This window comes from Blautia sp. AF26-2, assembly GCF_003460955.1.
Classification (GTDB): domain Bacteria; phylum Bacillota; class Clostridia; order Lachnospirales; family Lachnospiraceae; genus Fusicatenibacter; species Fusicatenibacter saccharivorans.
The window spans coordinates 53,902-111,572 of sequence record NZ_QTWD01000008.1 but is presented as its reverse complement, the minus strand read 5'-3'; the positions used below and the strand labels follow the sequence as shown (position 1 = coordinate 111,572).

Annotated in this window: 43 protein-coding genes (1 of these 43 running past the window's edge); 39 read left to right on the top strand and 4 right to left on the bottom strand. The window is 40.3% G+C overall.

The window, feature by feature from the left end:
* The 12 genes from DWY63_RS17880 to DWY63_RS11765 form a co-directional block, all read left to right on the top strand.
* Positions 1-2,573, top strand: the 3' portion of a protein-coding gene (locus DWY63_RS17880; protein ID WP_147343069.1) for a serine-rich protein. The gene continues 1,906 nt to the left of window position 1, outside the view; only the last 2,573 of its 4,479 coding nucleotides appear in the window; its start codon lies beyond the left edge, outside the window; the stop codon is at positions 2,571-2,573.
* A gap of 132 nt (positions 2,574-2,705) precedes the next feature.
* Positions 2,706-3,392: an RcpC/CpaB family pilus assembly protein gene (locus DWY63_RS11815; protein WP_117802242.1), complete on the top strand. Its 687-nt coding sequence runs from the start codon at positions 2,706-2,708 to the stop codon at positions 3,390-3,392.
* A 77-nt stretch (positions 3,393-3,469) separates the two neighbouring features.
* Positions 3,470-5,233, top strand: coding sequence for an AAA family ATPase (locus DWY63_RS11810; RefSeq protein WP_117802241.1), 1,764 nt, complete (start codon positions 3,470-3,472; stop codon positions 5,231-5,233).
* A 2-nt stretch (positions 5,234-5,235) separates the two neighbouring features.
* Positions 5,236-6,612, top strand: coding sequence for a CpaF family protein (locus DWY63_RS11805; RefSeq protein ID WP_117802240.1), 1,377 nt, complete (start codon positions 5,236-5,238; stop codon positions 6,610-6,612).
* Positions 6,609-7,490: a type II secretion system F family protein gene (locus tag DWY63_RS11800; protein ID WP_117802239.1), complete on the top strand. Its 882-nt coding sequence runs from the start codon at positions 6,609-6,611 to the stop codon at positions 7,488-7,490. Before DWY63_RS11805 ends, DWY63_RS11800 begins: the two co-directional genes overlap by 4 nt.
* Positions 7,491-7,494: 4 nt before the next feature.
* Positions 7,495-8,382 carry a type II secretion system F family protein gene (locus DWY63_RS11795; RefSeq protein ID WP_117802238.1) on the top strand — a complete coding sequence of 296 codons (888 nt, stop codon included), beginning with the start codon at positions 7,495-7,497 and terminating at the stop codon, positions 8,380-8,382.
* 16 nt (positions 8,383-8,398) lie between these two features.
* Positions 8,399-8,860, top strand: a complete 462-nt coding sequence (locus DWY63_RS11790) for a prepilin peptidase (RefSeq protein ID WP_117802237.1) — start codon at positions 8,399-8,401, stop codon at positions 8,858-8,860.
* Positions 8,854-9,285, top strand: coding sequence for a hypothetical protein (locus DWY63_RS11785; protein ID WP_117802236.1), 432 nt, complete (start codon positions 8,854-8,856; stop codon positions 9,283-9,285). The genes DWY63_RS11790 and DWY63_RS11785 overlap by 7 nt, the downstream gene beginning before the upstream one ends.
* Positions 9,282-10,091 carry a C40 family peptidase gene (locus DWY63_RS11780; RefSeq protein WP_117802235.1) on the top strand — a complete coding sequence of 270 codons (810 nt, stop codon included), beginning with the start codon at positions 9,282-9,284 and terminating at the stop codon, positions 10,089-10,091. The genes DWY63_RS11785 and DWY63_RS11780 overlap by 4 nt, the downstream gene beginning before the upstream one ends.
* An 11-nt stretch (positions 10,092-10,102) precedes the next feature.
* A complete protein-coding gene (locus tag DWY63_RS11775) occupies positions 10,103-11,050 on the top strand; it encodes a phage tail tip lysozyme (protein ID WP_117802234.1) in 948 nt (315 codons plus the stop codon).
* Positions 11,051-11,364: 314 nt separating this feature from the next.
* Complete coding sequence (locus tag DWY63_RS11770; protein WP_117802233.1) at positions 11,365-11,571, top strand: hypothetical protein; 207 nt, start codon at positions 11,365-11,367, stop codon at positions 11,569-11,571.
* A 70-nt stretch (positions 11,572-11,641) separates the two neighbouring features.
* Positions 11,642-13,348, top strand: a complete 1,707-nt coding sequence (locus DWY63_RS11765; RefSeq protein ID WP_117802232.1) for a hypothetical protein — start codon at positions 11,642-11,644, stop codon at positions 13,346-13,348.
* 33 nt (positions 13,349-13,381) lie between these two features.
* Here DWY63_RS11765 and DWY63_RS11760 read toward each other — a convergent pair whose 3' ends face one another.
* On the bottom strand, positions 13,382-14,407 hold the full coding sequence (locus DWY63_RS11760; RefSeq protein WP_117802231.1) for a hypothetical protein: 1,026 nt from the start codon (positions 14,405-14,407) through the stop codon (positions 13,382-13,384).
* A gap of 308 nt (positions 14,408-14,715) precedes the next feature.
* Positions 14,716-15,747, bottom strand: coding sequence for a hypothetical protein (locus DWY63_RS11755; protein ID WP_117802230.1), 1,032 nt, complete (start codon positions 15,745-15,747; stop codon positions 14,716-14,718).
* Between the two features lie 163 nt (positions 15,748-15,910).
* Here DWY63_RS11755 and DWY63_RS11750 point away from each other — a divergent pair, with 163 nt between their 5' ends.
* The 6 genes from DWY63_RS11750 to DWY63_RS11725 all read left to right on the top strand — a co-directional run bounded on the left by DWY63_RS11750 (position 15,911) and on the right by DWY63_RS11725 (position 24,994).
* Positions 15,911-21,181: a hypothetical protein gene (locus DWY63_RS11750; protein WP_117802229.1), complete on the top strand. Its 5,271-nt coding sequence runs from the start codon at positions 15,911-15,913 to the stop codon at positions 21,179-21,181.
* Positions 21,178-21,486 carry a hypothetical protein gene (locus DWY63_RS11745; RefSeq protein ID WP_117802228.1) on the top strand — a complete coding sequence of 103 codons (309 nt, stop codon included), beginning with the start codon at positions 21,178-21,180 and terminating at the stop codon, positions 21,484-21,486. Before DWY63_RS11750 ends, DWY63_RS11745 begins: the two co-directional genes overlap by 4 nt.
* A 97-nt stretch (positions 21,487-21,583) precedes the next feature.
* A complete protein-coding gene (locus DWY63_RS11740; protein WP_117802227.1) occupies positions 21,584-21,820 on the top strand; it encodes an extracellular matrix/biofilm biosynthesis regulator RemA family protein in 237 nt (78 codons plus the stop codon).
* A 5-nt stretch (positions 21,821-21,825) separates the two neighbouring features.
* Complete coding sequence (locus DWY63_RS11735) at positions 21,826-22,020, top strand: hypothetical protein (RefSeq protein ID WP_117802226.1); 195 nt, start codon at positions 21,826-21,828, stop codon at positions 22,018-22,020.
* 12 nt (positions 22,021-22,032) lie between these two features.
* Positions 22,033-24,219 (top strand): hypothetical protein, encoded by a 2,187-nt coding sequence (locus DWY63_RS11730; protein WP_117802225.1) that lies wholly within the window; start codon positions 22,033-22,035, stop codon positions 24,217-24,219.
* Position 24,220: 1 nt separating this feature from the next.
* Positions 24,221-24,994, top strand: a complete 774-nt coding sequence (locus DWY63_RS11725) for a PP2C family protein-serine/threonine phosphatase (RefSeq protein ID WP_117802224.1) — start codon at positions 24,221-24,223, stop codon at positions 24,992-24,994.
* 102 nt (positions 24,995-25,096) lie between these two features.
* On the opposite strand, the gene DWY63_RS11720 is transcribed toward DWY63_RS11725, so the two are convergent.
* Together DWY63_RS11720 and DWY63_RS11715 are read right to left on the bottom strand one after the other, a co-directional pair.
* Positions 25,097-25,327: a hypothetical protein gene (locus DWY63_RS11720; protein WP_117802223.1), complete on the bottom strand. Its 231-nt coding sequence runs from the start codon at positions 25,325-25,327 to the stop codon at positions 25,097-25,099.
* 12 nt (positions 25,328-25,339) lie between these two features.
* Positions 25,340-25,990, bottom strand: a complete 651-nt coding sequence (locus DWY63_RS11715) for a hypothetical protein (RefSeq protein WP_117802222.1) — start codon at positions 25,988-25,990, stop codon at positions 25,340-25,342.
* A gap of 99 nt (positions 25,991-26,089) precedes the next feature.
* On the opposite strand from DWY63_RS11715, the gene DWY63_RS11710 reads away from it, so the two are divergent.
* From DWY63_RS11710 to DWY63_RS11610, 21 genes are all read left to right on the top strand, one after another.
* Positions 26,090-26,602 carry a hypothetical protein gene (locus DWY63_RS11710; RefSeq protein WP_117802221.1) on the top strand — a complete coding sequence of 171 codons (513 nt, stop codon included), beginning with the start codon at positions 26,090-26,092 and terminating at the stop codon, positions 26,600-26,602.
* A 79-nt stretch (positions 26,603-26,681) separates the two neighbouring features.
* Complete coding sequence (locus tag DWY63_RS11705) at positions 26,682-27,782, top strand: hypothetical protein (RefSeq protein WP_117802220.1); 1,101 nt, start codon at positions 26,682-26,684, stop codon at positions 27,780-27,782.
* Positions 27,783-27,921: 139 nt separating this feature from the next.
* Positions 27,922-28,194, top strand: a complete 273-nt coding sequence (locus tag DWY63_RS11700) for a hypothetical protein (protein WP_117802219.1) — start codon at positions 27,922-27,924, stop codon at positions 28,192-28,194.
* Entirely contained in the window at positions 28,191-30,626 is a 2,436-nt protein-coding gene (locus DWY63_RS11695; RefSeq protein ID WP_117802218.1) for a type IA DNA topoisomerase, read from the top strand. Before DWY63_RS11700 ends, DWY63_RS11695 begins: the two co-directional genes overlap by 4 nt.
* A 6-nt stretch (positions 30,627-30,632) precedes the next feature.
* A complete protein-coding gene (locus DWY63_RS11690) occupies positions 30,633-31,661 on the top strand; it encodes a sigma-70 family RNA polymerase sigma factor (protein WP_117802217.1) in 1,029 nt (342 codons plus the stop codon).
* A gap of 149 nt (positions 31,662-31,810) precedes the next feature.
* Positions 31,811-32,068 (top strand): hypothetical protein, encoded by a 258-nt coding sequence (locus DWY63_RS11685; RefSeq protein WP_117802216.1) that lies wholly within the window; start codon positions 31,811-31,813, stop codon positions 32,066-32,068.
* Positions 32,069-32,081: 13 nt separating this feature from the next.
* The gene (locus DWY63_RS11680; RefSeq protein ID WP_117802215.1) at positions 32,082-32,534 is read left to right on the top strand and encodes a hypothetical protein; all 453 of its coding nucleotides are present in this window, start codon (positions 32,082-32,084) and stop codon (positions 32,532-32,534) included.
* Between the two features lie 720 nt (positions 32,535-33,254).
* Positions 33,255-34,634 (top strand): hypothetical protein, encoded by a 1,380-nt coding sequence (locus DWY63_RS11675; protein ID WP_118640151.1) that lies wholly within the window; start codon positions 33,255-33,257, stop codon positions 34,632-34,634.
* A gap of 611 nt (positions 34,635-35,245) precedes the next feature.
* Positions 35,246-42,877, top strand: coding sequence for a VaFE repeat-containing surface-anchored protein (locus tag DWY63_RS11670; protein WP_117802213.1), 7,632 nt, complete (start codon positions 35,246-35,248; stop codon positions 42,875-42,877).
* Positions 42,878-42,957: 80 nt separating this feature from the next.
* Positions 42,958-43,458: an HD-GYP domain-containing protein gene (locus DWY63_RS11665; RefSeq protein ID WP_117802212.1), complete on the top strand. Its 501-nt coding sequence runs from the start codon at positions 42,958-42,960 to the stop codon at positions 43,456-43,458.
* Between the two features lie 96 nt (positions 43,459-43,554).
* Complete coding sequence (locus DWY63_RS11660; RefSeq protein ID WP_117802211.1) at positions 43,555-43,761, top strand: hypothetical protein; 207 nt, start codon at positions 43,555-43,557, stop codon at positions 43,759-43,761.
* A 20-nt stretch (positions 43,762-43,781) separates the two neighbouring features.
* A complete protein-coding gene (locus DWY63_RS11655) occupies positions 43,782-44,294 on the top strand; it encodes a signal peptidase I (protein WP_158568361.1) in 513 nt (170 codons plus the stop codon).
* A 67-nt stretch (positions 44,295-44,361) separates the two neighbouring features.
* Complete coding sequence (locus tag DWY63_RS11650) at positions 44,362-45,201, top strand: SipW-dependent-type signal peptide-containing protein (protein ID WP_158568360.1); 840 nt, start codon at positions 44,362-44,364, stop codon at positions 45,199-45,201.
* Positions 45,202-45,306: 105 nt separating this feature from the next.
* A complete protein-coding gene (locus DWY63_RS11645) occupies positions 45,307-46,452 on the top strand; it encodes a hypothetical protein (RefSeq protein ID WP_117802208.1) in 1,146 nt (381 codons plus the stop codon).
* The gene (locus DWY63_RS11640; RefSeq protein WP_117802207.1) at positions 46,439-50,428 is read left to right on the top strand and encodes an MSCRAMM family protein; all 3,990 of its coding nucleotides are present in this window, start codon (positions 46,439-46,441) and stop codon (positions 50,426-50,428) included. Before DWY63_RS11645 ends, DWY63_RS11640 begins: the two co-directional genes overlap by 14 nt.
* A 17-nt stretch (positions 50,429-50,445) precedes the next feature.
* On the top strand, positions 50,446-50,970 hold the full coding sequence (locus tag DWY63_RS11635) for a BsaA family SipW-dependent biofilm matrix protein (RefSeq protein WP_117802206.1): 525 nt from the start codon (positions 50,446-50,448) through the stop codon (positions 50,968-50,970).
* Positions 50,971-51,256: 286 nt separating this feature from the next.
* A complete protein-coding gene (locus DWY63_RS11630; RefSeq protein ID WP_117802205.1) occupies positions 51,257-54,931 on the top strand; it encodes a CAP domain-containing protein in 3,675 nt (1,224 codons plus the stop codon).
* 648 nt (positions 54,932-55,579) lie between these two features.
* Positions 55,580-55,987, top strand: coding sequence for a DUF3592 domain-containing protein (locus DWY63_RS11625; protein WP_117802204.1), 408 nt, complete (start codon positions 55,580-55,582; stop codon positions 55,985-55,987).
* Between the two features lie 161 nt (positions 55,988-56,148).
* On the top strand, positions 56,149-56,553 hold the full coding sequence (locus DWY63_RS11620) for a hypothetical protein (protein ID WP_117802203.1): 405 nt from the start codon (positions 56,149-56,151) through the stop codon (positions 56,551-56,553).
* An 88-nt stretch (positions 56,554-56,641) separates the two neighbouring features.
* On the top strand, positions 56,642-56,863 hold the full coding sequence (locus DWY63_RS11615; RefSeq protein WP_117802202.1) for a hypothetical protein: 222 nt from the start codon (positions 56,642-56,644) through the stop codon (positions 56,861-56,863).
* Between the two features lie 169 nt (positions 56,864-57,032).
* The gene (locus DWY63_RS11610) at positions 57,033-57,572 is read left to right on the top strand and encodes a DUF3841 domain-containing protein (protein WP_117802201.1); all 540 of its coding nucleotides are present in this window, start codon (positions 57,033-57,035) and stop codon (positions 57,570-57,572) included.
* Positions 57,573-57,671 lie beyond the last annotated feature (99 nt).

The following is a 57,671-nucleotide window of genomic DNA, read 5'->3' as shown; positions in this document are numbered from 1 at the left end:
ATGGACAAAGTACATCTCAAGGAGCGTCTTTGTCATATGGCAGTTCTGCGGGCATTAGCGGCAGCTATGGAGCCAATGAAAGTTATGGAACTAATATTGGTCAGAGCATCAGCCAAGGCTGGGGAGCTAATCAATCAGTCAGCGATTCTTACAGCATCGGAAATGGTGTAAGCCAATCCGTAAGCCATGGTATATCGGAAAGTGCGGGCTTATCGCAGTCTTATGGATATGGACAAAGCAGTAGCATTAGTAATTCTGTCGGTGTTTCGGATAGCATGGGAATGTCTTATGGTCATGGAGTATCAACTGGTATCAGCGCATCACAGAATGTTGGACAATCAGATAGTACCAGCATGAGTCAGAATTTTGGACAATCGCAGAGTCAGAATTTTGGACAAAATTACGGAATATCCAGTGGTGTAAATTATGGTCAAAATTATGGCCAATCCGTAAGCCAGAATGTAGGACAGAATTATGGAATATCTGATAGTGTAAGCTATGGTCAGAACTATGGACAATCCGAAAGCTACTCGCAGTCTCAAAACTATGGACAATCTGAATCTGTTGGTCAGAGTGAGACGTTTGGCAAATCGGTAGGACAGACACTCACAAATTCTGTGTCACAGTCAGCTTCCACAGGATATGGACAAAACGTTGGAAATACAGAAAGCGTGTCCAATGGAAACAGCTATACAACTTCCAATGGGTCTTCACAAGGAACCAGCAACGGAACAACCGGAACATCTTCTATGGGAACCAGTAGTTCTATGGGCTTGGGACCATCTATTGGATACAGCAAATCATATCAATGGCTGGATCAGGGAGTCAAAGATCTGCTTGAATTGATGGAATATCAAAATGAGCGTATAAAAAAAGCATTGCGCGGACAGGGAGCTTTTTATACATATGTATACATTGCGTGTCCGAGTTTGGACGCTCTTTCCACCGCACAGGCAGTTGCAAAGTCAACATGGCAAAACGAGTATGCGATGGTAAACCCAGTTCAAGTTCTTGACTTAACTGAGACAGAGCAAAAACATTTGTTATATCACTTTTCAGCCTTTTCTGCAGACGTAACCAGAGAAAATGTATTTGGAGCAGAAGAGTATAAATACTGTACAGTCCTGCTCCCGGAAGAATATGTTGCATACACGCATCTGCCGCGTGTCTCAGAAGGAGGCGTATTTTCGATTGTACAAGATGTTCCTAAATTCTCAGTTCCAGCACGTATGCAGGGAGACATATATATGGGAACCATTCTTAATCCAGAACGTTTTACTTTTGAGCATGGTTATCGAACAGCATTTGACTATAGAATCGATGAAAACAATTTAATGCATGGATTTTTTACAGGAGCATCGCGGTCAGGAAAAACTGTGGCAGCTATGCGTTTTATCGCGGAATTATCAAAAATCCGGCGAAAAAAGACAGGAAAGAGATTACGAATTGTTGTTATGGACCCGAAACAGGATTGGCGTACCTTGGCACGTTTTGTGGAACCAGAACGCTTTAACTTCTATTCTATGGGAAATCCTAATTTTAACCCAATTCATATTAATCCTTGGAAAGTGCCTCATGGTGTTAATCCGCAGGTTTGGATAGACGGAGTTATTGATATTTATTGCCGGGCTTATGGATTATTAGAGCGTGGAAAGCAAATGATTGCAGACGTTGTTTACGAACTGTATAAGGAAAATGGAGTATTCGATGTTTCAGGATCGGATAGCGAAAGTAAGGATTTAGTGGCTGAATTATCATCAAGAGTTAATTTTCAGTCTATATACCGTAGAATGGAGGAAAAGCGAGACAAACTCACAGGGGCAGGAAAATCAGGAAACGACACGAAAGATGCATATGCACGATTGATAGAGCGTCTTTCCTGCTTCTCAAGAGAATATTCCATCGAATCCAAGCTGTACGGCAGCTCAGAAGGCATTGCTATTGATGATTTGATAGGAGCTGATGAGGTTACTGTTTTAGAGTCGAAAGGTCTTGAAAACACGTTCAAAAATTTCATCTTTGGTGTTATTACAAGTGGATTCTTTAAGTTTGCATTAGCGCATGAAGGCGGATATTTGGCAGATGATCAATACGAAACTGTTCTTGTATTGGAAGAAGCCAACGAAGTATTAACTGGAAATGATTGTGCAGGTACTGGCGGCGGACAAAATTTTGGCATGTCCGGACAATCCGAATTTGAACAGATTTTGGATCAGTCTGCCGGATATGGATTGTTTATTTTTGCAATCACGCAGAAAATAGCAGATATGCCATCTTCAGTTATTGCTAATAGCGGACTTGTATTTGCTGGGCGACTCAAACGGACAGATGATATTAATGTTGTCGTACGAACGGTTGGCCGTGAAGAACGCATTGACGATCGTGATCTGGTCAAATGGTTTCCAAGAAGTCCTACCGGATGGTTTGTTTGCCAAACCTCGAGAACGTTTGACTTTAAAGATGCGGAACCCATTCTTGTACAGATCAGCAGATTGAACATTAATCCACCATCTAATATCGAGCTTGATGAGATCCTGATTCAGAAAAAGGCGAAAACGATTATGTCAGCTTGATGTTTCCTATAGAAAAAGCAGAGATGGGGAATGCAACAAAACCTAAATATCCTGAGCAGTGATTCCTGTTCAGGATATTTTTTCACTTATTAAAATTTTTTTTACAATACTATAAGAGAAGGAGGAACCAACATGAATTCAAAAAACAGAAAAATCCTTATTATCCTTATTATCGCTATTTTGGTAGCGGCAGCAGGTGGTGTTTCGTTATACCTCTATTTGACACCACAAAAGACAACCGTATATGTCTTTAACTCGAATTACGAATCAGGTACGGCATTGACAGAAAAGATGCTTACTCCTATTCGTTGCGATTCCAAAATTGTTACGGCTGGTAAAACGGCAGATGTAAAATCAAGATTCATCACTGGATCAGAGTTGACAGAAGTGTTAAATTCCGGTGATCACCTTCGCATGGATGTGGCAGAAGGTATGCCATTGACACGTTCAGAACTTTTTGTGAATGGTGGATCAGACATTGAAAAAAATATTCATGCTGGAATGATAGCGGTAACAATTCCATTGGATTCTGTGACAGGGGCTGCCGATGGCATTAGGGAAGGGTCGCATATTAACATATATGCCACAGGTTATGATGATAGCGTAGGAACAACATTATTGTTTCAAAACATGAGCGTTATCGCCGTAGAACGAAGCGAAAAAGGAACATTAACATCAGCCACAATAGAAGTAGACGCAGAACAATCCTTAAAACTGATTAATGCACAGAATAATAGTACATTGAATCTGGCTGTTGTTGATAGTACCGATTATCAATATACGGATGAGGAAACACCTACATATAATCCAAACAAATAATACATATCAACTGCCCATTTGGGCAGTTGATACATTATAGAAAGGAGAAGCTACCTCTTAACAGGAGCTATTTACAGATGAAAATATTATTAATTGACCAGAATTATTCTTTCACAACGGATATTGAAAGTCGAATGATTTTGAGTGATGATTTTGAAACAGAAATCATTACGTTGAATAATGTCAATGAGACACAGGCAAAGCTTAAAATGTTTTCGCCGGATAGAATTGTATTGAATGCGGATATTCTGCAGTATTATCCAGATTGGGATTATAATATTCCTGTTACATGTTATGCCAGAAATGTAGATACATTAAAACTTGCTGCTGAAAAAGGAATCTCCTGTTATGGCATTGTAAAGTCGGCATCACAACTTATTGATGCTATCCATAATAATTCAGTTATCACAATTCAACCGGATAGAAGCAAAGTTGAAAATTCCCGCGAAAAAACACTTTCTACATCCAGAATGCCATCGGTAAATTCGGAAAGCTTTCGGGACAATCGTCCAGAACGTGTGCCTGACAATAGAAAAGATTCTATTGCCCAGAAAAAATCTGTATTATCTGATGATATCTATACTGGTGCAGTACAGTACGAAGAGGAGGATGAAGGCGAAGATATTATCGAATCAAGAGAACCTGCTCGTGTAAAACGCCCTTCTCAAGTTCAACATTCTGAACCAATAGCTCGGAATGCCGAAAATACCAGATATTATCAGGAAATACCGGCATCAAGGAAAACGCCTGTCATGGAAGACGATACAGATGATTCGAATCAGGAAGAGGATGATTATACACTTGACTTACGGAGCAGGATGGCGAAAGTTCGGGAACAGGAAAAAATTGCCGAACAGAAACGAAAAGAAGAAGAGAAGAAGAAACAGGAGTCAATGCTTGAAAAACAGATAAGTCAGGAAGTTGGAGATACCAAAAAACGTGCCAAAATAATTACTGTGTATTCCGCGAAAGGCGGCGTTGGAAAAACAACAATTTCTTGCGAATTGGCATCATACCTTGCGCTTACGGAGCATGGCCGCGATAAATTTAAGGTCTGCATTGTCGATTATAACATTGACTTTGGGGATGTTATGGGAACCTTGCTGTATGATCCAAATAAAGCGTGCATGACCTTATGGGCTGACGAAATTCGTGGGCAATTGGAACGCATGCCTGTAAACAAGCATGGCCGCCACACGAAAGAGCAGTTGAATTCGATTCAGTATTCTGCTACACAGATCGAACGATTTCTGCAGAAGAATGAAGCATCCGGACTGTATGCACTCCTGGCACCGACCTCGAATGAAGACAGTATGGATATTTCAGGTGAAGAACTTGAAATTATGCTGAATAACATTGTTGAAAACGGAGGCTTCGATTTTGTTATTTGCGATACGGGAAACAACACCCGAGATTCGTCTTATATGACGCTTCTCAAAGCAGATCAGGTATTTCTTGTACTTACGCAGAACTTCAATACCGCCAACTGCAATAATTCGCTGTTAAAAATGTTGGATGCCCTGCATTTTGATATGAATAAAATCGGCCTCATCATCAACAAAGTACAATCTAAAAAATCAGTAGGGTTGGGAACGGATGAGCTGGAAGAAACATTTATTAATCCGTTGACAAATAAGCCCTATCCATGCATTGCACTTATCAAAGATACAAATGATATTCGACGCGCGAGCAATAATGGAGAACCGCTTGTATATAGCCCTAATAACGATTTTACGAAAAGTATTGGAAAGATCGTATCCCAAATTGTTGATGAAGAGCATGCTCTTGAACAACCGGAAAAGAAAGGATTGTTTGCACGGTTGTTTGGAAAGCGAGGATAGATATGTCATTTTCACAGTCTTCTTCTCCGACACTGATGAAGGAACAGTATCAGAAAAAGGAGAATGAAAAACAACGCATTATTGAAAAAGTTGGATCTGAACATGTGCAGCCAACAAAAGAAGAACAGGACTATGCTACAGATGTTATTAAGATTATTTCTGAACAGTTTTCCGAGGATCTGATTACAAAAAACTTGGATGATCTGGATGCACCTATCAGGAGGGCAATCGCAGCCGAATGTGAAAAGCTGCAAGTTACCTTTGAAGTTCAGAAACGCATTGAAAAAACGGTCGGAATGATGGTTCTGGGCAATGGTCCTATTGAAGAATATCTGCAAGATCCCGAAGTTACAGAAATTGTTGTACAACGATATGACAATATAGTAGTCGAGCGTCATGGAAAAGTAGAACCAGTTCCGACTATTTTTAATAGCGAGGTTCACCTTCAGACCATCATCAAGCGAATTGTCCAAAAGGTAAATCGCCAGATAAATATTGGTCATCCAATTGTAGATGCACGGCTTCAGGACGGAAGCCGTGTAAATGCAACCATTCCACCGGTTTCCCCGGATGGCGCAACACTTACAATCCGTAAATTTTCACAATCTGCACTTACTGGGGCGGACTACGTAAGAATGGGATCTATGAATAGACAGATGCTGTACTTTTTGACACTCTGTGTGAAGGGAAGATTAAATATTTTTGTCTCTGGTGGTACTGGTACAGGAAAAACCACAATGCTGAATATGCTATCGTCTTATATTGCAGAAAATGATCTGATTATTACGATAGAAGATACCTTGGAATTAAAATTGCAGCAGAAAAATGTCCGAAGAATGGAGGTTCGGCTTTCAAGCACAAAGGATATGGAAATGGTTGACCAGAAATCGCTCGTTAAAGCTGCTTTGCGTCAACGTCCAGATCGGATTATTTTAGGTGAAGTACGTGATGAATCCATCATAGATCTGGTTTCTGCTATGTCAACTGGTCATGAAGGGAGTATGAGTACCATACATGCAAACAGCCCCAGAAACATGTGTGATGTGCGAATTCCGATCTTGTACTCCTACGATAAGAATGCAGATTTTTCCGAAAAATCTATAGCATTGCAAATTGCGGAAGCTGTTCAGATAATTGTACAGCTATCACGCTTTCCTGATGGCAGCAGGAAAATAACAGCAATAACAGAGGTTGATGGACTGGAAAACTCTGGAAAATTACGACTTAATGATATTTTTTTGTATGATCGACAGAAAAAAATCTTTCATGCAACTGGTAACGTTCCTAAGACTGCTATTAGGAAAATTAGGGACCATGGTATTTCCGTAGACGAAACCATTTTTCAGATTAATGTACCAAAGGAGGAAATTAAGGCGTGAGTCTTTCTATTGTTATCGCATTATTTTGCTCTTCCATTATGTTATTTTCGCTTTTTTTTATTGCGAAAGTTCACTGCTCGGAAAGTCGCGTCAATGTAGGTGATGATTTCATTACCGTATTCCTAAAAGATCGGGAACGCGTGATAAAAAAATCAGGTTCTCGGATGGCTATTAGTACATATTTGCTAATTTTGGGCATTTCGCCATTAGCGGTAGGCGCATTTGTATATTTCTTCTCTCAAAATGGCCTTTTTTCTATCTTAATGGCATTTATGGGATTTCTGATCCCGGACATTCTTCTTATGATAATTCGAAATAGCACACAGAAAAAATATGAGGAGCGTTATGCCAGAGCTTTAAACCAGATGGGATCTTCTCTAAGAGCGGGGTTAAGCATTGCAAGAGCAGTAGAAGATGTTGCTCAATGTAAATTTGTCCATCCGTCAATGCAAAAATGTTTTGCTAAGTTGTCAGCTGATCTCCAAATGGGGCTTCCTGTATCGGAAGCTTTTCAAAGAATGGCGGATGATTGTGGTAATGAAGATGCACAAGATGTTGCACTTGCAATTGCTGTACAAGATACAGTTGGTGGACACGAAGCAGATGTGGTGTTGTCCATTGCTAAAAACATTGAAGAAAGAATTATGATGCGCAGGGAAATTAAAAGTATTTTTGCTGCAACAAGTGCGATGGTTTGGATGTTTGATTTTATTGCACCTGGTACTATTTTGTACTTTTGCATTACCAGTCCATCCTATATTGACACTTATTTTCAAGACTCTATTCATATTTTGATGTTTGTGATAATCTTGTGTATGCCATTTGTAGGATCTATCATCAACCATAAAACACTTAAACGAGTACAGAAAGGGGTGTGATTTTATGGAATTTGATGCACTTTCTATTTCTATTTTACTGGGGATAGCTATTTTTCTTTTTATTATTTTTATATCAGCGATCTTCTATAATTTGGAACATAAAGGGACTCGTTATGCCAGCGAACACCCGGACGATTGGCTATTCCATGATTTTGACTCAAAAATGTATAGTGCAATTTACGGATATGAAAAGCCAGATACTGTAGCAAATAAATTTGGAATAAAAACGGAGAAATATTATCAGAGTTGCAGTTTAGTAAGAAAACAACCAGATATGAAGCGTATGGTAATGAGATATACATATGCAATTATTTTGCTTACGATTTGTGGAGTGTTATCCATTGTATCGTCCATGTACTTTATGCCTTGCGGGATTTTGGGATTTTTTATTCTAGTTGGCTATGAACAAATGACCCTAAATGCAAAGGCGGAATCTATGAAAGCTCAAATAGCAGATGAATTGCCACGATTTCTGGATCTGCTTCAAGCAGAACTGCAGATCGGAATGCCTATTGAAAATGCAATGCTGGTTATTTGTGAGAAATTTCCATCATTAATTTCAACAGAATTTCTGAGGGCGCTTAGTGAATCACAAATGGGAGCCTCCGGCTGGCAGCAGGCCATGGAAGATGTCGCAGCGCGATATGATGAAGAAACATTAAGTGATTTTGTTCTTAACGTTTCGACTTCTTATACCAAAGGTGTTTCGATTGCAGCAACCGTATCCCGAAAAGCGGAAGATATTAGGGAAACCCATGTACTGGCGGTTAAAGAAAGAGCTGGAAAGGTTACAAATACAATTTTACTGCCGATGGCTATTTTCCAGCTTATGCCGATGATCGTATTCTTAATAATTCCAATACTATCAGAATTAACAGGAACACTTTTTTGAAAGGAAGGAAATACATATGATAGCAGAAATACTACTCATTGTTTTAAGCGGTGTTGCAGCCGTATTTGATCTGGAATACAGAAAAATCCCTAACCTCGTAATTGCAACAGGCATTTTTTGCGGATTGTTTTTATGCCAGGAGCCAAAGACAATTTTAATCCGGTGTATTGGTATAGTATTTGTATTTCTTTTTGGAATGTTTCAGCTTATGGGTATGGGAGATCTCAAATTATGGATGGCAATTGTAGCATTTGTGGGATTTTCCCGTAGCTGTTTCATCATTGTTGGCGCAGCTATACTATTATTGGGATATGCATGGTTTTTTGTACCCGGTTCGAAGCAGACAATAAAATTAACCTTACGACAGTTGTCATTAAAAAATGTACAGGTATTTGAACAGAAGGAGTTTCCCTTTGCCCCGTTCATTTTTGCCTCGTGCGTATTATATGGTATTTTGAGGAGCCTTCACGTATGTTAAAACGATTTCGGAAGGGGGCGGGAGAGTTTATCGGCTACAGCATCTCAATCCTATTCCTTACGATTTTTTATATCATCATCCTAAACTCATTGATCCTTAATAATGCCGAAAACGTGATGGAAGAATGTATCTTGAGTGTCGGAAGGCAGGTTGTAATCTGCGACTCACTGGAACAGGCACAGGAGCGAGTGCAGGATGCTGCGGAATACTATCTGGAACGCGAAACTCGGGTCATTGATCATTCATCAATTCAGGCAACGGTCGATTATACACCAGGCTATGAAAGTAAAGATCATGTCTGGAAAAAAGGAAAATTTATTCAAGTGACTGTAACTGCAGATGTACATGGATTTACACAATGGTTTAAAAAGCCGAAAACAGTCCGCTGCATCATGATGATTGAAAACGGGGGTGAAAGTTCTTGAAACTGAAGCGTTTACGACGAGGCAATGGGGTTTTTATCTATGGCTGCTTTATGCTGTTACTTATCTACGCTCTGGTCATTGGCGTTATTCAGACATATGCAATCCGTCAGATGGCGCTAAAGGCTCAAAATGCAGTAGATTCCATCTCTGATGGAGTGGCAATATATATGATTCAAAATGATGGCGCGTCCTATCAGGAAGCATATACGCAAGCTGAGAAACTTAAAAAATTATTGCAGTCAAAAACAAATATAGATATTGTTGACTTACAAATGGATGCCGATGCATTTGAAAAGAACAAGATCAGAGTTACATTATCTGTAGGGCAGTGGTATTTACCCAGTTTGGCATCCATTCATTGGGATCAGAATAATACAAAATATCAAATTCAAAAAACAGCGACAACAGAATTTATTTCTTCGAATAGTTATGGTACTGGTGCGACAGCACAGGGAACAACTATCGTGCAATTTGCGCTACAATGGGTAGGAAATCCCTATGTTTGGGGAGGAAATTCACTTACGAATGGTATTGACTGTTCGCATTTTGTATGGCAGTGTCTTACGCATTGTGGAGTATACAATGGTCCATATGCGACATCAGGTGAGTGGAGATCTTTAGGTCAGCCTGTCGCAGATTTGGCGCACGCAAAAGCTGGCGATGTCTTATGCTATGCTGGACATGTCGCAATTTATGATGGAAATGGTATGATTGTGGAGGCGAAAAATGAAACAGCGGGAATAACACATGATCGAAGCGCAGATTGTCGCCCAATTCTTGCAATTCGAAGATTCACAACAGATTAGAGGAATAAGTAATGGAAAGATTAAGAGCAGGAAATGGAGAATTTCTCGCAGCTGCGTTTATGAGTGTGTTTATCACTTCGATGGTGATATTGATAATTGCGGTGATGCAGATCAATTTCTCAATGAATAATCTGTCAAAAGCCATAGTATCATCATCCAGGGCTGTAGCGGTGTGTGCCACAAAAACAAACGCCGAAAAACTATCACTGGAAGTGGCACAAGCGTCGATTGAAAATCAGAATATATCGGATATCAAGGTTGCACTTGAATATGCAGATTCAAATTGTAATAAGTGGGTTACTGGAAATCAAGTTATTATAACCGTATCCGCGTATGTAAAAACGATGTCCCCGTTTTTATCTGGCGAACGAAGTATTGTACATATGGTTACTATAGAAGATTCTGACGAATTAGTTGGAAATGGGAATGCCGAGAAAATATGGAACTATCTTCTGTCACATGGGATTACACCAGCAGGAGTAGCCGGTATACTTGGAAATATGGCGAATGAATCCAGTACAAACTTAGATCCTACCTTGTTGGAAGAACGGGCCGTTAGAAGGACAAGGATTACGGGTCAAATGTATACACAAATGGTAGATTCCGGTGAAATATCAAGAGCAGAGGTTATTAGCAGTTCCAGATTCGGACTCTATTCCGGTGGAAGATATGGATATGGAATTGTCCAGTTTACAGATCCAACGATTAAGGAGTATCTGTGCCGCTATACAATAGATAAAGGAAAGAGTATCGGAGATTTAAAAGGACAATTGGATTCTCTGATGGCGTATTTGCAGCAGTATGAGCCTGCATTACTTAATACCCTAAAATCCATACAGGATGTGGAAGCCGCATCCATTGCTTTTTTGACACAATATGAAAAACCGGCCGATATAGAGCGTGAAAAAGGTAAACGTGCTTCAGCTGCATTATTATATTATCAACAATTATTAAAGTAATTGAAGATGGACAAACAGATATCGTGTATCTAATAGAACAATTCACTTTTATGTAATTTACGAATTGCACCTTTGGAAAGAATACGCTATAATTATTTTGGTTGAGGAATGTGAATAGCCGCTGATAAAACGTATTAAATTGCTGCGCCAACAGCTTTTAATACGTTTTATTTTTTTGCGCATAATTCTTCTTATATAGTATTGAGAAAAAACTGGAGAAAGGATTCACGTACAAAAAAATCCAGTATAATTTTATTTTTTTCTTCTTTCACAATACTATAGACAGACATATAGATTGGAAAGGAGGCACTATCATGTTTAAAAAATATGTCAAACAGTTTCTTACAGATGAATCCGGAATGGAATTGTTGCAGCTTGCTATTGTTGTCGTAATCACAGTAGGATTAATCGGTGTAATGACGAAGTTGATGAACACGGTTCGTGAGAACATCAGTAAAGCCAATGATAATGCAAACACCGAGATGCAGGGCATCCTCAGAGATGCGAATTCTGATTCCTGATTTGGCACAACAAGACCATAGTTCCAGTAAAATCGCTGTGAGCTATGGTCTTATTTGGGAGGAATACTATATGCAGAGAAAAAAAATCCAAATATGGTTAGGAATATTGGCGATATGTACATCATTGGGGACACCTATATCAACCTATGCTGATACCCAAGATGTCACAACCAATGTTGGCGATAAAACGACCATAAAATCAGACGGAAGTGACAAAGAAACGACCAACGGTCAAGAGGATTCTTCAGATACAACATCTGGGGGTGATACAACTGTACATTACACAGAAGCGCAGTTGAAAGCAATGGACGCAAAAAAGAAATTGAATTATGAATTACGTTCAATTTTAACGGAGATCAGGAAAAATGCGGACGAAAACGGAATATTTCACAGTCCAAATTCGTCCATCAAGGATATTGGGTATTCTTATGGAACCGTTGATGTCAAGAAAGATCAAATTGATCAGATTTTGGATTATTTAAAAGACTTTGAGTCCGTTTTAAATAAGGATAATAATCGTCAGGATTTTGATGTTATTAGTTCTGTCACTAATCCGATTTTCGATAATATGCACATGCCAAAGAAGAGTTTTAGTGAACCTACAATAGAAGATGGCGGCGGGAAAATTGCGCTTATGGATAAAAATGGAGATTTATCCTTGATTGTCAGTGCGTCAGATGCGCCGTCAGATGGCTTATTAGCCACATATGAGAAAAGTCTACAGACAGATCAAGAAAATGGAAATAAAGGGCAAGATTCGGAATCTTCAAGCAATGCTGAAGATTCAACGGATAAGAATACAAATGGTCAGAACGGATCAGATAGTAATAAGGGAGACAATCAAAATAGCTCTTATCTTACAGGAAATAGTGCAGACGACATTCTGCTTCGGCAGGTTATGGATGCTATTGCAAAGAAAATGGGATTTTCATTTTCAGACGATCAATTTCTTACGAAACTGATTCAACAAGATGGTAGAAATTATTTGCTGATATTTCAGAATAAGAAAGATCCACCTTTTAAACTGATAGAAGGTTCTAGTCTAAACCAAAACTCGAACACAAATTCATCAAATAATAGTACCGGAACTTCAAATAATGGTAATAATAGTAGCGGCTCAGACAAGAATAGTTCCAACACTGGAAGCAATAGTTCTTCTTCTGACAATATTTCCTCCGTTACGCAGATTCCAGACTACAAAGATGGCTCTACGACAATGCCGGGAGTACGTGATGACCTTGTGGATGGGGGCATGAATGCATTTTACACAATAACGGATACATATGAACTATTCTCCAGATTTTCTGGCAGCAATGCAATGAATAATTACTGTACACTGGCTTATATCAAAGATATTCATGTTGACAGTATAAGAAAAAACGTTATATTGAAGACAAACTATAAGTCCAATGTCAGACGATGGGTAGTGGAAAAGGATGGAGGATCTAAAGTGGTTGTCCAAACGGATGATCCAAAACATCAATTTGATTTTTCAACAATGGACCCAGGTGAATATACTGTTACAGCATATCAAAAAGTAACTTACACAGTTGGAACCAGTGTGAAGTATGATATATGCGAATATCTCTTCGATCCAGTTACGAATGGTCTTATTTATTTCAACGAACAGACGGTCGAAAATGGAACAAATAAGTCCTTGAGCTTGGACACAGTTACCAAAACAGGTTATGTTGCCACTGGTGATGTATTTCGAATCCATGTCAACAATCTGGGAAAAGTGGAAACGGTCAGCCCGTCAACCAATAGAACTGAATGAGTGAACAGATTGCCCCCGCGAAAAACGGGGGCTTTAATTTTGTGATGCAAAGCTTCGAAACAGGGAAATACATGTTTCCGGAAGGTCATCGGATATCGTTCTCTGCTCGTAAGCAATATTTAAAGAAAATAGATGTGAGCCATCCCATATAAGGCATTCGACAATCTGCATTTGCACAGAATCTACAACATACGTAGCTTTTGCAGTGGCTTTTGCATCAGAAGCCTGAAAGCTATTCATCATAAAACTTTGCTTGTCGCTTCCAATTAACTGTGCCATATCTGTTGCGGTCATAGAGGACAGACTGCTGTCATAATCCTGCATCGTTATTGTCATAGACGCATTGCTCGATTGATCCATTGCGACGATCGAATTAGATGATGTTCCTAAGACCCATGTGTCCGGGTATGCAAATTCAAATTGATCTGCTGATAAATACTGCAATGCGTAGCCGTCCGGAATGGGATTTTCTGCGTTCCAGGAAAAAGAATTCAGCATTTTTTCTATATAAGGAAGGATTTTTTCGTAAATTTCATCGTTAAATATGCAGGATAAGCGTATAATATGCTCCCGGTCCCAATAAACTTCTTCAATATAATCGTAAGTGCTATTTTTAAGATCTTGATACATCACTTCATAACTGGATGCGCTTTTTCGTGTAAAATTTTTAAAAGTTTTTCCATCTTGTGTGATTGACGTGGAGAGAGTATCTGCGGCAACGTTATTAATCGCGGGATTATACGCGAAAACCTCCATGCGTATCGTAGCTCCAGAAGGCTTGTGGATGTAAGATACAGTATCGTGGTCTATAACCTGTGTCCAATCTTTCGGAATGCTGATTGAAAAATGATATGTATTATCTGCGTAGATTTGCGTTTCGATATTGTCTTCTTCACTTGAGCTGTCAGAAAGCGTTTCCTGTTGGACGACATCTGTCGAAGTGTATACGGCCAGAGTATTGTTTTGCTTGTTTTGCCCAATGACTGCAGCAACAATAGATATGCCTAAAAAGGCGAAAAGAATTACCTTTCCATAGGTTTTGAAAAAGCCATTCTGCATAATCGTTCCTCCTCATGGCTAAATAGAGTGTATGTTTAAACGTTTTGTAAATACAAAATTCAATTTTTTAGCAGTTAAATTTTGACTTCTAAAATTGCTATTGTAATATTGTTATATTGTCATGTTTTAGTGTAATAATATATAATATATAAATTTTAACTACTAAAGTTGTTTTTTTAATTTTAAAAGTCGATTTTAGCAGTCAAAATTCGACTTCCATTCTGTTTCACTTCTTTTTCTCAAAAGCATAACTTTATCACGTTATATCATTAAAGCGAAGCTTGGATAGAAAGATACACGAATCTTAATCATCTGTTAGCAGTTAAAAGGAGCGATTCCATGTATCCCATGTTATATTGTCTCTGGTAGAAGTTGTTGAATTTATTGCTCTCATCAATGCAATCCTGAAGTTTATATTCTATTCCAGTAATAGCTGGCTGCTCTGTCTCTTCAGTACCAGACGAAGCAGTTTCTTTTGTGGAACAATCACTGTCGTTTAAAGTATGAACTGTAGTGTCTGCTATGGCATTATCCGTGTTGCTTCTTTTGGTATGTTTTTTCGAATGACGGCGGCGATAGGCATTATAATCATTTGCCCATCTGGAAATTATTTTGAGATTCATATATGTAGGTGGATATTTTTTTCGGATTTTTTCAATCTGGTATTTTATGACTTTTGCACCGTAGATATCTACCAGCATTTTGTAATCCTCCAACGGCAAAATATGACCATCGTTGCCAATTATAAGGTTTCCATCAAGAACAGGATATTCGTCAATTTTGGTGATATCCGAGTCCTGTTGTTTTACAGGTGTTTCTTTTTGAATTTTGGGGTTAGATGTTGTAGAAGAATACAATTTTTTTGAAAAAGTTTCCATAAAGGTTTGAATAAAAGCTTGCATAAAATCTGCTTGAGGTTGTTGCAAAGACAAACAATTTTTCGTGGCGTTTGACACTTCTGTAAAGTTTTCTGAGTGAGAGCTTGCAGAATCCACTTCTATGTTTGCCTTTGAATTAGTCTCTGCCAATGTGGATGGTAAAATATCACCTTGGGGTTGAATCGGTTTCCCATCAGTGCCATAAACAGAAATTAAGGTTTCTTTTCTGCGTGCCACGAAACGTTCAATTAATCCTATATCTTGGAGGCTGCGAAGCGCTTTACCGGCAGTGCCTTCTGTGCAGTGTAATAGTTTGGCTGCGTCTTTTTGCGTGCATGATATGTATTCCTGACCTGTAAGGGCTTGTGTATACAAATGCGCATACAGCAATTTTGCATCGGAAGTTAATTCACAATACGGTGCTTTGAAATAAAATTCACTAGAAATAATAATTGTTTCCATAGATAAACCTCCTTAGTACCTTTAATTTTGAACCGAGAATGTGTCCGCAAGACAAATTCATAGTTATAGTATTGAAAAAAAAGTTGAAAAAAGAATTCTCATGTACGAAAAAATTATTTAGAAGCAAATTTACCATTCTACTAAGTGTACGGAGGTGATAGATATGGCAGATAATAAGATAGAGATCCTTACTTCAAATGCCAAACAAGTTATCAATGATTATGTGCTTGGTACAGATACCGATTTTCAGAAGGTTGAAAACGCAATTCAAGAGCTTGCAGAGAATGATATTTCTACGCTTAACTGGAATTCATTGGAAAACTATCCGGATAGATCGCATGATTACCAATTTTCATATAATAATTCAGACGGAACTATAAACATATGGGATACCGAATCTGAAAGCTATCTAAGTCCATCTGAATTTTTACTAAGTGAACACTCAGATCGTCAGATGGCATGTGATCAGTATGCCCAGCATCGTCTGCAGTTTCTTGAGAACACACCTGAAGCATTAAGAGACTGTGTTTCTAACATATTTCAGACTTTAAAAGATTACCATTTGGACGTAACTATTTTGTCTGTACCTAATAAGACAGGCTCTTTGGACGGAAAGGATTTTTTCGCATTTGATGTGAGTGGAGGACGGGAACAGATTTTTCATAGCCAGACAGGTACATCGATCGGACTGAAAGAATTTCAGGAAACATTGGAACAACTGCAATTTTGGGATCATGAAGAGGATTCTACATCAGATGAGCGAATTAATCGTATTCTTGATGCAGCAGCAGATAATCCTGCGCGTCTGCGTATGGAAGTGAATTTCCTTTTTGATGATAAGATTCAGCCGAATGGAGTTGATTTTGATGAAAATGCGTCAATTACATGGACAATTCGTGGAAATCATGAAACAGAGACATTTATTTTGACACGAGATCCTGATACGCATGAAATAACGGCATATGAAGCGAACCATGGAGTCTTGAATATCGAACAGTTACAAGAAGAAGCCTCCCGGATTGGCGTTGCAGATGTGTCGCTTTCCAATCGTGTTACTTCAGATGAATACACGCAGTTAGATCATATGCAGACTATGGAAAAAGCGTCAGCCAAAGCAACTATATCGGCGGTAACAATGGAACGTGGTTTGCGCGGAATGGGATCGCTGACTTGGCATATGCATGGCACAAACGGGCAGGAAGATTTCTCCTTAGATGGAAATAGAGATGGATCTCCCATTATACGGGACAAAGCTGGAAAAGAATATGATATAGATTCTATGTATAATAAGCTGGAAGACATCGGATATTTTAAAACAGCAGATCCAGCTCCCGTCGATATGTACGCGCTGCCAGCAAGAGAAGAGTTACCGACTTACAATTCGTTATTTAATTTTTTCCCTCCAGAAGTTCGGAAGAATATGGATGCAGATGAAATAAAAGAAATACGAGCGTCCAATCCTTATTATGGCATAGTGGATGGAATTGATATGACACGTAAGACAATTCCAATCCATGTGGATAATGCAACGATTCGAAACCTCTTGGGAGAATCCTATCAAGATGCCACTATAGATCGTATGTCCGTGTCTACTCAATACGGAAATTATATCTCAATAGAAGGCGTAAAGTTCGGTATTACAGACCGTATTTATCTTGATGGCGACATCACGAAAAAGGATGGGGAAAAAGAACATATCAATGCTCAATATGCTATCCGGGCAGATGGTGTGTATGTGTATTCAATCGGTCAGGATCAGGTATCAAGTTCGCACAAAATCAGAATTGTTACTGGAAATGATGCTCCTGAGAAGATGGTTCCGTTTGATCGCCTAAGCTTATCACATCGAAAAAATTGGTTTGCAAATGATGTAAAGGCTAGGATAGAACGGTTAGAAAAAGGATCACCAGAGCGGCTGGACCAATTCAAACAAACGCCTATGTATAAAGGCTATGAAAATTATCAGAAAATACAGGAACTATTAGAGGAGTCAAAAACACTCGTGGATTCTGCAAAAGCAGATGGAGATAAGGCTATTGAAGAGTTATCTCCGGAAAAGCAGAAAGAATATGCTTTGGCCGTGCATGATTATCAGGAAGCAGTTTCTGCCGTTGAAAAAATTGTAGAAACAAAATTTGCAGCAGCGGTTAGAGATATTGTTAATAATGCGGTCGATGAAATAAAAGAGAGTGTTATGCTCGGCGGAAACATGGAGAAAAAATTTGATTTCTATCTGGATCAGAGAAATCAAACTATGGATATCCGTGATAAACTGACCGAATATCGAAACACAAAGCTAGATCGAATCCATGATTTTCAAGAGCGTTATACAAATCAAGGAAACAATATCATTGACAGTCTTGATTTTGGGCGTTTTGAAGATGCAGAAAAGGCAGTTGCAGCCTTTGGCGAATTGAGAGAAGAATACGCGGCATATAAAAAAGATTGCGCGGATGTGGAGAGAGTGCAGCCAACGATAGAAAGAGCTGAAAAATATCTTGACTTGTGCGATGCAATTATATCAAGTGCAACCAAACAGGATGCTTTTTCAAAAAGAGATATGGGACAATTTTTGGCGGATCATGGTCCGATGCAGACTTTGCGGGAATATTTATATTTTGAGGCTCGTTTCCCCATGGGATGTGATATGAGAGATTATGCTTCTGCATTGAAAGACTCTTTACGCGATGTGGACAAGCTGGAAGTACAAGAAAAGGTAGATGCTTATAACGAACGGCAGACAGATTCTGCGTATAAGCTTCATATTGGTGATGACGGTGGTATATATACCAGTTTTGGCTATCGTATCAGTTATGACTATCATGATACAACCAGAAATGTAATGCACTATTATACAGAGCGTGAAGACGGCAACACCTATATGCAGATTGATGCGCCAACATACTACTACAAAGAATCAGAAAACAAGATAACGACAGATGTCAGCAATGGACATATTCCCGTCTCTTCGAATGCCCCGCTAATTGGAAGAGAGGTCGGCGTTGATTATACCAATGCCTGGAATGCGCTGCGATATACACTTCCGGAGAGCGGGAATACTACAATGGCAGATATTTTAGAGTCTGTAAGAAGAGATTTTCTGGGAAGTAAATCAGCAAATCAATACGATTACATTCGTAAGGATATGGATGTTATTGGGCATCCGGTGGAACGTTATCGCCCGATAATTGACGATATACTAAAATCCGAAAAATCGTATACATTTGACGAAATCAAAGAAAAATTCATGGACTTAAAAGAAAACACCATGGATAAAGTTGAAAAAAATACACCAGAAAATTCCACGGCGGACTCCGAAAAGAGTGAATCTGGCATAGAAAAAAACAGACAGTATAATCTGATGACGCGGGCTGAGGTGAATTTGGAAGGTCAATTACATTTGACGCAAGAGAAAGTTGAAGCGTTAGAAGTTCAGGCAGAGAAAATAGCATCGTCCAAAGGAACAAGTATTGAAGTAGAAAAAGGAAATTTGATTCAGGAAACGTTCGAAAAAATAAAGCCGTATTTGTCCGGGCTAAAAGAATTGCAAGGGAAAATGGAGGGAATGCAGGATCGAATTGGAGATTCCCGTTTACTCCGAAGCAATACTTTTTACCAAGATTACAAAATGCAATATGATTTTTGTGCTAAAAAGGCACTTGACCTTGGTGCAGCCTATGGAAAGGATCAGGTTATTAAGAATTATATATCCAATAATGACTTAAGAATGGATCGGCAGGAGTATTATAAAACGAACTACTATACCAGTCTTGAGCAAAGAATTCTTTCGGGTGGACAAGAGGGGCTTGAAAAATATGAAACCGAAAACGGAAAGTCCTATACATATGGCACTAAATATGATCTTAGTGCTTGGGAAAAGGTAGGAAACTTTTTTGCATCTACGATATTTCGCCCGTATTTTCGCAATATTGAGAAAACGATTGATCGTGATCCTCATGCAAAAGTTGCTTACGAAACAGTCCCTGCAGTTGAAAAGCCCGAGGAAAATCCCGTTGATACTTCCTCAATGGTAAGCGGAGGAGCGCAGGGAGGCGTTACGACGGAGAATCAAGCTGCTGATGGTATGGACTCGAAAAATTCAGAAGAATCTGGAGCTTTAGCGGATGAAAAGAAAGCAGAAGAGGAGCAGCATATGGATTTAAAAGATGCGATTGAGCGTGAGAATCAGGACACAAAAGACGATGCTATGGTTGCGGAGCAGACCAGAATGGAAAGTCAGGATAACGATCAGGACAATATGACCGAGGCTGCAAATTCAAAGGATAATAGCGAATCCGTAGTGAACGGTGAAGAAGTTCATGAAATCCCGGAATCTGATGTATTGGAAACTGTTGAAATAAGCAGCGCGGATGAGGATGTGACAGCAGATTTCGAAATAAGTCAGTCAAGAGATAAGCCAGAATCTGATTCTGGTGCAATGCCAGAAAGCCTGGATGTTCAAGATAGACAGGAGGAACTGTTAATAGGGAGTGTTGGTGAAGATCATTCAGATAGTGATTCATTTTCAACGGCGGATGCTAAAAATGACACGTTTGAACCAACAACTGATGATGCAACATTAGAACGTGGGGAATCACAGGCGGAAAGCCCAGCGATAGGATCTGAAAATGCAAATAGTTTCCATGAAGAGTACAAAGCACAATTTTCTGACTGTCTTAATGCGGCAAATGCATTAGATGATGTCCTTTCACAAGCAATAGAAGACGTTTTTTCAGATGAAAATCTTGGATATATGGATATTGTAAACGCAGCCGCGGATGCAATCACAGATCATTATAATTCAGATACGCCGTATTCCGAAGCTGCTGAATCGAGTGCAGATCTCGTATATGAGGTTACTGATTTGGACGGTAAGCCAATGGATAATATGGATACGATGGCTGAAAAATTACAGCAAAATGGACTTTCTGCAGAACATGTCGATCATTTATATGAGTTGGCAAGCGACCGATATGCATCTCCAGAAGAACCGTTTGAGCAACCAGATCCATATGAAGGCTTTATGGATCTGGATTCTGGTGTGACAGATTCAGTAGATAGGGTAGATATGTCGCAATCATCATCCGTAGATGCACAGCAGAAACTGGACTTTTATGAACCAAACCAGTTTTTAGATCAAATGAGCAATGATTTGGATTCCTATGTTCAGGCTATTGAGCATGCGGAAAATATAGGAACAGATGTTCCGGATACCGCGTTATCGGATATTGTTGGCTCCAGTTTTTCCGTAGATAGCCTGAAATCAGCAATTGATTTAATAGAAGCGGAAGTCAAAAGCACGGCGGATGATGATAGAGATGCCCAAGAGACTATGGATACAGATCCTGTTTTATCGGAAGATATCCCTGAAAGTTCCATAGAGCCAGAGGTGGATGATAGTTTGGATGCAGACGAGTGGAGGCGATATTTATGATGATTCAGATTCTCTTTGTACTTGTGTTTCTAGTGTTTTTCTTTATTGGCGCAGGAATCTCTATAAAAATAATTGCAGATGCGAAACGATTTAATATTCATTTTGAAAAATGTAGAATGGAAAAGCGAAAACAAAAAGAAAAGGGATACCGAAATAAGCGAGGATCAATACATAACCGTTTTACACGCCGGGAACCATATACTGATTTTATATGTATGACAGAAGGAAAGAATTCAGAAGCTCATGTGAAACATGCTCGTGAAAAAGAAGATTCTGCATATCATTATCCTAAAAAGGATGACTAAAATAGAACTGGGCCAGCATTGTCTGGTCCAGTTTTGTATCTAATTTTGAGAACAATTTTCAATACTATATATATCGGAATAGAAAGGAGGAACTGGTATGCAAAACATTAAGGTATCAAAAGATTGTTATATTCCAAAAGATAACATCAAATTATACATAGCATATGATAGTAATGCTGTGCGGAAAGATGTTCGTATCAAAAGAAAACAGGGGCTTATATACGACTATACAAATGGGAAAAAAACTATGTCGGTTATATATCTTAAAAACGGGGAGCTGGTATTAACCCCTGTTTCCGTAGATACATTGAATCAGCGAATGGAAAAGGAGTGATTGATTTGAATGATTTTTCAACTTTGATTGCGGCTGGCGCGGCAGGTCTTATGCTGGGAATTGTGTCTCCAGTGGCATACTTAAAAGTTCGAAGAAAAAAGAAAAAATATCAGTTCAAGTCAGAACCTGTTTCTAAGAAGATTACGGCGGACCGCAGGTATCTGAATGGCAGGCGTGATCACTCAACAGAGGAATACTAGAAAGGAGTTAAAATGCAGAAAAAAATTGCACGCAAAATAGCATCAATAACGGCAGTCAGTTTGGCTTCTGGACTAATAACTGTTCCGGCAGGGGCCAATGCGGATCTCACGCCAAATTTGCAGATTATGCAGAAGACAGAGATAATAAGCGACGAAGCGTTAGATCAATCATATCAATATGATTATCAATCAGATGGGAACGATCAAATATTTACGCAGGTCGAAACGTCGTGGGATAACGCTTTCGTGGCTAAGAAATTAGTCGTTGGAGATTGGAAAAACTACGATGGAGATGTCGTTGTTTCGATTCTTAAAGATGATGGAATGGAATATCAGCTTCAAACGACCGAAAACGCTCAAGTCGAACTTTCTGATTATGGAGAAATTTCAAGCATCAAATTGCAGCCGGCAGGTGAAATTGCAAATTCAGATGCTTCAATGTCAGGGATGGTAATTGATGGCGACATTGATATGTCACAAGCGTCTGATACTGTAGAATTAAAAGGGACTATTCGGGAATCAGAAGACGGGGAGAACTTCACATCAAAGGTAGACGAAACAGTCTCAGCAACGGTTTTGAAAACGAGTTATAAAATTGAAACACCAGTATGGAAAACAGAGCAGGACAAGCTTTCTTACGGTCAAACAGCCAAGGTGACATTGGATGGTTTGGCTGGAACCGGAACAGCAGAACTTTCCAGCTATGAATGTCAACTGATCATCCCAAAAGGAACAGAAATTGAGCAGATTGATCTTCCAGAATTTGAACATGCAACAAGTACACTATTTGTTGATGGGAAAGAATATACGGAAGGAATCATTACCTCTGATTCCAAAGTTCTGTTACAAATTTGTCTCGAAAAGGACAATAATAGTTTGATTGAAGACGACAATAGTCAAGATGAAGACAACAATAGTTCTGCATATGACTTCAAACAAACAAAAAGTTTGTCACTGTTATTAAAAAACATTCAACAGGATGCAAAAAGTGAGGATGTTTTGATCCAGGCATACGTAAAAGCGGTCTATGGTGATGATCAGGAAGTAAAAACAGAAGCCTCTCAAAAGATACAGCTTATTTGTGAATATCAGATGGAAAGTCCAAAAGTTTCCAGTTCAGCCACAATAATTCCTGGACAGGATGATGTACAACTTACATTTAATAATATGAATGCAACAGCGACAACATCTGTCACGGGTTATGTGGTAGATTTTTATATTCCATCTGATTTGACAGTGGAAACAATACGTGTCCCGGAATTTGTTGATTCAGAGGGAAACTCCGTAGAACGTTTGATTACAATTAATGGTCAACATCCCAGTATCTTGAACAAAACCATTTTTTTATACGATAAAATAGGTTCTTTTCAAATGGTCGTATATACAAAAGATGGCACGTTTTCGCAAAGCAGAGATATGGTAATCACTGCAAGCAATCAAACTTCTTCTGAAAAAGAGATTGAAATCAAAGCTGTTGCAAATGGATATTATGCAAATAATCTTGTCCAAACGGTAGAATCTAACATTCAAAAGTTGACCTTACAGAAGGTTGTTACCCCGCCGGCTCCAACACCAGAGCCGACAATTGAGCCAACGGTAACACCAGAGCCAGAGCCGGAACCAACACAGACTCCGACACAGGCTCCGGAACCTTCCCCAAACCCGACAACTACACCGATACCAACACCAACGATTACGCCGGAACCAACAACAGTACCAAGCGAAAGTGATTCTGTCAAAAAAGAGGCTGCAAACCTGAAGCCACTCACACCAAATGTATCAGTTTCAAATACAACATCGGGTGATACGTTAAAAGCTGAAAAGAAGCAGGAAACAAACGATATTGTGGATAAATTGCGTCCGACTGCTACTACTGCGGTACAGGAAACTGCAGTTACAGATGATTTTTCGAATAAGCAAACTTCTGAAAAAACTGAAAGTTCTTCTGACGCTGCAAGAGTTACAACAGCTCCGGCAGAAAAAATTGAAAAGACAAGCCCAGAGAAAGTAAAAGATGCTGTAGAAGAAACGGTAAATGAAAACAGAGGAATACAAGTATTATTAATATTACTTGTGATTATCGGCTGTGGAATTGCAGTTCTTATAGGCATGTTTTTACACTTTACTCGAAAGAAGAAACATCTTTTACATCTCGAAGAAAAAATGAATGACTCGAAAAATGTAAAAGGGGATTCTTAATATGCCAAAATATATATGTGGTGCGACATCAGACATTGGGGTTGGACGAGAGCAGCAGGAGGATTTTGTGCAATTCTGCGAGCTTGATGAGGAAACATTGTTGTGCATCGTTGCGGATGGAACAGGTTCTATGCCGCAGCGACCGCAACCAGCATCTATTGTTGCTATGGACATAATTGAAAACATCAAGGATTCGTTTGGGAAAAAACCGGATTTGCTAATAAAGTATCCGAAATTTTTCCTCGAAAAGGCTATGAATGATGCGAATCGGATTTTGGGAGCATTTCAAATGGGAAATGAAGAATTGTTTTCCGGTTATTCGGCAAGTGTAACATGCTGCTTGTTTTTGCCGGACCGCAAAATAGCAATTGGACATAGCGGTAATACCAGGCTGTATATTATCCGCAATGGAAAAGTCAATCTGATTACTCATGATCATACGCAAGCGTACGAACTATTACAGGAAGGGAAGATTGATAGCGAGACATATTATGTGCATGACGGAAGATTAAAGCTAACCAGTGGAATTGGAAAGATCATTAACCCGCGGATTGACACAATTTCCGGAAAATTGCAGGAGCAGGATTTGGTATTGATGACTACAGATGGAATCCATTATGCATTGCGCCCGGATGCAATGTCTGAGATCATCCTAAATTCGCCACCGGAGGGGACGGAAGCTACCAATGCACTTGTTAATGCAGCTAAAAATATTGTTAAATATCCTGACAATATGTCCGCAATGCTGATTTACATGCCATCTGGTTTTCTGTAAATGGATAGTAAAAGAAAAGCTCCCTACGCTTAAATTAGGGAGCTTTTCTCTACTATAGCTATCCATCAGAACATGTTTCTGACGTAAAAAAGTCATATGGCATTATTTTTGGTACTTTTTCATGATTTCCTGTAAATCTTTCGGGTCGAACGTTTCCAAAAGTTGTTGAGACATAATATGCATAATAATCAGAACCGTAAAGTAAAAGGAAATTTGGCCTGTGCGTTTTGATGCCGAACTTACAGAAGTGATGAAACGAGAAATTAACTTTTTGGCTGCCCGCACTTCACTTGGATTAAGCTGTATAGCCGTGTCCTTGAGATGAATGATCATATATTTCCTCCGTTATGTTCCACTATTCAAACTGTATTGGTACGAATAATACTCATAGAAAAAGTCGTTCTGCATTTCACTAGGAAGTGTATTATGAAGAAGTTCTACGGGATTTTCGTATAGATTACGAATAGGCTCTATTAACTTGTGTTCTTTGGCAAAATGGCAGAATTTGCGTTTGTCTGCGAAAAAACCATACAGTTCTTCCACTGAATGAAAGTTTCCAAAGTGATTTAACGCATAGGCAAGGCAAATTTCCAAATTGTATTCTGCGTCTCCAGATAAGAAAAAATTTTTGGGAAATTTTTTGAGTTTTCCCTGTAATACTTTTTCGTAGACAAACAAAACCTGTTTCCGTTTGGAGATACGAATCTGTTCTGGATACACAAAAGCAGCAAGGTAGAAAAGATCTGTCTCTGGATTGCATTCGGATGGAAAGTCGATTTGATGAACAATTCTGGTTAAATGCAACTGTTCGGCTATCTGAGGGGTTAAATAGTCACGGACTTGTTCAGGCGTCCATTCTAAAAGCTCTTCAAAGATGAAACGTAAAATTTGTTTTGCTGTAGTCTTTTCTCGCAAACGGGTTAGGGATAATTGAGAAAATTTTTGAGTATTCCCTAATAATATGCCTTCATACTCAACAAAAAGTGCATAATTCATAGTTTATGAAACCTCCTTCGTTTTTTCCCTTCAACTTATAGTATTAGAAAACAAAAAACAAAAAACGAATTCACGTACGACAGAAAGGAAATTTGAGTAATGACGAAAAAGAAAATTATTTTATGTGTCACAATAATCGCATTAAGTATTTTGGGGATTTTTGCATTTAAAAGTTTTCAAAAATACCAGAAACAATATACTGGAAAACAATGGTATGAACGGCAAAGCGACTATATTAATGATTTATCTGTATATGCGGGTGAAATGGATGACATTTTTTCTCTCTATATTGCCGAAAGCATTTCTGAGGACGATTTCTTGAATCATGTTAGTTTGCTGCAAAATCAATTAAGCGTAATTCAGGTTAGCTATCAACAGGAAAAGGAAAATCATCCTGTAAGAACTGGATCTTATACATATAATCAGAAATATGCTTGTGAAGGTGTTGAGGAGACATTGACGCATCTTCAGGAGATCTTAGATATGGCTCGTGAAAATAGTGGAGATGTTACCACACTCGCGTACAAATATTTGGCGTTACACCAAAATATCATTGATTCCATGTCAAAATATACAGCAGCACAAACGGCCATTGCCGCCGGAAATCCCTAAATTGTTATGGGATTGATTTATGATACTATAATCGAAAAGTGTTAACCGCGGTATAGTAGTTTAGGAAAGGGGAAGATTTATGAAAAGTACGAGGATATTGCCTTCTGTATTAATTATTGCAACGGTGTTGCAAACATCTAATGTGTATGCACTTAACCAAGAAGCTTCTGCTAATGTATCAAGTGTGGATAGCACTGAAATAGCACGAACATTGCAGACGTTAAAGGCAGACTATATGGATACTATTGTGGATACGGATGATTTTCAGTCCATGTATCAACAGGTTCAGAATCAGATGGCTTCGACAGAACAGCTTGATCTTGCTGAGTATTATGCTCAAAATTATGAAATTACATTTCCAACCGAGAATCTATATGATTTATCGGATGTAGATATCGCAAGTGGCTATGATAGTTCGGCCACAAATGCGCAGTATATTTCTCTGGCTTCGCAATGCATGAATACGTATAGTGATTATGTGGATGCAAGCGGGCAATCCGGAAATAGCATGCAACTCTTTCAAAGTCAATTTGGAGATGTAACGAAAGAATTATCTTTATCAACGCCTACCTTGCCAGAAGGCTATGATATGTCACATCTGGTTAGTAGTGCAGCCTCCAATGTGAGCGATATCTATAAGGATGCTTTGTCAAGTTCTGGTGTTTCTAGTGTCAAAGACAGTATCAATACACAGTGGATTTTTCAAAAGGCGGCTTCTGGACCCGATGCGTATTCAATACAATCATATTCAAAATTGAGTAAAATGAATAGCGGCGGACAGGAAGCACAGAAAACCCAGAAAGATTTATTCGACAAGGCGACAGAAGCCAATCAGAACATTTATAACAATCTGAATACCGATTTGACTCAGAAAACCCAAAAAGAGCTATTAAAGATTGTAGATACCGATTCGTCGGTGTTGTTTGCCGGATCAGACAAACAGGCAGCTAAAAATCAGCTAAAACAAATCAAGCAGGCTACCAATGCCAGCGGTAAGATTACACGAAAAGTCAATGCGATTACAGATGCGGCATCTGATTCTTGGAATAGACTAAAAAATAATGTAACTGCAAAATCCGAAGACGAGATAAAAGAAGCACTGCAATCAAATGTAGAAGCAAACAAAAAAGATAAGTGGGGACTTTGTGGAAAGAAATCCATCACAGGTTTTATTAATTAAGGAAAAGCGCTAACAGTCGATTTGATTGTTAGTGCTTTTTTTTCGTACGTGAAAATTGGAATTTGATAAATTTTGTAATTCTAAATTAAGGAAATAGCTATTTTCCTTTGAATTTCTCATTCTAATAGGGAGGTGTAAAATGTCAAAAATTGTTTGCACGTATGAAGATTACGATAAAATGTGCGAAAAATTTCGAATCATGAGGTTTCAAGCAGAAGATTACGCTCCGACTTTGTGGGATTTTTCAGAATACATTGAAAAAAATCCAGCAAAATATATTGATTTTCTGATCTGGATCGATGTTACTGGCATCACAACAGAAGAAAATAAAGAAGCTCGGAAAATGGTTCGTAAATTTTTATGTGAAAATTTGGTTTTGGTTGATTCTTTGGAAACGGAGGAAACAAAATGATTGCGATTTATGCAGAAAAACCAGATATGGGTACTAAAATCGCGGCGGCATTATTCGGGATTCCGTTGGAAAATGGTGTAGTGGTAACATTCAGCCAATTGGAAAAATACGAACGTCAGATCAAGGCCCAACGGACTAAAAATGGATATTTTAAAATCCGCTATCAGGGGCAGGAAGCTTATGTTACTTGGGGATATGGGCATATGTGTACGCTCAAGGAACTTCCGGACATTGATATACGGTATCAGAATTGGAAAAATATTCCATTACCATATATTCCAGACCATTATGAGCTTAAATTGCTTGGCAACAATACGAAACAGTACAACGTCATAAAAAACATCTTCAATAAAGCAAATCATATTATCTGTGCGACAGATAGTGATCGTGAAGGTGATTTGATTATGGATTATTTGTATCGCTATATGCAGTGTAATACTCCATACTCGCGGGCTATCTTTCATGAACAGTCCCAGGAATCTTTTCAAAAGGCTTTTTTACCTGAAAATCTGGTTAGCAGTACAGATCGGTTATCTGTTATTGAGTCCGGAAGAGCGCGTTCAACAGGAGATTTCATCGTTGGAATGAATCTTACAGTCGCCTGTACACTTAAATATCCGAACAATGGGGTACTGTCAATTGGGCGTGTACAAACAGCGGTCCTGAATATGATTGTGCAACGGGAAAATGAGATACATGATTTTAAGCCAACCCCTTATTTTGTCCTTCAGGGAAAATTTGCGACACAAAAGGGAATCCAATATATCGGAACCCATGTATCACAAAAAATTCCAAACGCTCAGGAAGCACATGAATTATTAAGTAAGCTGCAGAATGGATCACATGTTGGTGTGATATCCAATCTGCACACGGAGCAGATCAAAAAGAAAAAGCCATATTTGTACGATCTGTCCACACTGCAGATGGATGCCAATAAAAAATATGGATTTTCACTGTCTAAGACACTTTCGTTGGCACAGAAGTTGTATGAAAACGGATATATAACATATCCACGTACAGATTCCGTCTATCTGCCAGATGATATGGGGGAAGAAATGCAGCGGACCATCGACCATTTGATGTCTCTTACAGTGTATTCTGAGTACAACACTGGAAGAAGAGTAGATCCCTTAGACAGACATTATTTCGATAGTCATAAAGTTTCCAGCCATTATGCTATTGTACCAACCCCCAAAGCGGGAATGCCTACTGGTGATGAAGGAAAACTATATGACTTAATTGCGAGGTCTGTAATCTGCATGCTGTTCCCGGATGCGGTATTTAACAAAACAAAATTTCAGACAGTTGTTGAGAATGAAGTATTTGAAACAACAGGAATGACGTTGGTGTCGGCAGGCTTTTTAGCTGTTCTTGGTGTTCCAAAAGATAAAATTATCCCAAATGTTAAGAATGGTGAGATAGTTACCGCTGATTTCGAAGCGTTAAAAAAAGAAACGGAACCGCCTAAACGTTATACAGACGCAACTCTGCTGAACGCAATGATCAATTGCGGAAAAACATTAGAGGATGAAGAGCTGCGTAGGCTCATGGCTGGGAAGCCCGGGGAACGTCCGCTAGGATTAGGAAGACCTTCCTCACAGGCATCTATCGTCCAGACGCTGGAAGATAGACAATACATAGAAAAGAAAGGCAAGACAATCATTCCAACTACAAAAGGAATAAATTTGATTGCATGTTTTCCTGTTCAAGAACTAAAATCGGCCGTTATGACAGCGCAATGGGAAAAACGGCTTGATGATATAGAAAATGGAATGGATTCTTATGAATCTTTCCTCAGTGACTTACAAGCATCTGTTCGAAACTGGACAAATCAAGTTATAACAGCCCCTATAAATCCTATTTTAGGCGCTGGGAAAGAAGGAAAAATGACAGATTACACATGCCCTATATGCGGTAAGAAAATGGAAGAATATTTGAATATGTATGGTTGCTCCGGCCATAAAGAAAAAACTTGTGATTTTAAAGTTCCCAAAAAGGTTTGCGGAGTAACATTAAAAACCGCAGATCTGGAACTTTTATTCAAGGAGGGACAGACACAGACAATCAGAGGATTTGTGTCAAAAGAAAAGAAAAAATTTAATGCACGGCTGATCGTTGATCGTGAATCCGGAAAGGTAAAATTCTACTTCCCGCCGGCAGAAGAAACTGAATTAATTTGCCCATTCTGCAACAAGTCGTTGAAAAAGTATGATTGGGGATATGCTTGCCCAGATCGTTCCGGATGCGGCTTTCATTTAGGAACAAACGTTTGTAAACACGAGCTGACAGAAGATGAGGTTCGTCAGATCCTTGTTGATGGCCGAACGGCTAATTATATTTCTTTTGTGTCGAAAAAAGGAAATAAATTCCGTGCAGCAATTGTACTGGACAGGGATAGCAAGCAGACAAAATTTGAAACGGAAGAGTGGTAAGAAATTATGGAAACGAAGGAAAATATGGTAATCACCTCAAGATTGCAGAAGATCTATGAAGAACAGTCTTCTTTTGAACAGTTTAGGAAAAGCTGTATCAAAGAGGGAATTGATGAAAAACAGGCCGAGGTTATTTACTTTAAGTTTGTGGAGCAGGAAAATGCTTCTTCTGATGATACTTTATTAGAGGACGATTTTGATTTAGATTGCACTGATTCTGTTAAGATGTACCTGAACGAACTTGGAAATGATCCTCTTTTGAGTCTGGAAGAAGAGCAAGAACTTTTTAAAAGGTATGAGGCCGGAGACGCTGAGGCAAGGGATAGGATTATTCGTTTTAATTTACGTCTGGTCATAAGTGTTGCTAAACGCTATGTTGGAGGTTCGAATCTTTCCATTATGGATCTAATTCAAGAAGGAAATATGGGACTCATGAATGCGGTCACCCGCTTTGATTACAGGAAGGGATATAAGTTTTCCACTTATGCGACTTGGTGGATTCGACAGGCGATTACACGGTCTATCTGTAATGACAGTCGTACAATTCGTATTCCGGTCCATCTCTTTGATAAATTTAATCAAGCTCGCAGGATGGAAATTAAATTGAGACAGGAACTGCAGCGAGATCCAAAAGAGAGCGAAATTGCAAAAGCTCTTGGAATTTCTGAAGAGGCCTTAGCTGCGTTAAGAAATTATCAGCAACAGCCGGCATCCTTGGATTTACCAATTGGTGAGGAGGAAGATACTTCGATCGGAGATTTTGTCCCGGCTACAAATATGCAGTCAAATCCTGAAAAATCCGCTGTCTATTCATCGTTGTGTGATGCATTGGAAAAAGCAATGGATAGTTTAACAGAGCGTGAGAGAGCCGTGTTGGAAATGCGATATGGTCTTAACGGCGAAAAGCCACAGACATTAGAGGAAATTGGCTCGAAAATGAACGTCACCAGAGAACGAATCCGTCAGATCGAGGCAAAAGCCCTCATGAAAATGCGTTCTCCGCGAAGAAAAGCATTGTTAAGAGATTATTTATAATGGATATCCAAATAAGCGAGACTGTAAAAGGTTTCGCTTATTTTTTTTCGCCTTTCTAATTCTATGAATATCAGATCAAATAAACGATGAAAGGAGTATCGAAACCTATAAGATCTGAAATACATTTTGTCAAAGAGAGGACGACTTTAATGAAAAAATTCAATGAAAAATTTAATGAAACATTGGATACTTTAGGAGAAATTGGATATTGGTTAGGTGTACGGTTCGAAAGATACATCGAAGAAAACAAGGATGATATTTTGGAATTATTAGGGATCTTGGGTGCGTTTTTCGTTATGTGGTGGATTACCGTAGCTATTGAGGCGGATAAGATCTTTAAAGCTATCTTGATCATGGTGATCGGTTACTCAATTGTGATGCTTTACGAAAAATGTATTCATGAATGATTGGAGGAATTTTATGGATTGTTACAATTTTTCAAAAGGAAGTTTTTATTTCAATCTGTTTCAGGATTTTAACAAATTTTTTCGTGAAATGTATACTTCCGAAGATTCAAATGCTTTATTCTCCCAATATTCAGAGAAGTTTATCCAGTTCTACCCGGGAGACTTCTCCTTTGATCTGTTATTTGCACTTGGGCGAGTAACGGAGCAGAAAACATGGAAGACAATTAGCCTGGAACAGTATGTTGACTTTTTTAAGGAATATTATGTTTTATTCCGGAACATGCTTGGACGGGTACTCACGAGCTGCCAATCCAGTGAATCGTTTTGTAAGATGGCATATGATGGCTTGGAAGCTTTGTGGCAGAAGTATCGTGGAATCCAAACAGAAAAATGGCAATTTGGCGTAGATATGCTTGCTGCTGCTACATTTGAATTTGATCGTGCATATAGGCGTATATGCGCTTAGAAAATCTTTGAGGAGGATTTGCCACCAGATGGCTACGCTGGGAATGATGTTTGCATGGAAGCAAAACGCAATTAAGTGAAATACATGACAGCCTGGGAAATCTCCCAGGTTGTTTTTTTTGCCTTTGATTATAGTCCTACTAAAAACTATAGTCTAAAATAATACAATAGTCTTATATTAGACCATTTTTTTGAATTTAGAACTGAAGCAAGAATTTGCTTTATCTATAGACGTTTTTGAAAGACCTTGTTTATTAGGGATAATATAGGACTCCCTCTAAATATGCCAAAAAAATAAGAAAAATCCAGTAAAAATAGCCTAAAAAAATATATTATCCTACCACTTTCCAACACGAAAGCATTATTTAGCGACCTCTGGCCTATATTTTTCCCTAATTTTGTTACCTGGGATTATCTGCGGACCGTAAAAGGTCATTTTTGAGATCTGGTACATGAAATTCATTAGCAAATTTCAAATAATTATCTGCTTTATTGTCCCAAGTGATTCAATTATCGTCCCTTACGATACAATAATAGTCTTATCTTGTACTATAAAACAATAAGATGATTGTAATTCCGTTGTAGCCGCGGTATAATAAAGAACAGTTTGGGTTACCCGAGATATCCCAATTTTTTCATACGTGAAAACGCAATAGAAATCTTTTTTGGAATACCATATATAACCGAAATACATCCTTAAGAAAAGAAAGGAGATCTTTTTATGAGAAAACGAACGCAAATGTCCTTATTGGTTATGACAGGATTATTGAGTACCGGATTGGGAGGATGCGGGACTCCGAAAACGCAGACTGCTCCAGAAACAGGTAATTCTGAATCCCAGAGTGTTTCCAGTTCTTCCATTGTAAAAGAAAGCCATTCCGTTGTGGATTCCTCTGAAGATATTATCACTGAGGATAATTATACTGAGGAAGATATCAAAGATGCAGTATCTGGAATTCATGATCTGTATATTTTACAAAGCGCTGATTCTCCAAACCTGCTGCATGGAATTTGTTATGATAAGGATATTGTAAATTCCATTTCTGCCAGTGGTTCAGGGATTGATTTAGAAAAAGTTGGGGAATATGAAGTAAAATATGAAGTAGAGATAAATGCAGAGAAGCTGGCTGAATATTTGTCCTCAAAAGAAAACCCGAAGGCAACCCCGGGAGGAGCCAAATATACCACCAATACAAACCCTGTTATTACCATTACCCAGAAAGTATCTGTTGTTTCCGAAACAGAAGCCGAAAAGCTGGCTGATAAAGATACGGTAGTAATTGGGTCCAAAGATGAGATCTGCAAAAAGAGCGATGGAACTGAGGTTGAAGAAAAGACAGAAATTCCGGAGTCCTGTAAAAAAAAGGGAACTACATCAGTTTCGGCTGATTCGGGAAAAGAAGTTTCAAATACGGTAACAACCTCTGACAAAAAACAGGAATCAAATACTTCCGAAAAGAAAGAAGATACAAAGAAAGCATCGCCTACACCTACGGATAAGCCAAAGGAAGAAGCCCAAAAGGATACGGAGTCCCAAAAGAATACCAGCGCAAGCACTAAGACGACCCCGACTCCGACCAAGAGTGTCCCGAAATCTTCTTCAACATCAACGCCTGCTCCAACCAAGAAGCCAAGTACCCCGGCAACGACTGCTGCTCCAACTAAGGCTCCAACCGCCACACCTGCTCCGACTAAGGCTCCTCATGAACATAATTGGGTTGAGCAGTATACGACCGTAAACATCCCAGCGAAAACCCATACCGTCCATCACGATGCAGTATATCAGACAATCCACCATGATGCGGTTACCCATGAGGAACCAATTTATGAATACCATCAGGTATGCAATGTATGTGGGGAAGATTTTGGATATGGTCCAGATGCAATCGAAGCTGTAGGTGATCATTCGGCTGTTACGGATCATAGCTATAGTTCACAAAAAGTTTGTGTTGGAAGCACAACGGTTACGGATCAGGACGCATATGATGAACAGAGATTGGTTAGCGAAGCATATGACGAAACAATTGTAGACGAGCAAGCCAGAACTGAGCAAAGATTGACTGGCTATAAGTGCAGTGGTTGCGGAGCTACTAAAAATTGATATTTCTAGTCGCTGACTTGTCCTTTCCCCCTCTTTGAGGAATAAAGCGCCCAAAGATGTTCGAATAGCTCATTTGCTTCCTTTCGGTTTGGAGCAGATGCCTTCTTTTGGCTGACTGATGATTTGATATTCTCTGCCGCTTCGAATTCATGCTTCGTGTCATCCGGGCCAGATGCACAACAATTATTTTTTACACTGTTTTTGTTTGATCTGTTTTTGTTAGTATACTTGTTTCCCGCAATCGAAAAAGTCGATTCCTCATTTTTGGTAAACGGAAAATCCGTTATTACTACCTCGTGAATTACTTTATAGTGTTGAAAAGGATCATGGAAATTTCATGGTCCTTTCTTTCTATTCTGCGCTTCCAGATCGTCTACCACTTGCCTACCATATGTCTCCGCATCATTTGATCCTCTATATTTCCCTCTTCTTTCGCATTCGTTGCGTACAGCATATAGCAAAAATCAACCCGCCGAAGCACTTTTGAAAAAACGATCAAAAAAAATAGTTGGATTTACAATACTATATACAGGGACAAATAAATATCCCTTATTCGACTCCGGATTCGTCACCCGGGTTGGATAAAAAAATATAGAAAAGGAGATTGCGTGATGATGAAGAAAATGAAGGACTATCTTCGGAAAGTCACTGCCGGATTACTGCTGGTAGCAATGAGTAGCGGTTCGGTTGGCGTAAATACCGTCAGCGCCGCAACAGATGATGACAACGATCCATCCACAACTACGGATATTATTCCGGAAGCAGTGGAACGTGGTACATTATCAATCCAGATTGATAATGCCGGCGGAAGTATTGTAGTCACAACACAGAGTAGTGATGGAAAAGAAAATACGCAGACAATCCGAAAAGAGAACGACAAAACAACAATTACCGATGCAAACGGCAATGTGACGACTGCAGAACCGGAAAATAGTTATGATCTTGTCCTTGAAGCCGATAAAGGTACTGTTGTTAAAACCAAAGTCACGAGCGATGACGGAAATTATATCGCAACGTATCGAGTAACTACAGATGCAGGAGCAGATGATGTTGATCTGCCGGAAAAAACACAGGAGTATTCAAATGATATTGCTGTGGAAGGAGACAAGATTCTTGAAATCGCATTCCAGAGGAGTGCGGATAATGAATCTGCGTCGAATGCGGCAGGCGAAGTAACATCGAATCCTTCGGAAAATGCAGCAGAGACAACGGATACGGTTGATAATTCAATTTTATCCACCGACCCAGGTGCCGACGAGCCTGCGGCTGGTCCAGAAGCCTATAAACTTCCGGATGTATCCGAAATTGCACTGTTTGATCTGTCAAGATCCAGAGCTGAAAGCAAAGAAGTAACAATCAGCACAATGGGATTTGCACATTACGGTGGTAGATCGGTTCCGATTTTTATCATCGATAATAAGAGAGCTTTCTGCATGCAGCAGGAAAAACATACGCCGGATCATAATGGATATACCAACTCCGGTGTTGCTAATCCATTTGATAACAACCTTGCCCGTACAGTTCTCTACTATGGAGAGAGCGGTCAGGGATTCAGCAAAGGTCCTCTTGCTGGTATGGGACAGGAAGAAGCCATTATTCGAACTACATTTGCGCTGAACTATGCGTACAATGGAAATGAGCAGCTGTCTGGCGAAGAGGGAAAACAGAATGGTATTGATCTTGCAAAGCCTATTCTCGATTTTGCAAAAGCACATTTGATCGAAAGTACGGAAGTTGCGTTCAGTAAAACAAAGGCTACTGCTTACATCGATTCTACCGATGGTAAACAGCGTACACCGGATATTACTCTGAATGCGAATGATATGAACAGCGTAACAATGAAAATTCCGCAGGGTGTATACATCCATCTGTATTCTCCCGACAGAGAGTACACGAATCAGAATGTTACCATCAATGGTGGACAGAAATTTTTCTTGTTTGCGAAGGCCGGCACGAATCCGGGAAAAACCTATTCCACCGGAGAGCTTGGCGCATCCATGAATGATTCTCAGGCAATGATCGTTGATACTGGAGATGACTCCGTACAGCATACAACCTATATCCAGATGTTCCCGAATACTTCCTCTACATCGCTGACTGTAACATGGCTGCAGCAGGGCGAAGCAAAGGTAATCAAAAAATCTGCCAATGAATCCCTGACGAATGGTAATAGCTGCTATTCCTTAGAGGGTGCTGAATTTGCACTGATCGATTCAAATGGAAAACAGGTGGCAACAGCAAAAACAAATGCAAAAGGTGTTGCCGATTTTGGCAAGGTTGATGCTGGAACATACAAAGTCAAAGAAATTTCTGCTCCAGAGGGCTTTGAACTTAATACAGAAATGCCTTCTATTAAAGTAGAACCAGAAAAGACAGCAGAAGTTACCATGACAGATGAACCGTTAAATGACCCAGCAGTTATTACGATCAATAAAGTCGATTCTGAAGGAAATAAGGATACTTCTAAAGATCTTTCCGGTACAGAGTTTACAGTAAAATATTACAATAAGATCTATGAAAAAGAGTCTGATCTTCCTGAAAAAGCGACCAAAACATGGGTTATCAAAGCCATCAAGAGAACGGTTGGAGGCAAAGACATTTACCGCGCGCAGTTAAGTGAAACATGCAAAGTAAAAGGCGATGACTTCTATCTCGATGCCAATGGCAGCCCAATTTTACCGTTAGGAACAATTACTATTGAAGAAACCAGTGCTGTCAAAGGCTACAACAAAGACAATAATTTCACCAATGGCGATGTTTCGGTAAAAGGTAAATTTTTCGGTACTATTCAGAAAAAAGGTGATGCAGTTGTACTGCATTATGGTGATACCGTGATTGCAGAGGATGGATTTACTGCTTCGGATAACATCATTCGTGGAGATCTTCATTTCTATAAGATCGATGATGATGGAAGTGCAATGGCAAACATTCCATTCCTGATCACCAATAATGAAACCAAGGAATCCCACGTTGTCCTTTCCAATAAGGATGGTGTTGTAGATACCTCAGAAATCGCACATACAACCAATACCAATGGCCTTGATAAATATCAGGACGGAAAGAAGATTACCGATGAATCGAAACTTTCCGGCCAGTATGGAACATGGTTTGGTGATGGAACCGTAAATAAAGACCGTGGCGCACTGCAGTATGGAACTTATTCCATCCGTGAGCTTGCCTGCAAGGGAAATTATGGAAAAGATCTGATCGAGACTACAGTAACCGTAGATTCCGAGAAGACCAATGCAAGCTTAAACCCGCAGGTCAACCATACAATTGTCCTTAAAACAACCGCAAAAGACACAACCACAGGAACCCACAGTGTTCCAGTTGGTGAAAAGGCTACCGTAGTTGATACAGTTAAATACAGTGGTCTGAAGGTTGGACGTACTTATACGTTAAAAGGACAGCTGGTCAGAAAAGATGACAGAAGCGTAATTGCCACCGGAGAGCAGACTTTTACTGCTGAAAAATCAAGTGGCACTGTGAATATCACCTTCAGCTTTGAGAGTTCGAAACTGAAAGGAAAATCTCTGGTTGCGTTTGAGCATCTGTATTGGGATGGCATTGAAGTCCAGGCCCATGAAGATATCAACGATACCGACCAGACCGTTACGATTCCGAGTCTGAAAACTGTTGCCAAGGATGATGCAACGGCCGATCAGAGTGGTGTACGCAGCAAAAATGACAAGATTACCGATACTGTTTCCTATACAGGATTAGCCTATGACAAGGAATATGTTGTAAGAGGAACGCTTGTAAATCAGTCCACCGGAAAAGCATTAACCGGAGCAGATGGAAAAGCAATTACTGCGTCTAAGAACTTCCACGTACACAGCAAGGAAGGATCTGGTTCTGTCGATGTTACTTTCAACTGGGATTCATCTGACTTTGAGGGAACCGCGGTTATCACACAGACAATGTACCTTGTCAATGACGATAAGAGCGAAACCAAAGTAGCAGAAGCAACCGATCTGTCTGATGCAAACGAAATGGTATATTATCCGTCCATCCGCACGAATGCAGCAGATAGTCAAACAAAGGACCATGTAGGACTTGTTGGACAGACTACGATCATTGATCATGTAACATATAAAAATCTGATCCCAGGCAAAGCGTATACGGTTTCCGGAAAACTCATGGATAAAGACACCGGAAAGGCGTTACTCGTAAACGGAAAAGAAATCACAGCAACAACAACCTTCAAGCCAACCGCCAAAGACGGTACGGTAGATCTGACCTATAAGCTGGATGCTTCTGTGCTGGAAGATAAAACGGTAGTTGTTTTTGAAGATCTGATTCACAATAAGATCAATGTAACATCCCATGCGGATATTAATGATGAGGAACAGTCTGTTCATTATCCTAAAGTCCGCACCACTGCAAAGGATCACAGCACAAAAGATGATGTAGGAACCTCATCCAAAGAAGCACGCCTTGTTGATACTGTATCTTACAGCAATTTGATTGTTGGACAGAAGTACACGATCAAAGGTACCTTGATGGATAAAGAAACCGGAAAAGCCATTGAGCAGAATGGAAAGGCCGTAACAGCCGAAACAAGTTTTACAGCTACGGCAGCCCAAGGAAGCGTTGATCTTACATTTGTATATGACAGCAGCGTGCTGGAAGGAAAAACAACGGTTGCGTATGAAAAACTGTATCATAATGAAAAAGATGTTGCTCGTCACGAGGATATCAATGATGCAGGCCAGACTGTACAGATTCCGAAGATTCAGACAACAGCTACAAGTGTTGAAACTGGAGATCAGGTAGGAACTATCGGTAAAGAAGTACAGATTACCGATGTTGTATCCTATAAAAATCTGGTAGTAGGTAAAGAATACACCATTTCTGGAAAAGCAATGATTAAACCATCTGGATCGGAGCAGGCAGTTCCTGCAAAAGACAAAGATGGCAAAGATGTTGTTCAGAGTGTTACCTTTAAGGCAACAAAAGCGAACGGCGAAGTATCCTTAACCTTTACCTTAGATTCAAGTAATCTGAAAAACCGCACAGTTGTTATCTTTGAAGAGCTGCTCCATAACGGAGTCACCGTTACCACACACGCAGATATCAACGATGATAAGCAGAGCGTTTACTTCCCAGAGATCCGTACGAACGCAGTCGATAAACAGACGAACGATGGTGTCGGAACCGTCGGAAAGACAACGATTATCGACCACGTATCCTACAAGAATCTGGTGGTAGGAAAGCGTTATACCATTTCCGGCGTACTTATGGATAAAGACACCGGCAAACCGCTTGTTGCGAGCGGCAAACAAATCGCAGCGTCTGCAGAATTTGTGGCAGAGACAAAAGATGGAACGATTGACCTTGTATACAAGCTGGATGCTTCTGATTTAGCTGGGGCAACTACCGTTGTATATGAGAATCTGTACCATAACAAGAAAAATGTAACATCCCATGCGGATATTAACGATGAAGAGCAGACAATCCACTATCCGAAGATCGGTACGACTGCTTCTGATGGTTCTACCAAGGATCACGTTGGAACATCCGCAAAAGATGGCCGTTTTGTGGATACGGTTAAATACGAAAACCTTATTATCGGAAAGAGCTATACCGTAAAAGGTACTCTGATGGATAAGGATACCGGAAAAGCCATTACCCAGAATGGAAAAGAAATCACCTCAGAAATGACCTTTACAGCAACCAAAACTTCGGGAACAGTTAATCTGTTATTTAACTACGACAGCAATGCGCTGGAAGGAAAAACAACCGTAGCATTTGAGAAACTGTTCCATAACGATATTGACGTTGCACGGCATGAAGATATTTCAGACGAAAATCAGAGTGTCCATATTCCGAAAATCCATACAACCGCAACCGATGCGTCCACAAACGATAAAGAAGGCGTAATTGGCAGCACAGTAACCATTAAAGATGTAGTCCGCTATGAGAATTTAATTCCGGGCAAAGAATACACTGTAAAAGGAAGCGCAATGGTTAATCCGGGTGCATCCTATCAGTATGGTTTCCGCGCTGAATATGACGGCCTCACCGTTGGAAAGACATATCAGGTAACGGGAACTGCAGTTGATGCAGACGGAAATGATATTCCGGAATTACGTTATTCTGGTACATTAACGCCAACAGAAGCATCTGGAACTGTTATTGCAACTATTAACTCTTCTGAAACTCTGAAAGATGCGAATCCGGTATTTACCTTTGTAATTTCCAGTGGCAGCGAGAAATACACCTATACAGCATCTGAAATGTCGGCTACTGGTGCAATCAGTGGCATCAGAATGGCAACCGATGCAGAAGGAAACAATGTCACTTCCGAAAAAACATTCGTTCCGGAAAAAGCAGACGGCGAAGTAACACTTGAATTTGTCCTGGATTCTACCCAGTTACAGGGAAATGATGTCGTTATTTTTGAGGATCTGTATCACAATGGCGTAAAGGTAACATCTCATGCAGATATGAAAGATGATGGACAGACTGTGCATTATCCGGAGATCCATACCACAAATGTAGATCAGACAACCGATGATCATCAGGGAGCCGTATCTGGACAGACAACACTTGTTGATACCGTACAGTACCGTAACCTGATCGTTGGCCATGAGTATACCGTAACCGGAAAGCTGATGAAGAAAGTTCCTGTAAAGAATGAGGACGAATCGAATGATTCCAATCAGGATGCAGAAACCCCAGATGTTCCGGATGATTCCGAACAGCCTGCAGATGAAGTCACCTATACGGAAGAACCTGTGCTGGTTAACGGAAAAGAGGTTACAGCATCTACAACCTTTACAGCAGAAACCAAAGATGGTTCTGTTGATGTAGTCTTTGTCTTTGATGCAGAATCCGTAGCAGGCGAAACTGTAGTTGCATTTGAAGATCTTTCTTATAAAGGTATTCAGCTGACAACACATGCAGATATTAACGATGAAAATCAGACCGTATATCTGCCGGATATCCATACATCAGCAGTCGATGCTGAAACGGGTATCAAGAACTCTTACCGCGATGGACATATCACAATCACAGATACTGTAACCTACGAGAATCTGATCCCGGGAAATACATATGTATTGAAAGGATCACTGCAGGAAAAAGTAGAAGAAGATGGTGAGATCACCTACAAAGCGGTAGAAGCAAAAATGATCACATCTGAAAATGATGAAGAAACGGTAGCTGATGAAGCCACTCCTGTAACTGGACAAACCACATTTGTCCCAGAGGCAGCGAACGGAACAGTTGACGTTATCTTTACCTTTGATGGAACCGAACTGGAAGATGTTGAACACACTTATGTTGCGTTCGAGGATTTATATTATCAGAAGGGTGATGATGAAATCATCGTTCGTGAGCATAAAGATATCAATGACGCAGAGCAGACCGTGTATGTTCCGCATATCCAGACTGAAGTACAGGATACGGAAAGCAAGAGCCATAATGCTCTCGCAGACGAAAAAGTTACTCTCGAAGACACAGTTTCTTACGAGGGACTGATTCCGGGTAAAGAATATACCATGACGGGAACCCTGATGGACAAAGAAACAGGAAAAGCACTTCTTGTCAACGACAAAGAGGTTACTGCTGAAACCAAATTTGTTCCAGAAAAAGCTGATGGAACCGTTGTTGTTACCTTTACCTTTGACGCAACCGGACTGGAAGGAAAAACTCTGGTAGCATTCGAAACCTGTACCTATGAAGGAAAGAATGTGGCTGTTCATGCTGACATCAATGATGAGAAGCAGACAATCTATGTTCCGGAACTTCATACAACCGCAACGGATAAGGCAGATGGCGATAAGCAGCTCACCTCCAAAGGAACTCTTACCGTAGTAGACAAGATCGCTTATAAAAATTTGATTCCTGGCCAGAAATATACTGTAACAGGTGTATTAATGGACAAGGCGACTAAATCAGCTCTTGTTATTGGCGGAAAAGAAGTTACAGCAACAAAGACATTTGTCCCGAATAAAGCAGATGGAACCGTTGAAATTGAATTTACTTTCAAAGGAGACGGTCTTGAAAGCAAAACTCTGGTAGCGTTTGAGACAATCTCGACCAATGACAGTCCTGTTGGCGAGCATAAGGATATTAATGATACGGATCAGACCGTAACATTAACCCCGCCGCCGATTCCGGCTGTTCAGACAGGTGATACCAATACTATGCCGATTCTGGCAGTGGTTACGGCTGTACTTGTAGTTCTTGGAGCAGGCCTCTTTATTGCAACAAGAAAGAAAAAAAATAAGAAATAATTTTCAAGCCCTCCGGTAATTCAAAAACCGGAGGGCTTTTCAATTTGTTTTTACAATACTATAAGTAGGAGGGAAAAATCATGAATTCAGGACTTTGCGAACATTGTCTCCGTGTGGCCTATTTAGTTACAGATATGACCATATTGTTAGGCATGGACGAAAAGGCGACTATGGATGTCCAGTTGGCAGCAATTTATCATGATATTGGAAAAACTCAAATTCCAGAGCAGGTCCTAAATAAGCCCGGAAAATTAACTCCGGGGGAATACTTCATCATGAAGTTGCATGCTGAAATTGGATACCGTATGATTCAGTGCCATACTTCACCGGAAACCGCCCAAATGGTCCTATACCACCATGAAGATTACGATGGCGGCGGATATTTTGGATTGCAGGGAAATGATATCCCCTATGGAGCCAGAATTCTTCGGATCTGTGATGTATATGATGCTTTGACATCATTCAGATGCTATAGAGAGCCCTGCAGCCCTGAAAAGGCGCTTCAATACCTCAAAAATAACGCTGGAACAAAGTTTGATCCTAAATTGACCGAGGTATTTGCGGGGTTAAAGCCCAACTGAAAAAAACGAAGCTTTTTTTCAGTTGGATTTACAATACTATATATGGAAGAAGAAAAGCCGTAGCATTCTTTTACGTGCTGAACTCAAAGTCGCCTTATGGAACCAATTGTGTTTTATGACTTTAAGCCAGATACAGAAGATCCGAATAATAAAATAGTGATTAAAAAGGCAGATTTTGAAAAACTTCTGAATAAAACATATGCCGCGGGTTATCAGGACGGATTAAAAGAGCCAAGACCAGCACAAGTCTGGATGACCAGCAAAAGAGGTTTTGACACGGAACCTAAAGTTTTGAGTATATGAAAAGCAAAGGAGATTTTGTAATGAAGAGTTTTTCGAAAGCCTTTGGAAGGATCGTCTTGATCTTAACTGTTGTAATTGCTCTTGTGGCTTCTGTCTTTGTCGTCCCGAAATTGTTTGGGATAAATCCTTATGTTGTTCTATCGGGATCTATGGAGCCACAAATACATACAGGCGCAATTGCTTTTGTGAATACGAAAGATACTGCAGTTAAGGTAGGAGATGTAGTAACGTATCGGCTGGCTAATGATGAGCTGGTTACACACCGTATCATCAAAAAAGATCAGTCTGAATATACCTTTCAGGGCGATGCAAACGATAATCCAGATGCTCATACAGTTACACAGGATCAAATTGTTGGAAAGTATCTTTTCAGCATTCCAAAAGTTGGATTTCTAATTTCAGCTTTGGGCAAAAAAGGGATGCCTGTGATAATTGCATGGATTATCATTCTGAACATAATGAGCCTTATTCTGGAGAGTACCTGTTCTTCAGGAGATAAGAAAAAGACAGCAGAGCCTCAAAATGAGGATTGAAATAAAAAAATTTAGAGAGGAGAGCGTATCCTTATCTGCTGTAATAAAGGATATGCGAAAAAGAGCAATGAATAAGAAAAAAGCATTAACAACAATGGCTGCATGTGGACTTGTAGCAGCACTTGGTGTAGGAGGCACAATGGCTTACCTGACCGATTCTGAGCAGACTACCAACACTTTCACCATCGGCAAAGTAAAAATCGATGTGCAGGAGCCGGGTTGGGATACAACCGATAAAAACAACAACAATATCCCGGATAAAGCCGAGGATGTTGTTCCGAATCAGGAACTGGCAAAGAACCCGCTGATCGAAAACACCGGATCGAACAGCGCAGTAGTATTCCTCAAAGTTACCGTTCCGACCAAATATGTTACCCAGGTTGCTGATGACGGCACTGTAAGCAAAGACGGCCGTAAGAGCCAGGAGATCTTCTACTTCAAAGATGTTGCTGATGCTCAGAATCAGGAAAGAAACAACTTCGATGCGAACTGGCAGGAACTGGTTGACGAAGAGGTTCAGGATACCGGCGCAACAGCTTCGAAAGACGGTGTTCGTACTTACGTCTTTGGTTATAAAACCAAACTGCTGAAAGGACAGAAGACATCTTCTCTGTTCGATAAGATCCAGATGAAAAACGTCATCGAGGACGAAATTCTTCCGGATTCCGCAAACGACATCAAGGTTGAAGGCTTTGCAATCCAGTCCGAGGAGATCCTGGACAAGACCGGAAAAGATCTGACCGATGAGCTGACCACAGCAAATCTGAAGACCATCTACGACATCTTCATCAAACAGGGAACAAGCTACGATGCAGCTCACGGTACGACTACCGGACATGACTACAGCGGCAACGAAAAAGACGCGAACACCAACAACAGCAAAGATGTTCATGGCAACAATCGCTAATCAGCGGCGCGCCGCCTGCAATTTTGAAATAATTTTTTAATTCCTCTCAAAAGGCAGACCTTGAACCGTCTGCCTTTTTTGGGAAAGAGAAAGAGGAGAGTGGATATGAGTAAAAAAAGAATGCAAATTTCAGCTACATTACTTGGCATTCTGCTTTCAGCAGGAACGTTTGCCAGTGCATATCCTGTATTCGCCGCACAGTCCGAAGTGTCTGTGGAAAACAATGTAGACATTGGCAATATCAATATCAGTCTGGAAAAACATGGCTTAGACGAAAAGGGAGAAAAAACTGATTTCGATGATGCGCAGGTGGTTGTCCCGGGACAGGTAGTCGATGAGTTAGTTGATATCTTCAATCTGGCCAATGATGCATGGGTGCGAATGAAGGTCACATTTGATGATTCGACCATTGATGGAAATATGCTGGATGATTCGCTGCTGAATCTGGGTGATGACTGGGTTAAATGTGGTGATTATTATTACTACACCAAGCCTGTAAAACATGGCGAAGCTGCAGAATTTCTGAAATCCGTCAGCATTCCTGCGGAATGGACAGAAGCTCTTTCAGAAAAAGATCAGAAAATCAATTTTACTGCGGATGCAGTTCAGGAAAAGAATTTTACTCCGAATTTCAAATCTGATGATCCGTGGTTTGGCACCGTTATCGAACAGAGTGTAACGGATGCATATACAGTTCCGGTTACCAGCAATAACCCGTTTTCCGTTGCATACGAAGGTGGAGCAGCTGGGTTGGTTAAGGTGGGAGATGATTTCTTCTCCAACTGGGGAACCCTTATGCCGGGGGATGTGGTATCTGGAAAAGTCACGATTTCCAACAAATATGCCCAGTCGGTTAAAATTTACTTCCGAACGGACACGATTGCGGATGATAATCTGCTCCAGAAGCTGCATCTGAAGATCGCCTGCGATGGTCAGACATTATACGATGGCAGCATGGCTGGCGAGATTACCAATAAAGTGTTATTGGGTGATTTTGCACAGGGCAGCTCCAAAGATCTTACTTACACGCTTACAGTTCCTGCAGAGCTGGATAATCAGTATGCGATGAATAAGACCAAGACCAAATGGATTTTCACCGCTGAATTACCGGAAACTCCAAATAAGACAGTTGCAACGGGAGATTCTTCTCTTCCATCCGCATTTGCCGGATTAAGCATTTCTCTCGGCGCAGCCGGAATCATTATGCTTTCAGCATCAACGAAAAGGAGAAAAGGCAATGAAGAAAATTAACGAAAAAATCAAAAAAGCTCTTTCGTTTCTTCTGATTCTTACTATGGCTATGACATCTGTCGGGGTCAGCACTTTCTCCGCCTTTGCGGATTCAGAAGATGGAACGGGAACAACAGAGCTGAATCTCGATACGGATGCAGAGAACACCGCATCGGATGATACCGTAGATCTTGCTTTTCAGACCGATGGTCATGGAAAATTTCTGATCAACGGTGAAGATAAAACCAATCAGACAATTACTGTAAATAAGGGAACAGAAGTCACTTATGAGGTAACTGCTGATGATGGATATCAGATCCAGAAAATCCGTACATCATATGCTGATGGCACAGAAACGGAAGTAGAAAGCAAAGAATCCGATCTCACGCAGAATGTTGTTGCAGATCAGTCGCTTACGCTTTCTGCTGAATTTGCCGAAAAGCAGGAAGAAGATACTCCGGCAACCGTAACGACTCCGGCTCCTGTAGTGGTTACAACTCCGGAAGATGACAAAAACACTGCTAAAGAAGACGATACCAAAACTTCTGTAGACACTACAACCTCTTCGTCAGAAGAAAATGTTAAGTATAATAACAGACTTTCTGATGTTACCGCCGACTGGGGTGAAAATGAGTTCTTAAAAGAACATTTAAGCGCCAGTGATCTTATTGAATTAAGCAATAGAATCAGTCTTTTCGCAAGCACATCCGGGAAGGTTTCCGCGGGTATGGGGGATCTTAAGTCTGTTGCGACCATGAAAAAAGGAAGTATTGTTACTAAGGATACACCAATTGACGGAAATTATTATTTTACCCCAATTATCGGTAGCAAAACAAAAATCACTTTTGGTACAACCGATAGCAATTATACATGGGATAATGAATTTTGTAAAAACGCCCAATATTATTCTAAAGCTATTTCCAATTGGTGGGCGCCACAGGCTGATACGACCAACTGGAGTAATACACGTTCTTTTATTCCGCATGATGGAGCGCAAGGTCATCTGTATGCAGAATATACCAATGTGGGATATTATGACGGCTCCCCTGTCAACATGAAAATCTGGTTCCTAGATTGGCAAAACACAAAGGTTCCGGATGAATACAAAGCACCACACAAACCAGCTATCGGAGATGACATCGATGCCGTTATTGTTTCTCTTGGCCCGAATAACTCCAAAGATTTATCCAAAGGATATACTCCGTTAATCGACATCAAGGGTTTAAAATGGATTAAAGTCAAGTTTGCATATTACAAACAGAATGGAGATCCTATCTCCTTAATGGGTCATTTTACCATGTCCGACCTTGACTTTGCGCAGGGCTTCCATATTCAGGAAAAAGTAGAAAATATTTATTTGACACAGGAAGCAGACGATCGTCTGGTGTATGATCCGCGAACAGACGCTATCTGGTCTGCTAGAAGAGGTGGTGAAAGTGATGGAGGAACAACTCCTGATAATTCAAATGGCTGGGTAACATATACCTTTGAAGGAGACAGCCAGACCGTTATCTTCTATAATGGAGGCACGATTAGTAAGGTTACAGGTCCTGGAGGAGGATTAAAAGAGGAAGGAATCCAAAAATATCCAGATTCATTTTATAATGGAGAAGGTTCCAAATTTAATGGATGGGAAGGCTCGTCCAACACAACGTCAGCATCACCGAATACTTGGTATACTTCAGAATTTGGTTATACATCCGAATATGTTGGCTCAATGTCGAAAGTAGGTGTGCTTCGTATCAATAAAACTGACTCTGACTCAGGTGCAGTCTTAAAAGGTGCGAAATTTACCGTTTACAAATGGAAGAACAGTAAATGGCAGACCTACGCCAATATGAACTGGGTAGAAGCAGATAAGTGCTACTTACTTAACAACATTCAGGGCGATGAAGCAGATGGCAACAAATTCAAAGTTGTCGAAACACAGAACCCTGACGGCTACACCGGAACTTTTTCACAGGAGTTTACCGTTGACCAGGCTGGCGTTAAAACAATTGTTCTGGATGCCACCAATACACAGAATACCTTTACTGTGACTGTGAATAAGGTATCCGGCAATACAACGATTACAGCAAATAACGGAAACTATGCACTGAAAAACGCCAAATTTGAGATTTATGCTTCCGATAAGACAACAAAAGTAGCCGATGCTTATACCGACGAGAACGGTTCTTTCTCTGTTAAGCTGAAAAATGGAACCTATTGGTTACATGAAACCATTGCTTCTCAGGGATATTCGCTTGCAGAAGATCAGCAGTTTACGGTAGACAAAAAAGACCTTTCCGTTACCGTAAAAGAACCACCGAAAACCGGAACAATCAATCTTGTTAAGAAATCCACCACCGATCTGCATTCGGACTACGAATCCTACTATTTAAAAGGTGCTGAATACGGCGTTTACAATGCCGCCGGCACAAAGGTGGGAACCATCGTTACAGATGCGGAAGGAAAAGGATCTTTATCGAACCTGCCATTAGGAACATATACTCTGAAAGAGTTAAAAGCTCCGGCTGGATATTATCTTTCCACCGATACACTGACAGCCTCTCTGACATCCAGTGTTGCGACTGCCAACGTGACAGGTAAGGATAAACCGGGACAGGTTCCTGCTCCAGAAGTTATTCTTGAAAAAGTGGATGCAGAAACAGGACTTGCTAAACCACAGGGAGCAGGCTCCTTACAGGGTGCGGAATACACCATGAAATATTATGATGTAGTCTCCACAACCGATCCGGCAGCTTCTGGCAGAAAAGCAAAATACACATGGGTATTAAAAACAGATGCAAAGGGACAGATCAAACTGGATGCAGATCATCTGGTAAGCGGTCCAGACTTCTATAAGGAGAACGGAAAAGTTGTATTCCCAGTTGGAACCACAACATTCCAAGAGACAAAAGCACCAAAAGGATATCAGCTGGATTCTAATGTATATGTTATGAATTCTGTGATCGAAAATGATAAGGCTGTATTAAAAAACAAACCAGTATCCAAAGAAAAAATGTATAGAGGTTACATTCGTTTCAATAAAACAGATGAGAAAAACAAGGCCATGGCCAATATTCCATTTAAAATCACGAGTAAAACAACCGGCGAGTCACATATTGTGAATACTGCCAGTGATGGTTATATCTATGAAAAAGATGTGAATTTTGGAAGTGGTAAAGGATTCTTATATGATACCTATCTTGTCGAGGAGCAGTCCTGCACAGCGAATAAAGGTTATATTTTGGAGTCTTTTGAAGTGACCATTAATGAAAATGGAGCAACCGTAGATAAAGGCACTCTTCAGAACTTACCTAAAACTAAGCAGATCACACTTACAAAACGTATCAAAGCATCTGACATCAACTTCAAAAACGGTGATCCAATCTTTATCCTTAAACTGACGGGTACTGATTATGCAGGAAAATCACACACCTATTATCGACAGGTACGATTTGATGCCGCCACCGTTAAGAAAAATACCGGATCAGACGGATATGTATCTCTGTCAGAGGTATTTAAGGATATTCCGATGGGCGATTATGTTGCAACCGAGGAAGAAACAGGACGATATAAGTTGTCTACCCTTACATCTCAAGGTGGTACAGTTTCTGGAGAACATGTAACTTTCAACATGACACCAGCAAATAATACTTACAATGCAACATTTACAAACTTCAAATACGATTGGCAATACTATACGCATACGGATGTTGTAGACAACAAGCTGCAGTCTACCAAAGACAATAGCGTGAAGTATACCTTTACTGCTAAATGGGTTGGTAGCAGTCCTGTATCTGGCGGATCTTCGGTAGATAAAAATCAAATTGAAGCCACATTGACTACCAATGACGGAACCAAGGATTCCAGTGTTATTGTAGATGCAAGCACCTACACGACAAGTATTCAGACGTTCCCGAATAGTAGCGGCAATTGCACGGTAACTGTCACTTACAACAAAGATGGCGTTAAATTAACAGCCTCGTTTACCGTACCTGTTAAAGCGAAATAATTTTGGAGGACACAAAGATGAAGAAAGTAAAAGGTAAGAAACGGTTTTTCCTCATTACTTGTTTGATGCTTCTTTGTGCTGTCGCTGGAATTGGTGGAGTGCTTGCGTACTTCACCGACTCCGAGCAGACAAATAATAAGCTCAAAGTGGCTGTAAATGATACCAACATCGAAGAGGTTTTTCCAGACCCGAGTTTTAAGCCCGGAAGCGTAGTAAAAAAAGAGGTTCGCGTCAAAAATAATGGCAGCGATACATATGTTCGTATGCAGATTTTGTTTTCAGACAGTGATATGCAGCAGTATTGCACTGTAAACTGGAATACGACCGACTGGGAACTTAAAAATGGTGGCTACTATTATTATAAGAAGATTCTCCCAAAAGGATCTAAAACAACCCCACTGTTTACTACCGTAACTGTTTCGAAGAATGCACCAGAAGATGAGATGAAAGATTTTGATATCATCGTCCGCGAAGAAAGTCTGCAGGTTGGATACTTCAAATCTGCGGATGAAGCATGGAGTGCATATAAAAAGAACAAATAAGTAAGTGGATTATTGGCAGGACTTTTACCACGACATGATAGAAATTCTGCCAATTCTTTGACTAAAATACAATCAAGTGATTGTTTTTGCAAGGTCAAAGTGGTACACTTAATACAATCATTGTGGAAAACAGTGGTTTTGTAATAATGATTAATTTCTATTTTTTTTCGTACGTGAAAATTCATTTGAATTTTTTTTGTCATACTATGAATGTAGACAAAAACGAATCTAAATGGAATAGGATCGTTGATTATCAAAATTGCTAAGTACAGGAGGAAATAGGACAATGAAAAAAGAAAAAGTAGTTGCAACTCTGGCTATGGGTGTTGTTGCAGGTGGTGTGGCAGTTGGAGGAACATCCACTGTTCATGCTGAAACATTAGATGAAAATACTGAAAACACCGTACAGGCTCCAGAAGAAACCGAAGCTCCGGCAGACCCGGAAACCAAAGAAGAAGCCAAGGATCAGCTGGATCGGGCGCAGGAAAAGGAAAACGAAGCAAAACAGGATTCCGATCAGGCCAAAGCAGATTATGATGCCGCTAAAGAGGACGAAGATAAAAAGCAGGCAGAGGCCGATCAGACGCAGAAAGATATCGACCAGGCTGAAAAAGATGCACAGGATGCTTTCGATCAGGCGCAGAAAGATGCACAGGATGCTGCTGACCAGGCTAAAGCAGATGCAGATAAAGCCGCTGAGGACCAGAAAAAAGCAGAGCAGGCAGAAAAGGATGCACAGGCCGCTTTAGAAGAGCAGGAAAAGGCAGAGCAGGATGCACAGCAGAAAGCAGACCAGACCACGACCGATGAAACACAGGAAAGTGTGGATCAGAAAAAGAATGATCTGGATAAAGCAAATAAAGATCTGGAAGATGCCAAAGCAGAGGATGCCAAAAAGCAGGAAGAGCTGGATGAAGCAAAGAAAAATGAATCTTCTGCAGAGCAGGACAAGGCGGATGCACAGGATAAAGTTGATCAGGCAGAATCCGATGTAAAAGATGCAGAAAAAGACGCGGATGCTGCAAAGAAAGATGCAGAAACCGCAAAAGACTTGTATGATACCGCTTCCAATGCTGCAGATAAAGATTCCAAATATGCACAGGCGAAAAAGGATGCGGAAGAAGCAGGTGCCGCTGTAAAGGCACAGCAGACCGTTACAGACAATGCGAAAAAAGATCTGGATGCCAAGAAAAATGCGCTGGAAGATGCGAAAAAGGGTCTGGCAGAAGCAAAAGTGAACGCAGATGCCGCCGCACTTGCAGAACAGCAGAAAAAGGTTGATGCCGCGCAGAAAGAATATTCTGATGCCTTTGATGCGCTGATCGCAGCGAACAGCAAGCTGGACGAGCTTACCGCAGATTACCAGAAAAAAGTATCTGCCGCTGAAACTGCCAAAGCTGAGATGGATGCGGCACAGTCCAATGCAGACCAGAAAGAAAATGCACAGAATACCGCCAAAGCTGAAATGGATGCGAAGAAAGATGCAGTGTCCAAATCCGAAAGCAACATGTCAGATGCACAGAACAGCAAAGCAAATGCTGAGTCTAATGCAGAAAAAGCCAAAAATGAGCTGGATGCAGCAAAAGCAGCTTTAGATGCGGCAAAAGCGGCTGCAGAAGAAGCGAAGAAGCAGGAAGCACTGGGATCAAAAGGATTCTTCGACAGTATCGGTGAGACAGCAGCATCTGATCTGTTTTCACAGGGAGATTATCCAGACAAAACCAACATGGGTGCGGAAGATGATGCAACCAGTCTGAAAAACATGCTGTACGCTCTGGATTTTATTGAAAAATCCAATGAACTCAGAAGAGCAAATAATCTGGAAGAGTTTAAAATTTCTGCAAGAGCAATGGCTGCGGCGCAGTATCAGGCAAATGCTTCTTTACATACAGAAGATCATACTTTCCAGTTCGGTTATGGTGAAAACCTTGCATGGGGAATGGATGATCCGGAAATCGCCTATATGGCATGGTATGACAGTGAAAAAGACAGCACTATTTTAAGCGAAAGACTGCATTATCTTGCTCTCGTCAGCGCCAATAACACAGTTACAGGTTTTGGACTCTGCTATAACAGAACGAATCCGGATTTATACAGTTCTTGTGAGAGTCAGGTGTTTGGCTCTGTAAACGATGAAGACGAGGGTTACTGCTACACAGTAGCTGAGTTCCGCGCTCTCCTGCAGGCCTACATTGACAAACTTACTAAAGCCCAGACCGATCTGGATAAAGCCCAGGCTGATTACGATGCGAAACTGGCGGCTTACAATGCAGCACAGGATGAAGTGGCAAAATGGGATGCACTTCTGAAACAGTATCAGAACGAGAAATCCGTCAACGAAGATGCTCTGAAACAGGCTACCGAAGCATACAACAATGCCGTACAGGAGCTGAATAAAGCAAAAGCGGATCTCGATTCCAAGACAACGGCATATGAAACAGCTCAGAATGCAGTTGCTGAGAGCGCATCTGCAGTGGATGCTGCAAAAGAAAATATCGCATCCTGCAAACAGGTATCCGACCAGAAAGAAAACGCACTTACTGCTGCAAAGGCAGAAAGAGATCAGCTTCTTGACAAGCTGACAGAATCTGTGATCGCAATGACTGGCGATAAGAATGCCAAAGTAGAAACCAACTACGAATACCATCAGGTATGCAATGAATGCGGAGAAGATTTCGGCTATGGACCGGATGCTATCGAAGCGGTTGGTGACCATTCTGCAGTAACGGGTCATTCTTACAGCTCTGTAAAGAAAGCTGTTGGATATAAGATCGTAACCGCGTCCGGAACACAGGTAATCAAGAACCTGTCCAAGACAGATGCAGACAAAGCCCTGGCAGATATCCAGAAAGCCATTGCAGACGGACAGACAGCAGTCGATGCCGCACAGGCTACATATGACAATGCTGTAAAGAAACTGGCAGCAGATCAGCAGACCGCAAAAGAAAAGAATGATTATCTGGCACAGCTGAACAAAAACATTGCCGATCTGAAAAAGGATATGGAAGCAAAACAGGCTGTTGCTGATCAGAAAGCAGCTGCTCTGAAAGAGAAACAGACCGCCCTTGCGGATGCCAAAGCAGAGCTGAAACAGAAAGAGGATGCTCTTGCGAAAGCAAAAGAATCGGTTGAAAAACTGCAGGCTGAGAAAGATACAACCGCACAGAAAGTTGCCGCTAAATCCGCGGCTGTAGCACCGCTCCAGAAAGCATACGAAGCTGCCAAAGCATCCCTGAATGCATACCAGAATGCGCAGAACGCTCTGAAAAAGGCAAAAGAAAATGTTTCCGCTGCGAAATCTGCTGTAGAAGCCGCTAAGAAAGATGTAGCTGCGAAAAAGCAGGCCGTAAAAGAGAAAGATAAGGCATACACCGATGCCTGCGGTGTTCTTGCAATTGCCAAGAATATCACACTGGCAGATGCCATGAAGACCCCGATCACAGAAGAGGGCTTCACCTATCTGAACGATTACGTAACCAAGATCAATTCTGCAAAAGCCGCTTACGAGACAGCAAAAGCTGATCTTGCCAAAGCAAAAGAGAATACGGCTGTGAAGAAAGTTGCTTATGAGGAAGCCGCTGCAAAACATGCCGAGACTCTTGCGGACCTTGTAATTGCAAAAGCAAACTATCAGAAGTTTGTAGATGCAGAGAAAAAGGCAGAGGAAGAGAAGAAAGCAGAAGAGGAGAAGAAAGCGGAAGAAGTCAAGAAAGCAGAAGAAGCCAAAAAGGCGGAAGAAGCGAAGAAGGCAGAAACCGTGAAGAAAGAACAGCAGAGCGGCGGCGCTACTCTGACCGCAAGCACTGGAAGCATTGCAAAAGACAATGAAAAAGGTACCACCATCACCAAAGCCGGAAGCGTAGCAACAGGAGATACGACCCCGATCGGCATCTTAATGGCTCTGGCGGCAGGATCTTTCGGTGTTCTGGAAGAAACCGTCCGCAGAAAAAAACGCCAGTAACACGGTGGTAATTTAAGAAATATGGAAACGAGGAACGGTATGGCTTAACGGCTATGCCGTTCTTTGCTTTTTTGTATACGTTAGAAACCCGGGCAGTTGAAGTTTGTATTGGAATAGCATCTTCCTGTAAAAAGCGCTCGTATAGAGCGTTTAGACCTTCTTCTGCGTTCGGCTAATACCCCGTGGCATCTGACAACTACACATTATTTTCGAGCAATTTAATGTGTGGTTGTCAAGAATGTTTATAAATCTAAACGTCATAGTGTTCTTCAGTTGATTTTTGTTATATGGAAGATGGGCGCAAGCAATATTAGTTGACGAGGTTGAAGATACGGTGGTGGCTCAATGACGGACAAACACATTAGGTTATTTGGGAAAGATGACAGATATGTATAAGGTTTGCAAAAAAATTGGATTATGGTTACACAAAACGAATCAAAAAAGGAGATTGGCTTCATGAGTTTAATTTAAAACCAAATTTCTTGATGAATTTATTATATCATTATTCCTGGCAGAAGCAATAAAAATTCAAATAATTTCGTGCCAAAGATTATTTTTTTGTAAACAATTTGCAGTTTATGCTTTTGTAATGTATAATAAATTTATCTACATAGTTGCACGAAACGAATCAAAGAGGAGGACGACTTCATGAGTTCAGAACAATTTAGTTTATTATTCTATGCTTGCATGCTGATTGACGCAATTGGATGGTTTGGATTCGTTGCACTTCCGCGAATTCGAAAATTGCTTTCCTGTAAAGAGAGAGCTGATGGTATTGTGGAAGATGTAGTGGAAATCAAAAACGCCAAAGGGCAGCCGCTTTTCCATGCTGTTGTCCGCTATCAGGCGGGACTTGCTTCTTACACATGTGAAACAGTGAATGCAACGAAAGCAGTTTGGGAAAAAGGAGAGCCTGCGATCGTTTATTATCAGAATTCCAAACCGGAAAATGCATTTGTCAAAAACGCGGCATGGACAGGCCGTTTAATATTAGGAATTATGCAGTCACTTGTTGCGGTGGCTATCGGGATTGCCTACTATGTAGGTACTCATTAATTTCTGCTTTTTATCTGCTCCGGCATGACCAGCATATATGTGCGCGCTGATCTGTCGGAGATTTTCTTGTCCTTTCATTCACATATAAATGCAACTTAAAACGCAAAAAATTTGTAATACTAAATATAGGGAAAATATTTTTAAGGAAAGAAGGATGATATATGTCTGTAAGTGCTGCTCGCTTGTTTTTAGGGGGCGGAGTGGTAATCAGCCTATTTTTCTTTTGTATGGGATGTATTCTAAAAATCTGCGTTCTTCATAAGAAAAGACGTTGTACGCAAAAACTTCAAGGACGTATTGCTTCCATAGAAGGTTTTCGAACCTCGAACATGCCAATGGTTTTGATCGAATTTTTCTGGCCGGAACGATATCTGCTCCCTTGTTTGTTAGAATCCCCCAGTCAACCCCTATGGATCGGAATGCCGATAGAAATCTGGATCAACCCACAAAATCCCTATGATTTTCGAATTTCTGGTCAGAAATACAAAAATTTTTCTCGACTATGTGCGATCGGACTGGTGGAAATGCTGATTTTACTTTTTTTCATGATTTTTATACAAAAATAGGGGAATATAAGGAAAAGAAATTCGTGAAATATGAGGGCTTGTATAGGATTTTTTAACATGATACAATTTTTGAAGAGGAGCGATAAATATGAAAGTTTTGATGAAAAGCAGAGTCCCAAACTCTCTTACCATATTGTTATGCGAGCAAGAAAAAGATGATGTACCCACTGAAACAATCCGCATGAAAGATTTGGATTTTCATATAGAAAACATTGATTATGGAGATACAACGGCTCCGTATCCGCATCAGATTGTGATTTTCTTTCGAACCTCGGAAGTAGCAAGAGGAAACGAGGCATTTTTTGTGTAAGGGCAGCATTTTTGTGTAAAAGCATAGACATATGAATGAGAAAGAGGGATTTTCCCTCTTTTCTTTTTGTCTTTTTCTCTTGTACGCTCAAATCGAGATTTTAATTTTTTCACATACTATTAGTGACCAGATAATTGTGTTGTGCTTGGAAAAGAAAGAGGTGGTTTAATTGAAAGTATGGACACTGATAACCAGAGAGACGCTTCGATTGTTGCAGGAAGGCATTCCATATTATGGGGATAAAAAGATATGCCCTGTTGTGGATTTTCCGTATACCCCCGGCGGTTATTCTTTGCTCGTCAATAAGATGATACAAACAATTGGGTTTCCGCCAGATCCTTCCGCTGCGCCTATTTGGGGATATTATCTTTATGGCGGCGAAAACAATATCCCTGAGAACTTGGATTTTGACAATTTCCCTGAAGAGGCCTCCGTCTGCCTTACACTGGAAGTTCCGGATCGAAAATTGCTTTTGAGTGATTCTTTAATGTGGGATAGCATTTCGCTTGGAGAATACATTCCGCATGGAGATACACCGGAAGAATTGGATAGCGACTATGAAGCATATAGAAATGCTGACGCTGCCAAACAAGCATTCATGAGGGTGTTATCCTGGCATCAGGTATTTAACATCATACATTCAGATTATGTTTATGTCCATTTTTGGGAGATCCGGAAGGAAATGATCCGCGAAGTGCTATTCTTATAGCCAATTTTTAAAATAATAGAATATTTACCACAAAAGGAGATGCCTGATACTGCAGAAAGGGCATCTTCTTTTTTATGATTGTAGCATCCGAGTCTACTT

Bases quoted from the DNA above. Each gene is read 5' to 3' on its own strand.
- DWY63_RS11815 (WP_117802242.1), top strand. From the start codon at position 2,706: ATGAATTCAAAAAACAGAAAAATCCTTATTATCCTTATTATCGCTATT.
- DWY63_RS11810 (WP_117802241.1), top strand. From the start codon at position 3,470: ATGAAAATATTATTAATTGACCAGAATTATTCTTTCACAACGGATATT.
- DWY63_RS11805 (WP_117802240.1), top strand. From the start codon at position 5,236: ATGTCATTTTCACAGTCTTCTTCTCCGACACTGATGAAGGAACAGTAT.
- DWY63_RS11795 (WP_117802238.1), top strand. From the start codon at position 7,495: ATGGAATTTGATGCACTTTCTATTTCTATTTTACTGGGGATAGCTATT.
- DWY63_RS11790 (WP_117802237.1), top strand. From the start codon at position 8,399: ATGATAGCAGAAATACTACTCATTGTTTTAAGCGGTGTTGCAGCCGTA.
- DWY63_RS11785 (WP_117802236.1), top strand. From the start codon at position 8,854: ATGTTAAAACGATTTCGGAAGGGGGCGGGAGAGTTTATCGGCTACAGC.
- DWY63_RS11775 (WP_117802234.1), top strand. From the start codon at position 10,103: ATGGAAAGATTAAGAGCAGGAAATGGAGAATTTCTCGCAGCTGCGTTT.
- DWY63_RS11770 (WP_117802233.1), top strand. From the start codon at position 11,365: ATGTTTAAAAAATATGTCAAACAGTTTCTTACAGATGAATCCGGAATG.
- DWY63_RS11765 (WP_117802232.1), top strand. From the start codon at position 11,642: ATGCAGAGAAAAAAAATCCAAATATGGTTAGGAATATTGGCGATATGT.
- DWY63_RS11760 (WP_117802231.1), bottom strand. From the start codon at position 14,407: ATGCAGAATGGCTTTTTCAAAACCTATGGAAAGGTAATTCTTTTCGCC.
- DWY63_RS11755 (WP_117802230.1), bottom strand. From the start codon at position 15,747: ATGGAAACAATTATTATTTCTAGTGAATTTTATTTCAAAGCACCGTAT.
- DWY63_RS11750 (WP_117802229.1), top strand. From the start codon at position 15,911: ATGGCAGATAATAAGATAGAGATCCTTACTTCAAATGCCAAACAAGTT.
- DWY63_RS11745 (WP_117802228.1), top strand. From the start codon at position 21,178: ATGATGATTCAGATTCTCTTTGTACTTGTGTTTCTAGTGTTTTTCTTT.
- DWY63_RS11740 (WP_117802227.1), top strand. From the start codon at position 21,584: ATGCAAAACATTAAGGTATCAAAAGATTGTTATATTCCAAAAGATAAC.
- DWY63_RS11730 (WP_117802225.1), top strand. From the start codon at position 22,033: ATGCAGAAAAAAATTGCACGCAAAATAGCATCAATAACGGCAGTCAGT.
- DWY63_RS11725 (WP_117802224.1), top strand. From the start codon at position 24,221: ATGCCAAAATATATATGTGGTGCGACATCAGACATTGGGGTTGGACGA.
- DWY63_RS11720 (WP_117802223.1), bottom strand. From the start codon at position 25,327: ATGATCATTCATCTCAAGGACACGGCTATACAGCTTAATCCAAGTGAA.
- DWY63_RS11715 (WP_117802222.1), bottom strand. From the start codon at position 25,990: ATGAATTATGCACTTTTTGTTGAGTATGAAGGCATATTATTAGGGAAT.
- DWY63_RS11710 (WP_117802221.1), top strand. From the start codon at position 26,090: ATGACGAAAAAGAAAATTATTTTATGTGTCACAATAATCGCATTAAGT.
- DWY63_RS11705 (WP_117802220.1), top strand. From the start codon at position 26,682: ATGAAAAGTACGAGGATATTGCCTTCTGTATTAATTATTGCAACGGTG.
- DWY63_RS11700 (WP_117802219.1), top strand. From the start codon at position 27,922: ATGTCAAAAATTGTTTGCACGTATGAAGATTACGATAAAATGTGCGAA.
- DWY63_RS11695 (WP_117802218.1), top strand. From the start codon at position 28,191: ATGATTGCGATTTATGCAGAAAAACCAGATATGGGTACTAAAATCGCG.
- DWY63_RS11690 (WP_117802217.1), top strand. From the start codon at position 30,633: ATGGAAACGAAGGAAAATATGGTAATCACCTCAAGATTGCAGAAGATC.
- DWY63_RS11685 (WP_117802216.1), top strand. From the start codon at position 31,811: ATGAAAAAATTCAATGAAAAATTTAATGAAACATTGGATACTTTAGGA.
- DWY63_RS11680 (WP_117802215.1), top strand. From the start codon at position 32,082: ATGGATTGTTACAATTTTTCAAAAGGAAGTTTTTATTTCAATCTGTTT.
- DWY63_RS11675 (WP_118640151.1), top strand. From the start codon at position 33,255: ATGAGAAAACGAACGCAAATGTCCTTATTGGTTATGACAGGATTATTG.
- DWY63_RS11670 (WP_117802213.1), top strand. From the start codon at position 35,246: ATGATGAAGAAAATGAAGGACTATCTTCGGAAAGTCACTGCCGGATTA.
- DWY63_RS11665 (WP_117802212.1), top strand. From the start codon at position 42,958: ATGAATTCAGGACTTTGCGAACATTGTCTCCGTGTGGCCTATTTAGTT.
- DWY63_RS11660 (WP_117802211.1), top strand. From the start codon at position 43,555: ATGGAACCAATTGTGTTTTATGACTTTAAGCCAGATACAGAAGATCCG.
- DWY63_RS11655 (WP_158568361.1), top strand. From the start codon at position 43,782: ATGAAGAGTTTTTCGAAAGCCTTTGGAAGGATCGTCTTGATCTTAACT.
- DWY63_RS11650 (WP_158568360.1), top strand. From the start codon at position 44,362: ATGAATAAGAAAAAAGCATTAACAACAATGGCTGCATGTGGACTTGTA.
- DWY63_RS11645 (WP_117802208.1), top strand. From the start codon at position 45,307: ATGAGTAAAAAAAGAATGCAAATTTCAGCTACATTACTTGGCATTCTG.
- DWY63_RS11640 (WP_117802207.1), top strand. From the start codon at position 46,439: ATGAAGAAAATTAACGAAAAAATCAAAAAAGCTCTTTCGTTTCTTCTG.
- DWY63_RS11635 (WP_117802206.1), top strand. From the start codon at position 50,446: ATGAAGAAAGTAAAAGGTAAGAAACGGTTTTTCCTCATTACTTGTTTG.
- DWY63_RS11630 (WP_117802205.1), top strand. From the start codon at position 51,257: ATGAAAAAAGAAAAAGTAGTTGCAACTCTGGCTATGGGTGTTGTTGCA.
- DWY63_RS11625 (WP_117802204.1), top strand. From the start codon at position 55,580: ATGAGTTCAGAACAATTTAGTTTATTATTCTATGCTTGCATGCTGATT.
- DWY63_RS11620 (WP_117802203.1), top strand. From the start codon at position 56,149: ATGTCTGTAAGTGCTGCTCGCTTGTTTTTAGGGGGCGGAGTGGTAATC.
- DWY63_RS11615 (WP_117802202.1), top strand. From the start codon at position 56,642: ATGAAAGTTTTGATGAAAAGCAGAGTCCCAAACTCTCTTACCATATTG.